The sequence below is a fragment of the Dactylosporangium sp. NPDC005555 genome, from assembly GCF_040605635.1.
Taxonomy (GTDB): Bacteria; Actinomycetota; Actinomycetes; order Mycobacteriales; family Micromonosporaceae; genus Dactylosporangium.
The window spans coordinates 1-55,485 of record NZ_JBEXDG010000012.1; the positions used below are offsets into that span (position 1 = coordinate 1).

A 55,485-nucleotide genomic window follows, 5' to 3' on the forward strand; every position below is an offset into this window, starting at 1 on the left:
TATACGACCGACGCTTACCAGCAGGCACGACGGACATCCTCCCAGCAGAACCACAGTCCTGCTAACTCGGTGTCCACTCCCCGGGGGGAACCTCACGCGGCCGGAAGAGGTGTCACGCTCGACGTCCTGGGAGACTGACGATCGATCGGTACGCGAGAAGGGTGTCATGCGGTCAACGGCTTGGGGTGCCTACAAAGGCATCACGGAGGCACTTCGTGCCCGGCTCGCCTCTGGCGAGCTGAAGCCGGGATCCACGCTGCCCTCCGAAGCCGTTTTGGTCACCGAGTACGGCGTCGCCCGCAACACAGTGCGCCGAGCGCTGGATCAACTGGCCGAGGAGGGGTTGATCGCCACGCAGCCCGGGCGGGGGCGGCTGGTCAACGCGCCCGGTGAACGAAGTACACCGACGCAACCGCAGTACCAGCGCATCGCTGCCGAACTGCGGTCGCGGATCGAGTCCGGAGAGCTGCCCGCTGGCGCGCTCCTTCCAAGCGAGTCCGCGTTGGTGAAGCAGCACGGCGTCGCTCGGGGCACAGCTCGGCAGGCGCTCGCGGCGCTCCAGGACGTCACGGTGTCGGTGCAGGGCAAGGGTCGCTTCGTGAAGCCACGGTGATCGTGCGCCACTAGTCTCGGACATGTGGAACATGTCCGATGGGCGCGTGACCTCGCCGGGCGGATGCTGGCCGAACCGCTACCGACGCGGTGGGCGCATGTTCAGGGCGTCGGGCACACCGCGGAGAACATCGCCCAGGTCGTCGGCGAAGACGCCGAACTTCTGGTGTGCGCGGCCTGGCTGCATGACATCGGCTACGCCCCTGACCTCAACCAGGCGGGCTTCCATCCCCTGGACGGCGCTCGGTATCTGCGCGACGTCGCACATGCCGACGACCGGCTCATTCGCCTCGTCGCCAACCATTCCTGTGCGCTGATCGAGGCCCGCAACCGCGACCTCGGCGACGACCTTGCTCAGGAGTTCCCGAGCCCCGCGGACTTCGTCCTGGACGCGTTGACATTCTGCGACATGACCACCAGTCCGACGGGTGAGCGCGTCGACCTGGACGAGCGGCTCAGCGAAGCGTTCCAGCGGTACGGCAACGGGCACCTCGTCACTCGGTCGCTCACCGAGGCACGTCCGTTGTTGGAGGCGTCGCTACAGCGGGTTGGGGAGGCTCTCCACCGCTGACGCGAGTGAGCCCTGTTCGTTACGGGTCCACCTACGGCCGGCGCTGTCCAAGAACTCGATCTCGACCGGTTCCGGGTTGACGTACGAACGCAGCCAGGCAGCCGGCGCAGGCCGGCGGATCGTCTGGCCTGGCGGCACCATGCCGACGAACTCGACGTCTCGGTCATCGCCCGACGGCGAGGGATCCGGCATCGGGAGTTCGACCTCGTAGATCGGCATGTCGCTGGCGTTGTGGATGTGGAACGCCAGCTCGCGGGTCCCGTCCGGCTTGCGGTACGCCTCAACCCAGGCGCTGATCCGAGCGGCCTGGCCGCGTCGTTCATCCTCGGCACGTTCGGCCTCGCGGTTCTGCTCCCTGCGCAGGAGCACGAAGCCCACGACGAACGCGCCCACTGTGCCGAGGGCGGAGAAAATGCTCGCGGCGGCATTGACCCAGTCGCTATCCAAGGTGCGGCTTCCTCTTGCCCGCAAGGTAATGGGAAATCCGCAGCCGCATCGACCGATGCATCTGAAGCCCCTCAACATCGGCGGGCGGGACCCAGTGCACCTCTCGTGACTCTGAGCTCGGCGTCGGCGTGCCGCCGAGCGGGCGGGCCGTGTAGACGATGGAGAACTCCTGCCGAGCCTCGCCGTTGCTGGTGTAGAGGATGACGTGCCGTGGGTCGGTGTAGATGCCGACGAGGCCGGTCACCTCGACGTGGATTCCGGTCTCCTCAAGGGTTTCCCGGACCGCGCAGTCGGTCATCGACTCCCCGGGATCCATCGCGCCGCCCGGTAGCGCCCAGTTGTCGTTGTCCGTCCGCCGGATCAGCAGCAGCGACCCCGACTCGTCGACCACGACGACGTTCGCTGACGGCACGACGCTGTTCGCCGGTGGTGCGGCTGGGTCGTCGAAGTAGTCGATGCGGCGAGCCATGGCAGGGACCTCAATCCAGTGGTGTGGCGTCGTTCCAGACCCGATCGAAGCTCTCCGTGTACGTGCCGACCATGTCCCCGCCGGAGACGTGCCGCAGATGCAGCACCGGCGCGTTGGAGGCGGGCGTGCCGTAGATGTGGGTGTTGACGAGGACCTGGTCGTCGGCGCGGTAGATCGAGTTGTAGAGGATCGTGCGGTGCAGCCGGAACTCGATGCCGTCGAGGTTCCGTAGCGGCTGGTAGAGCACGATGGCGTTGCGGCACCGAGCGGCCATGTCCATGTCGATGCCTTCATCGATGCCGCGTTGGGTGACTTCGGCGCTGTCCGGGTCGCCGATGAGGATGCGGATGGTCGCGCCGTCCGCGGCCTTGCGGCGGAAGATGCGCTGGATGCCGGTGTCCTCGGGGATGAACAGGCCGCTGTAGGCCAGGACGCCGATCTCGCGTTCGGCGTTGTCGAAGAACATCCGCCACATGTCCGACGGCACCGTCCAACGCGCCGGGTAGATGTTGATGATCTCGCTCTCGGAGGCGTTCGCGACCTGGTCACGGGTCAGCGCGTCCGGCCACAGATACGCCTCATCCACCCCGAGGTGCGCGGCGACGGCGTAGCGATGACGGCGGTACGGCAACCGCCCACTGATCCAGCGCTCCACGCTCTTGGGGTCGACTTCGAGCACCTCAGCGAGGCGATTCGGAGTGAGGCCGCGTTCCAGCAGCGCTGAACGCAGGCGTTCGTTCGACATGGCTCCCCGTCGCAGGACGTCCCGGCAGATGCCCACAGTAGGCGAGACATCTTCAACACGTCCAGCCATGACCTGAACACGTCCCGTTGTCAGACCGCATGCTCATGGCATCGAAGCATGACGAACCTTCACTGGCCATCCGCTTCGCTCTAGACTTGCACATGTACATCATGTGCAACTTATCGAGGAGGGCCGGTGGCGAACCGAAAGGAGCCATTTCCTTGCCACTCCCCGGCCCGCTCGACGGTGAAAGCCGCTGCCCGTGCGGAGCGCAGCTCGACCGGGACAGCCGTAACTCCTGCAAGAAGTGCCGCTCCCGGGTCTGCTGGCAGCGCCGGCACACCGGCCGCATCCATCGCCGCCCCGGACCTTCCACTACTCCCCCGAACGCCTGACCCGAAAGGAGTCCACACTGTTCGTCTCGGTCTCAGCCGTCCTGTTGCTCGGGCTGCTCGTGTACCTGTTGTGGCGCTACGCCCGCCTCTCCATCTGGCACATCGGCGTCTGCGTCCTGTTCGGCTACTTCCTCGCCACGTCCACGGTCGGCCCTCACCTCGGCCGGCTGATCAGCGCCGCTGTCCAGTACCTCGCCGGGCTGGACCTGTGACCAGACAACGCGACGGCTGGGTCGTCGCCGGAATGCTCATCGCCGCGACCTCAGCAGCGGTCGCCAGCTTCACCGGACTGCGCGGGCTGGCGATGCTCAGCGGCTGGCCCGAACGGCTCGCGATCCTGCTGCCGGTCACCATCGACGCCTACGCCATGACCGCAGCCAGGGTGTGGCTGTCCGGCACCAACCCGAAGCGCGCGGTCCGGTTCGCCCGCGCCAACGCGATCGGCGCCATCACGACCAGCATCGTTGGCAACGCCGCCTACCACGCAGCAGCAGCCGACCTCATCACCGTGACCTGGCCCGTCGTGGTGGCCGTCGGTGCCGTACCGGCAGCAGTCCTCGGCCTGACCGCCCACCTGCACGCGGTCCGGACCGTCGAAGACCCTCCGGAACCCGGTCCGGCCCCGAGTCCGGCCCAGAAGCCGACGGTCCGGACCGAGGACGAACTCCTCGCCGCAGCACGCGACGCCGATGCCCAGCACCGCGCCGCCAACAACGGGCGGCCCATCACCCGCGACGCGCTCCGCACGACCCTGCGCATCTCCGGACCGCGAGCGACCGCACTCCGGCGGCAGCTCGCCGACGCATCCCAAGCACCCGAACGAAAGGAGGCGCACACCAACTGATGCCCGAGGCACCGAGACCCACCGTCGACCGCAACGCCGTCCTCGCCCACGTGGACGCGGCGCTACACCGTGGCACCCGCGTCGCCCTCTGGACCTCCATCGCCGACATCCCCGTGCTCCTGGCCGAGATCGAACGGCAAGCAACGCTGCTGACCGTCGCCCGCACCGAGTACGCCAACCTCCTCGCCGCCGCCCGCGCCGCACTCGACGCGCACACCGACGGAGAGCCCGACGCCCTGACGTACCTCCGGGACGAGGTGCAGCAGTGAGGGCCTACGGCAGACGACACCGCGCCTGGCGACGACGACACAGCCAGCCGTTGATGCTCGTCGCCGACGAGCCGAGCGTCATCGCCGGCCTCGCCCGACTGCTCTACCGCTACCGCTCCGAACTCGCACCGCTCACCTCCGCCCTGACCCTGTTCGGCACGGCAATGTTCCTGCACCTGAGCCACCCGACCACCTGGCCATGGGTCCTGGTTGCCGCTGCCGCTGTCATCGCACGCGTCTTGACCCGTGGAGAGCGGTTGGAGGAACGGCTCTACGCCGCAACCGCGACGGCATGCGCGGGCGGCTGGCTCGCCGTCGCTGTAGCCGCAGGCCCTTGGCACCGGCCGCTCCCGACGCTGCTCGTCGTCGGCACGCTCGTCGCCGCAGTGCCGTGGTGGACGCACCGACGACGGAGGGCACGCGTCCGGGTCGACCGCGCCGTCCAGGCGTGGCCGGACGTTGCCGACAGTATCGGTCTCGCCGGGTCGCGGGTCATGTCCGCCGTGGTCGACGTCTGGGGCTGGCGCGCCCGCATCAAGCTCAGCAACGGCCAGACCGTCGCCGACGTCATCAGCCGCGTTCCTGCTATCGAATCCGGCCTCGGCACCCGCACAGGCGCCGTACGCGTCGAAGCAGACCCCGCCCACGCCGGACGAGCGATCGTGCGCGTCCTCGCCGAAGACCCACACGCCGGCGCCATCCCATGGCACGGCCCGAGCGCCAAGTCCGTCACCGACCCGATCGAACTCGGAGTCTTCGAAGACGCCACACAGGTCCGGCTGTCGCTGCTCCGCAAGCACGTCCTGATCGGCGGCACCACCGACTCAGGCAAGAGCGGCGTGCTCAACATCGTCCTCGGCAACCTCGCCGCCTGCCCCGACGTTGTCCTCTGGGGTATCGACCTCAAGGGCGGCATGGAACTGCGCCCCTGGGCGTCGTGCCTCGCCCGGCTCGCCACCACACCCGCCGAAGCGGCAGCGCTCCTCCGCGACGGCGTCCGCATCCTCAACGCCCGCGCCGAAGCGCAGAGCCGCGACGGCTCCCGGACCTGGACACCGACACCCCAGGCACCCGCACTCGTCATCGTGGTCGACGAGTACGCCGAACTCGTCGAACAAGCCGCCGCAGCCGTCGAGTCCGCGGAGTCCATCGCCCGGCGCGGGCGAGCGATCGCCGTGACCCTCCTCGCCGCCAACCAACGCCCGACCCAGAAGTCCATGGGCGGCGGCGCGCTCCGATCGCAGATGAGCGTCCGCATCTGCCTCCGAGTCAGAGAGCGCCGCGACGTCGATCTCATCCTCGACAACGGCATGCTCAGCGCCGGCTGGCACGCCCACACCCTCGACGCACCCGGCAAGTTCTACTTCCTCGCCGACGGCCACACCCAACCCCGGCGCGCCCGCGCCTACCTCGTCACCGACGACAACGTCCAAGACACTGCGGCCCGCTACGCCGACACCCGACCAGCGCTCGACGCGCTGTCCGAAACAGCGCTCCAGGCGCCCGACGACGAGCCGGTCATCGAGGGCGAAGTCATCGACCCCGAAGTCACCCTCACCATGGCGCTGCGCGACGCCCCGAGCGACGGCCTCAGCGTCCCCGAACTCATGCACTTCACCGGAATGGGCCGCACATGGATCTACGACCGACTCCAAACCCGCGCCGAACAAGGCACCGCCCGGCAGGTCAGCCGCGGACGCTGGCGCGCCGACTGAACGTCCGCACGGACGTCCGTCCGCCTCGCGCATGCGTCTGCGCCATCAACGCGCGGACGGACGACGGACGGACGTCCAGCCGAGAGGAGGTGCAACGCCCCGGAAACGCCGCTGCCGAGCCGCCGTGACTGACGTCCAGGTCGCCGCAGTCGAAACCACACCGATGACCGACGACGAGCGCGCCGATGCCGTCCACGCCCTCGCCGTCCTCATCGCCAAGTACGAGCACCGCCGCAACCGATGTCAAGCCGACTGATCCGTCCGGTCGGTGGCGACCAGCATCGTCACCGACCGGCCACAGACATAAGGACACGAACGATGACCACGAGCCCCAAGCGTCGCCGTCCTCGTAGCGGATTCGGCGACAAGCCGACCGGTGACCGCCGGATCGCCATCTACGTCCGCCGCTCCACCGACGACGAACGCCAGCCGTTCTCCATCGACGCACAGCTCGCCAGCTTGCGCGCGTACATCGCGTCACAGCCCGGCTGGACGCTCGTCGGTGAACCGTTCAGCGACGACGCATCCGGTGCCACAACCAATCGGCCAGGGTTGCAGCGAGCCCTCCACGCCGCCCAGGCCGATCGGTTCGATGTGCTGCTCGTGTACCGCGTCGACCGCTTCACCAGGCGCCTGTCGGACCTCCTGGAGCTACTCGGCCAGCTCGACGAGGCCGGCGTGGCGTTCGTGTCCGCCACCGAGCCGTTCGACACCTCCACCTCGATCGGGCGGATGCTGGTGCAGTTGCTCGGCGTCTTCGCCGAGTTCGAACGCGAGACGATCATCGACCGGGTCATCAATGGCATGGCGGCCAAGGCGCAGAAGGGTCAATGGGTGGGCGGCAACCGCCCCTACGGCTACCACGTCGACCGGCCCACCCAGAAACTGACGGTCCACGAGGCTGAGGCGCCCATCGTGCGGGAGATCGCCCGCCTGTACGTCCACGAACGCCTCGGTACCCGGGCCATCGCCACCGAACTCAACCGGCGCGGCATCACCAACCGCACCGGCAAGCGATGGTCGGGCCTCACCATCGGCCGCATTCTGGAGAGCCCCGCCTACGCCGGTGACATCTCCTACGCCGACGTCTACGTGGCCGACGCCCACCCGGCCCTGATCGACCGCGACACCTGGCGCCGCATCCGGGAGATCGCTGACGCCCGCACCGACGGTTCCCAGCGTGCGATGAGTGGCTCCGAGTATCACCTCACCGGCCTCATCACCTGCCCGGACTGCGGCAACAAGTACATCGGAACCTCAGCGCGGGGGCGGAACCAGACCTACCGCTACTACACCTGTTACTCCCGCAGCCGGTACGGCACGCACGGCTGTTCGGCACCGCGCCTCGACGCGCCCGCCACCGACGACGCCACGCTGCAGGCGCTCTACAACTTCTACAGCGACGCCGACACCCTCATCCGGGACGCGATCGCCGAGGCCCGGAACCACCGTCGGGAGCGTCACGAGGACCGCCGCGCGGAACTCGACACCGTCCAGGCGGACATCATCGCGAAAAGCGGTGCGATCGAGCGCTACTTGACGGCGTTCGAGGCAGGCACCCTGGACGACACGATCGCCGGAGAACGGATCAAAGCACTCAAACAGGAAATCGTGGCACTCAGCAGCCGCCGGGACGAGATCACCGACCTGATCGAGGACGAGCCGACCATGCCGGAGCCGGACACCCTGGAGGGCATCCGGGCAGAGCTGCGGCACGCCATCGCCGAGGGCGCGTCCGCCGAGCGGAAGGCCCTGATCGAACGCCTGATCGCGGAAATCAAGGTCACGGCCGACTATCGGATCATCCCGGTGTTTCGGGTGCCGCTGGGCGCGCCGGTTCGCGCACTGCCTCACATGGTGGGGCGGGCGGGACTCGAACCCGCGACCGAGGGATTATGAGTCCCCTGCTCTAACCCGCTGAGCTACCGCCCCGAGCGATCGCAAGCTTACCGACCTGTGCAACCGGGACGCCGCCCGGAAAGGGGTCCGGGCGCTAAAATGGCCCCGGTAAGGGGCCGTTTGGAGCTCCCGCGATAGGACTCGAACCTATAACCTGCCGGTTAACAGCCGGCTGCTCTGCCAATTGAGCTACGCGGGATTGCAGCGTCCTGCGGGCTAACCCGGTGAATCAGGGCGACCGGCAAAGAGTACAGCACGGACCCCGGGGTCACGCCAGCGGGTTGTGCGCGGCGCGGCGGAGACCATCCCATCGTGTGCCAGATCTCTGCAAACGGGCACATGATCGATGTGTCGGAACGACGATGGACGGGTAACTCAGGCAGCAGGACGGCGCTGATGACCAGGCGATGACCGGGCGCAGGCCCAGAAGGAGGTAAGTCGCTATGCGCGGCAAGCTACTGTTCCTCGGCGGACTGGCCGCGGGCTTTGTGCTCGGTGCCCGGGCCGGTCGGGAGAAGTATGAAGAGCTCAAGGCCACTGCTCTGAAGATCAAGGAGAGCCCGACGGTGCAGGAAGCCGCCGGGGTCGTCCAGGAGCAGGCGACGCGGCTCTACAGCGAGGGCAAGACCAAGGTGACCGACAAGCTGGCCAACAGCCGGTTCGCCGAGAGCGATCTCGGGCAGCGGCTGATGGGGTCGGAGACGCCCGCCATCGAGCGTGACGTCCTGGCCACGACGGGTCCGTCGAAGACGACCCCCAGCGGCGGCACCAGCTTCTAAGCGCCCGAAAGCGCAAAGAGAGCGCCCGAAAGCACGAAGAGGACGCGAAAGGGCCGGCCCCACAACAGGGGCCGGCCCTTTCATCAGTGCTCAGGACGAGGACGAGAACGCCGCGTCGAAGGCGGCCGCCGGGGCGTCGAAGGCCAGGCGGCGCACGAAGGACAGGGCCTCGGGGGCGCCGATGAGGCGGTCCATGCCGGCGTCCTCCCACTCGATCGAGATCGGGCCGTTGTAGCCGATCGCGTTGAGCGCGCGGAAGCAGTCCTCCCACGGCACGTCGCCGTGGCCGGTGGAGACGAAGTCCCAGCCGCGGCGCATGTCGGCCCACGGCAGGTGCGAGGCGAGCCGGCCGCGGCGGCCGTCGCCGGTGCGGACCTTGGCGTCCTTGCAGTCGACGTGGTAGATGCGGTCGGCGAAGTCGAAGATGAAGTTCACCGGGTCGAGCTCCTGCCACACGAAGTGCGACGGGTCCCAGTTGAGGCCGAACGCGGGGCGGTTGCCGATCGCCTCGAGGGTGCGCTTGGTGGTCCAGTAGTCGTAGGCGATCTCGCTGGGGTGCACCTCGTGCGCGAAGCGGACGCCGACCTCGTCGAAGACGTCGAGGATCGGGTTCCAGCGGTCGGCGAAGTCCTGGTAACCGTCTTCGATCATCTGCGGCGGCACCGGCGGGAACATGGCCAGCGTGTGCCAGATGGACGAGCCGGTGAAGCCGACCACGACGTCGACCCCGAGCTTGCGGGCCGCGCGGGCGGTGTCCGCGATCTCAAGAGCGGCCCGCTGACGGACGCCTTCCGGGGAGCCGTCGCCCCAGATGCGGGCGGGCAGGATGCCCTGGTGACGCTGGTCGATCGGGTGGTCGCAGACGGCCTGGCCGACCAGGTGGTTGGAGATCGCGTAGACCTTCAGGTTGTGCTTGGCCAGGGTCTCCAGCTTCCGGTCCACGTAGGAGTCGTCGGAGAGCGCCTTGTCGACCTCGAAGTGGTCGCCCCAGCAGGCGATCTCGAGGCCGTCGTAGCCCCACTCCGAGGCGAGCCGGCAGACCTCCTCGAAGGGCAGATCGGCCCACTGGCCGGTGAACAGCGTGATTGGACGCGCCATGAGTGATCCTCCGATGTAACGGCGGTGATGAGGGCGCGAGGGAGGGACCTGCAAAAGAGGCCGCGGACACGTGTTGCGGCGCGGGTGGGTTGCGCCTCCCACCCGCACCTGTCCGAGGGCCGACCAGGTGCTGAGCCCATTTTATGAACGAGCCCCCACCAGTACAAGCCGCAAAAAAGGCGACCCGTCCGCCCGGATCGCACCTGCCCGGCCACGGGGGGAGTCGGCGTCACCACCCGGGACGTTGTGGCAGGTGCTGTGGTGCATCCGAGCGGACGGGGCCCGGACGGCGAGGCCGGTCGGCGTCGCGACCCCGCCACCCGTCTGTTCAGCCGTGGGCAGCGCCACGACTGAAATCACAGGAGTTCAGGCGTTGAACAACGTGAACTCGTCGACATCGAAGAGCGATCCGCTGCCACCGCGGAACACCAGGTAGATCGTGGTCGAGGCGTTGGTGCTCAACGCCACCGAGGCGGTCCGGAACGTGTCCCAGCCGCCGGTGTTGGCGACCGCGAGGGAGCCGAGCAGCGCGCCGGTCGCGGAGCCGGCCCGGAACTCGATCGTGCCGCCGGGACCCGCCGAGGACCACTTGACGCGGACGCCGGCGACGTTGGACAGCGTGACCCCGGAGTACGCGGCCCAGTCGTTGTTGTCGATGAAGCCCGCGGTCTGGCCACCGGTGGCGGGGCCGTGCGCGGCGACCTGCAGGCCGCTGTTCGACGACCACGCCTCACCCTGGCGGGTGGTCGAAGCACGGGTCAGCGTGATCTGGTCCAGGTCGAACAGTGAGCTGCCGGTGCCCTTGAACACCAGGTACAGCGTCGTGTTCGTGCTCGTGGAGAGCGGGGTGAACACGTCGCGGAAGGTGTCCCAGCTGCCGGTGTTGGCGATCGCGGCGCTGCCGAGCAGGGTTCCGGTGGTCGAGCCGGCGCGGATCTCGACGGTACCGCCGGCGCCGGCCGACGACGTCCGCAGCGTGGCGCCGGTGACGTTGGACAGGTTCACGCCGTTGAACGCGATCCAGTCGTTGTTGTCGATGTAGCCGGCGGTCTTGCCGCCGACGGCGGGCGCGTGGTCCGCGACCTGGACGCCGCCGGTGGACGACCACGCCTCGCCCTGGTAGACGCTGCCGGACGGCACGACCGGGGCGGCGCAGTTGCCGTCGGCCCGCTTGGCGGTGTACCGCAGCGCACCCAGCAGCAGGTTGCGGAAGTTGGCGTCGGCGTAGCTCTCCTCGGTGTGCCCGAAGCCGGTGTAGAACGACCGGCCGTTGTCGATGGTCTTGCACCAGGTGATCGGGTGGTCGCCGCTCATCGAGCCACCCGAGTACGACGACTCGTTGAGCGAGGCCAGGACGTGCGCCGTGGCCCGCGGGTTGGTCTGGTAGTTGTACCACTCGTCGGTGCGGGTCCAGGTGGCGCCGAGGTGGGCCGTCGCCGGGTGGCTGCGGTCCTCGACATTGACGCTCGCCTGCTGGATCGCCGGGTGCGAGGCGAACCAGGCGCCGACCAGCGTGCCGTAGAACGGCCAGCTGTACTCGGTGTCGGCCGCCGCGTGCACGCCGACGTACCCGCCGCCGCCGCGGATGTAGCTCTCGAAGGCGGTCTGCTGGGCGTCGTTGAGCACGTCGCCGGTCGTCGACATGAACACCACCGTCTGGTACTGGGCCAGGTTGGCGGTGGTGAACGCGGCGGCGTCCTCGGTGGCGGTGACGGTGAAGTTGTTGGTGGTGCCGAGCGACTGCACGGCGGCGATGCCGTTGGGGATCGCCGAGTGGCGGAAGCCGGCGGTCTTGGAGAAGACGAGGACCTTGTACGGGGCGTCGGCGGCGCTGGCGGGCGCCGGGTTCAGTGTTGCCGCGACGAGCAGGCCCGCCGTAGCGGCGGCGAACCAGTTCCGGACGGTGCGTCTGGGCATGACAGTTCCTTCACGATGGGCGTGAGCGCGCGCCGTCGCGCCGTCATGATGTCGATTCAGTTGTTCCTGTCCCGCCGGCGCGGCACCGGGAAAGCGTGCCGCGCCGGCCTGACCGACCCTTCCCCGCCGGCCTCCCCGGTCGCGGGGCGCAACCGCGGCCGGGCCCTCGCTGCCGGCGAGGAAAAGCTTCGTTATCCCCTGACACCCAGGAGGTGTTCCATGGCGAGCTGGTCGAGCCGCTCGAAGGCCATCCCGCGGGCGGCCACCGCCTCGACGTCGATCTCCTCGGCACGCAGCGTCGCCAGGGACTCCCCCGGCATCAGCGTCGGCACCGACAGCTCGTCGACCCGGGCCGTGGCCAGGGCGGCCGAGACCTCGGGGTCGTCGCGGAACGTGCGGACCTTGTCCTTGAGGATCAGGTAGTTGCGCATGCACGCAGCCGCGGTGACCCACACCCCGGCGGCGTCCTCGGTACGTGGTGGCTTGTAGTCGAAGTGGCGGGGACCCGCGTACGCCGTCGGATAGCCGGAGCTGTTCTCCAGGACGTCGACGGTCCAGAACGCGCCGCGCAGGTTGCCGGCGCCGAAGCGCAGGTCCTGGTCGAAGCGCGGGCCGTGCTGACCGTTGAGGTCGATGTGGAACAGTTTGCCGTGCCAGAGCGCCTGGGCGATGCCGTGGGCGAAGTTGAGCCCGGCCATCTCCTCGTGCCCGACCTCCGGGTTGAGCCCCACCCGCGACGGCTCATCCAGGGTCGAGATCAGCGCGAGGGCGTGACCGATCGTCGGCAGCAGGATGTCGCCGCGCGGCTCGTTGGGCTTGGGTTCGATGGCGAGGCGGATGTCGTAGCCGCGTTCCCGGATGTACGCGCAGAGAGCGTTGATCGCCTCGCGGTACCGGTCCAGGGCCGCGCGCATCTGCTTGCCGGCCCCGGACTCCGCGCCTTCCCGGCCGCCCCACAGCACGTAGGTCGGCGCGCCGAGCTCGGCGGCGAGGTCGATGTTGCGCAGCACCTTCTGCAGCGCGAAGCGGCGGACGGCACGGTCGTTGGCGGTGAACGCGCCGTCCTTGAAGATGGGGTGGCCGAACAGGTTCGTGGTCGCCATCGACACGACCAGGCCGCTGGTGTCGAGGGCTTCGCGGAACCGGCCGATCAACTTGTCACGGACGGTGTCGTCGCTGCCGAAGGGGATCAGGTCGTCGTCGTGGAAGCTCACCCCGTACGCCCCCAGCTCCGCGAGCCGGTGCACGGACTCGACGGGGTCGAGCGCCGCGCGGGACGCCGAGCCGAAGACGTCCTGGGCCTGCCAGCCCACCGTCCAGAGCCCGAACGAGAACCGGTCCGCAGGCGTGGGGGCGTAGGGATCGTTCATTCCGTCGCCTCCGCTGCGCTCCAGCGCCGGCCTGAACCGGCACTGAGCCCATGACGAGCGATCGCTCCGCTGCGCTGCGGATCACTCATTCCGTCGCCTCCGCTGCGCTCCAGCGCCGGCCTGAACCGGCACTGAGCCCATGACGAGCGATCACTGCGCTGCGCTGCGGATCACTCATGCCAGCACGCTGACCCAGGACGCGTCGGACTTCTCCACGGCGTCCAGCACGAGTTGTACCTGCAGCGCCTCCTCGAACGACGGCGTCGGATCCTGTCCGGTGGCCACCGCCTCGATGAAGTCCCGCATCTCGTGGGTGAACGAGTGCTCGTAGCCGATGATGTGCCCCGGCGGCCACCACGCGGCGACGTACGGGTGCTCGCCCTCGGTCACCAGGATCCGGCTGAAGCCCTGCTCGGCGGTCGGCCTGGTGGCGTCGTAGTACTCCAGTTCGTTGAGCCGCTCCAGGTCGAACACCAGCGAGCCGAGCTCACCGTTGATCTCGACCTTGAGCCCGTTCTTGCGGCCGGTCGCGAAGCGGGTCGCCTCGTAGGTGGCCAGGCCACCGCCGGAGAGCCGCGCGACGAAGACAGCCGCGTCGTCGACGGTGACCTCCCCCGTCGTCGCGCCGGCGCTCGCCGACAGCCCACTGGACGCCTCAGGGAGCGGACGCTCCTTGATGAACGTCTCCGTGATGCCCGTGACACCGGTGATCTGCTGGCCGGTGACGAACTGGGTCAGGTCGATGATGTGCGCGCCGATGTCGCCGAGCGCGCCCGAGCCGGCCTTGTCCTTCTGGAGCCGCCAGACGAGCGGGAAGTTCGGATCGGTGATCCAGTCCTGCAGATAGACGGCTCTGACGTGCCGGATCGCGCCGAGCCGGCCGTCGGCGATGAGGTTGCGCATCAGCGACACGGCGGGGACCCGGCGGTAGTTGAACCCGCAGGCGGACCGGACGCCGAGCGCCCGGGCCTTGACCGCCGCCGCGACCATCGCGCGCGCCTCGTCGACCGTGTTGGCGAGAGGCTTCTCGCACAGCACGTGCTTGCCCGCTTCCAGCGCGGCGATGGCGATCTCGGCGTGGCTGTCGCCCGGGGTACAGACGTCGATGACGTCGATGTCGTCCCGGGCGATCAGCTCGCGCCAGTCGGTCACCGCTTCGGCCCACCCGAGCCGGCTAGCGGCGTCCGCCACCTTCGCCCCATCGCGGCCGCAGACGGCGACCATGGTCGCCCGCGCAGGCAGGTCGAAGACCCGGTTCACGGTGCGCCACGCCTGTGAGTGCGCGGCGCCCATGAACGCGTATCCGACCATGCCGACGCGCAGCTCCCCGCTGCTGCCCTGAGTGGACACTTGGCGGTTCCTTTCTGGTGGTTGGCTCTACCTGACGACCTGCTAGGACTTGAAGCCGAGCGGCAGGTACTTGTCGACGTTGTCCTTCGTGATCGTCTCGGACTGCAGGACGATCAGCTTCGGCACCTGCAGCTCGACCAGGTCGCCCATGCCCTTGCCCTGGGCGGCGAGCCGGGCCAGGATGATCGCCGAGGACGCCATCGACGGCGGGTAGGTGACCGTGGCGGTCAGCACCGTGTCACCGGCCTTGATGTGGTCCATCGCGTCGCGGGAGCCCGCGCCGCCGACCATGAAGAACTCCTTGCGGCCCGACTGCTGGATCGCGGCGAGCACGCCGACGCCCTGGTCGTCGTCGTGGTTCCACACGGCGTCGAGCTTCGGGGCGGCCTGCAGCAGGTTCGCCGCGGCCTTCTGGCCCGACTCCACCGTGAAGCCGGCGGCGACGCGGTGCTTGACGGTCAGGCCGTAGGTCTTCAGCGCGTCGGCGAAGCCCTTCGACCGGTCCTTGGTCAGCTGGAGCTCGTCGATGCCGGGGATCTCGCCGATGACCGCGTCGGTCTTGCCCTTGAGCTTCTCGCCGATGAACTTGCCGGCGGCGATGCCCATGCCGTAGTTGTCGCCCTTGATCAGCGAGAACGAGGCGGCCGAGTCCGAGAACTCGCGGTCGAGGTTGATGACGATGATGCCGGCCGCGGTGGCCTTCTTGCCGATCTCCGTCAGCTGCGCGCCGTCCTGCGGCAGCAGCACGATCGCGTCGGGCTTCGAGCCGATCAGGGTGTCCAGCGCGGCGATCTGCGCGGGAGCGTCCTTACCGGCGTCGACGACCTTCAGGGTCACGTCGGAGAACTTGGCCGCCTGCGCCTTGGCGTTGGCGGTGATGGCACCGATCCAGCCGTGGTCGGCGGCCGGGGCGGAGAAGCCGATGGTGACGGCCTTGCCCGGCGCCTCGGTGGCGGCGGTGTTCTCTTTGGTGTTGGTGCCGGCGTTGGAGTCCTTGGTGTCGTTGGACGTGCAACCGGCGAGCAGTGCGCCGGCGCCGACCGCGGCCCCACCGAGGAGAAGCTTGCGGCGGGACATGTCAGCCGAGGATGCGCTCATCACGACCTCCTGGTCGTCTGTGGGATGGGGGTGTGTACTTTTGCGGAGCATTTTGGGCGTGTTGATCAGCACTGCCGTCGCGGCTGGACGGCGGTGATGGTGTTCAGCGGTGATCTGCCCTATCGGGTTGGGCCTTGGTGCCTATCTTCAGGCGGGTCGTTTCTTGAAGCGCGTCCGGAAGAACGAGCCGACCCGGAACTGCTGGATCAGGACGGCCGCGACGATGATGCCGCCGTTGATGATCCGCTGGACGTCCAGCTGCAGGTTGTTGACGATGAACAGGTTCGTGATCTGCGTGAAGATCAGCACGCCGAGCAGCGAGCCGACGATGGTGCCGCGGCCGCCGGTGAGGGCGGTGCCGCCGATGATCGCCGCGGCGATCGCGTTGAGCTCGTACAGGTCGCCGTGCGTGTTGCTGCCGGACGTCGTCTGCGACACGATCATCAGCGCGGCGATACCGCAGCAGACGCCGGACAGCACGTACAGCAGCATCGTCTGCATCCGGACGTTGATGCCGGCCAGGCGGGCGGCCTCGGCGTTGCCACCGATCGCGACGGTGCGCCGGCCGAAGGTGGTGCGGTTGAGCAGGACCCAGCCGAGCGCGGTCACGGCCAGGAAGATGATGACCATGTACGGCACGCCGAACAACCGGTCGCCGGCGAGGCTCTTGATGAACGGGTCCGAGGTGATCTGGGTGCGCGACCCGGAGATGTTCTGGGCCAGGCCGCGGGCCGACAGCATCATGGCGAGCGTGGCGATGAACGGCACCAGCTTGCCGTAGGCGATCAGGCCGCCGTTGACGAGGCCGGCGGCCGCACCGACCGCGAGTGCGGTGAAGACCATCGCGGCCGGCCCCATGTCCTGGGTCGCCACGGTCGTACACCAGACGCTGGCCAATGCGAGCAGCGCTCCGACCGACAGGTCGATGCCGCCGCTGATCATCACGAAGGTCATGCCGACCACGATCACGCCGATGCTGGACGCCTGGGTCAGCACCGTCAGCTCGTTGGACCAGAGCCGGTCGATGTCGAGGAAGATGTCGGGACGGGTGACCGCGCCGATGATCAGCAGCAGCGCCAGCACGCCGATGAGGGCGAGGTTGCGCTTGGCGGAGTCGGCGCCGTCCCGCTGCCACCAGCCCTGCCCGGCGGCCGGGCCCGGCGTGCCTTTGCTCAGCTCCACCGGGTCGGCGGACGGTGTGGTCGCGGTGCTCATGCTGCGGTCCCTTCAGGGGCGGTGCTCGCCAGGTCGGCCCCGTCGAGCAGGGAACCGGCCATCACCAGGTCGAGCACAGTGTCTTCGTCGAGTTCGTCGGCGAGGGCCTCGCGCACGAGCCGGCCCTCACGCATGACGAGCACGCGGTCGGACAGGCCCAGCACCTCGGGCACCTCGCTGGACACGAGCAGCACGCCGACACCCTCGTCGGCGAGTCTGCGGATCACCTGGTACAGCTCGGCGCGGGCACCCACGTCGACGCCACGGGTGGGCTCGTCGAGCAGGAGCAGGCGGGTGCCGCCCAGCAGCCAGCGGCCGACGACGACCTTCTGCTGGTTGCCGCCGGACAGGGTGCGCACCGGGCGCCGGACGTCGTTCGGGCGCAGGTCGAGGCCTTGGGTGATCTTCTCGGCCTCGGCGCGCTCGCGTCCCGAGTCGGTGAAGCCGACCCGCGCGAAGCGGGTGAAGCCGGCCAGGGTGACGTTGCGGTAGATCGGCTCGCCGAGCAGGAGCGCCTGACTCTTGCGCTCCTCCGGCGCCATGCCGATGCCGGCCTTCACCGCGGCGTTGACGCTGCCGCGGCGCAGGGTCTTGCCGTCGATCGACACCGTGCCGGCGGTCGCGCGGCGGGCGCCGAAGATGGTCTCCAGGACCTCGGACCTTCCGGAGCCGACGAGGCCCGTGATCCCGACGATCTCCCCGGCGTGGACCTTCAGCGATATGTCGCTGAAGCGTCCTTCCAGGCTGAGCCCGTCGACGTCGAGGAGGAGCGGCGCTGATTTATCCGTCTTTTCCGTTTTATCCGGAAAAACGTATTCGATGGTGCGGCCGGTCATCCGGCTCACCAGCTCGCGGGTCGGCGTGCTCTTCGCGTCGAGGTTGGCCGCGGTCGTGCGGCCGTCCTTGAGCACCGTCACGCGGTCGCCGATCTCGCGGATCTCCTCCATGCGGTGGGAGATGTAGATGACCGCGATGCCCTGCGCCGTCAGCGCGCGGACCATGCGGAACAGGTTCTGCACCTCGTCATGGGCGAGCACGGCGCTCGGCTCGTCCATGATGAGCAGCCGGGCCTCGCGGGACAGCGCCCGGCCCATGCTCACGATCTGCTTCGCGGCGGCCGGCAGCTTGCCGACCTCCCGGCCGGCGGGGATCTCCGCGTGGCCGAGTCGCCCGAGGATCTCCGCCGCGCCCCGGCGCATGGTGCGCCGGGCGACGAACCCGCCGCTGTGCGGCTCGTGCCCGAGGTAGATGTTCTCGGCGACGCTGAGGTCGTTGACGAGGTCGAGCTCCTGGTAGATGGTGGCGATGCCGGCCTTCATGGCCGTCTGCGGGCTGTTGAACGTGGCCGGTTGACCCAGCCACATGATCTCGCCCGAGTCCGGGGTGTGCGCGCCGGAGAGCACCTTGATCAGCGTGGACTTGCCCGCGCCGTTCTGCCCGAGGAGGCAGTGCACCTCTCCGGCCCGCACCTCCAGCTGCACACCGTCGAGCGCTCGTACACCGGGGAAGGTCTTCACTACGTCAGTAAGTCTCAGGACGATGTCGTCCGTAATTGTCATGATGGCCGTCCATATGCGAGTTCGCTGGCCAGCACCGCGGCGCCAACAACGCCGGCGCGGGGGCCGAGCTCGGACAGGACGACCGGCAGATTGCCGGTCGCGAGGGGAAGCGAACGCCGGTAGACGACGCTGCGGATCTCCGCCAGCAGGATGTGACCGAGGCCGGCGAGACCGCCGCCGATCACGATCATCGACGGGTTGATGAAGCTGACCAGACCGGCCAGCACCCCACCCACCCGGCGCCCACCGTCACGGATCAGTCGGATGCACGTGACGTCACCTTCGGCCGCGCCGTCGGCGACGTCCTTGGCGGTCACGATGCCGTTGGCGTTCAAACGGTCCGCGAGTGCCGGCGAGGCACCGCTGCGGGCCGCCGCCGTCGCGTCACGCGCGAGAGCGCCACCGCCGAACAGGGCCTCCAGGCAGCCGACATTGCCGCACGAGCACACCGGCCCGTGACTGTCGACCTGGATGTGCCCGATGTCGCCGGCGCACCCGTCGGTGCCCCGGTAGACCTCGCCGTTGAGGTAGATACCGCACCCGATGCCGGTCCCCACCTTGAGGAAGAGCAGGTTGTCCACCGAGTGCGCGACGCCGCCGTAGCGCTCGCCGATGCTCATGATGTTCACGTCGTTGTCGACGACGACCGGGCAGTTGAACTCGCGCCCGAGCACCTCCCGGACCGGGAACCTGTCCCAGCCCGGCATGATCGGCGGCGAGACCGGGACACCGTCCCGGAAACTGACCGGGCCCGGCACCCCGATGCCGATGGCGTGCAACCGCTCGAACGAGCCCTCCGCACGGAACTTGTGCAGAATCTCGTTGACCCGCTGCAGTATCACCTTCGGTCCCGACCTGATGTCGGCGGGCTCACCGTACGCCGTGACCGGCTCCAGTCTCCCGTCGGTGATCTCCACGTCGATCGAGCTCGCCCCCAGGTCGACCGCGGCGAACCGCAGATCGGGGTTGAGCTCCACGAGCGTCGACCTGCGCCCGCCCCGGCTGGCCGCCGGGCCGGCCTCACGGATCAGCCCGGTCGCGACGAGCGCGTCCAGGTCCGCGAGCAGCCGCGGCCGCGGCACCTCCAGGCGATCCGCCAGCTCCGCACGCGACAACGCACCGGTGTCCCGCAACAAGCGGAGCAGGCGCGACTGAACCGGACCATCTACCGCACTGACCGTGTTCACAAAGGCACCTCCTCATCTGGTCGCAGGCAGGCGTCCGCGACACGCGGCTACACCACCACACCTCGCTTGAGGTGCTGGTTGCCGGGTCGTGTGCCGTGCGTTACACCCGTGTTGCGTCGAGACTTTAGGCCCTGCGAAGCGCCGCGTCTAGCTCTTCTATCTCCCGTTACCAAACTTTTGCTTAATCCAACGGAAGTTGGCCCACTTCCGAACGTTTCCCGGTTTCCGCTGCTCACACCACCTGCAGCGTTCCGCCAAAGCCCTCGTAACACCCACAAACCGGACCGTCCTGACGCTCCCCGCCCTCGCCGCCGGGCCCCACCCGGGCAGTCACCGTCCGTTCACACCTGTCAACCGTCAGGAACTTTCGCTCGCCCCCGCCCCACCGCCGCCGCAGGGCTCCCCCGGCCCGCGAATCCATCCGAACGTGGCACCTGTTCCGCCGGCACCGACCTCTTCCCCATGATCCGGAAGACTTTGTGTCGCCAGAGAGCCTGTTGCGAAATGGCCGTCTCACGTTCCGTGCTGAGAAAAACACGGCTGTGCGAGCCGGTCGCGGCCGATCGGTAGCCGTCGAGGGTCGCGACGACCGTCGACGAGACGGTTTCCGCCAAAACGCAACAGGCTCCAGAGCAGCACAAACTCTTCCGGATCATCAAGAACCCGCGTGGCCGCTGGGAGACGCGGACGCCGGGCGTGCCCGGCGGGGGCGGGAGGAGGCGCCGGCTACTTCAGCAGCAGGGTGCCCATGCGGCGGCTTGCCATCGTCAGGCCGGCTGCCGCCAGCGCGACCAGATACGCCACGTGCCACAGCAGTGTCCAGTCCGGCGAGCCGGTCGTGATCGCCCGGAGGAGCGCGACGCCGTGATACAGCGGGGTCACCTCGATCAGGACCCGCAGCGGCACGGGGAAGTCCGACGGCGGGGAGAACGTGCCGCTGAACAGGAACAGCCCGAACTGGGTGACATTGATGTAGTCGAAGTCCTGCCACGATCGCAGCAGCGTCGACAGCCCCATCCCGAGCGCGCCGAACGCGAACCCCACCAGCAGCGTCACCGGCAGCGCGACCAGGGCCCAGCCCCACGTGGTGAGGTCGAGTGCCGCCATGACCACGAGGAACACGGCGGAATACACACCGCCGCGGCACATCGCCCAGACGAGTTCGCCGACGGAGACCTGCATCGGCGTGATCGGGGTGGCGAGCGTCGCATCATAGATGCGCATGAACTTGAGCTTGCCGTAGAAATTCATGGTGGTCTCGGCGAGCGCCCCGTTCATAGCGGAGGCGGCCAGCATCGCCGGCGCGACGAACTGCGCATAGGTCACGAGCCGCCCGTCGGGCAGCGCGATGTCCCCGACGAGCCGCCCGACGCCGACGCCGATCGACAGCAGATACAGCAGCGGCTCGACGAACCCGGACAGCAGCACCCACCAGTAGGCGGCGTGCCTGGCCGCGGCGAGATTACGCGCGGTGACGGACAGCGCCCCGGCGGCGCGGTGGTCGAGGCGGGACATCGCCCGCGGGAAGATCAGTGTGGTGACCATCAGTCGCCCAGCTTCCTGGTGAACGAGCGCAGCGCCAGCACATAGCCGGCCACGCACCACACGGCGAGCACGGCCACGTGCGCGGGCACGCCCCAGGCGGTCGTGGTGCCGAGGGTCGCGGCCCGGGACAGCTCGACGCCGTGCCACAGCGGCGACACGTACGCCAATGGGCGGGCCACCGCCGGCAGGCTCTCCACCGGGAAGAACACGCCGGCGAAGAGCGTCATGGGCACCACCGCGACCCGGAACAGCACCGCGAACGCCCCGTCCGACTCGACCCGCGCCGCGAACGCGAAGCACGGCCCCGCGCACGCCGCGCCGAGCAGGACGCAGACCAGCGGCGTGGCCAGCGCCCACCACGAGTGCAGCGCGCCGAACAGCAGCAGGACCACCAGGAAGCCGATGCCCGACAGCGCGACGCGCAGCGTGACGAACGCCAGGTGCCCCCGCAGCACGTCACCCACGGTGAGCGGCGACGCCCTCATCGCGTGATAGACCCGGGTCCACTGGAACCCGCCGAACACCGGCCAGGTCGAGTCGGCGACCGCGACCTGCAACGCGGTCGAGGCCAGCAGCCCGGGCCCGAGATAGTCCAGATAGGGCACACCGATCGCGGTGGACCGCTCGTCGATGTAGTGCCCGACGGTGATCCCCATGGCGACCAGGAACATCGCCGGCAGCGCGAACGAGCTGAACACGCTCGCCCGCCACGTGCGCTTGTAGGACACCAGGTGGTATTCGAGCGCCAGTGCCGTCGGATGCGCCATCAGTCGACCAGCGTCCGGCCGGTGAGCTGCAGGAACACGTCTTCGAGCGAGCCGCGCCGCACCAGCACGCTCGACGGTGTCAGCCCGCGGGCGTGCACCTGCGCGGCGGCGTCGTCACCGTCGCCGGTGTAGACGAGGATGCGGTCGGGCAGCACCTCGGTGCGCTCGCCGATGCCGTCGAGCTTGCCGGCGAACCCGTCCAGCGGGTCGTTGCCGAACCGCACCTCCAGGACCTCCCGCGTGGAGTGCCGGTCGATGAGCTCGCGCGGCGAACCCTCCGCGACGATCCGGCCGGCGTCCATGACGACCAGGCGGTCGCACAGCTGCTCCGCCTCGTCCATGTAGTGCGTGGTGAGCACGAGCGTCACGCCACGTTGCTTGAGCCGGAACAGCCGCTCCCACACCAGGTGCCGGGCCTGCGGGTCCAGGCCGGTGGTCGGCTCGTCGAGCAGCACGATCTCCGGCTCGTTGACCAGGGCCCTGGCGATCGTCAGCCGGCGCTTCATCCCGCCGGACAGCGGCTCCACCTTGTCACCGGCCCGGTCCGCGAGCTGCACGAAGTCGAGCAGCTCCATGGCACGCGCCCGCGCGACCTTGCGCGGGATGTTGAAATAGCGCGCGTAGACGGTCAGATTCTCCAGCACGGTCAGCTCGAGGTCGAGCGAGTCCTGCTGGGGGCAGACCCCGAGCCGTGCCCGGATCCTCGACCCGTCCCGCGCCGTGTCCATGCCCAGGATCCGCAGCGAGCCGCCGGTCGGGCGCGACACACAACCGATCATCCGCATCGTCGAGGACTTGCCCGCACCATTGGGCCCGAGGAACCCGAACGCCTCCCCGGCCCGCACCCGCACGTCGATCCCGTCGACCGCCGTGAAGTCACCGAACCGCTTGACCAGCCCCGTCGCCGCGATCAACGCCTCGTCTTCAGCCACGACGCGACACTAACCCGGGGGTCTGACAAAAATCGGGCCGATTTGCGGCCGGCGAAGGGCGGTTGGCACGATGTGCTGGTGAGCGTCAACCCGCGCTGGCTCGGGCTGGCCGCCACCGTCCTCCTCGCCGCCAGCGGTTTCCTGGCCGGCAAGCCCGTGCCGCACGACGGCGCGTGGGTGCTCGGCGTCGTCGTCTGGTTCGTCGCGCTCGCGATGCTGATCCGCGCGTGGTGGACGCTGCGCGACGAGACCGACCAGCGAAGCGTCCTGGTCACCGCCGTGCTCTGGAGCGTCCCGCTGCTGCTCGCGCCACCCCTGGGCAGCCACGACGTCTATGCGTACGCCTGCCAGGGCCAGCTCTTCAACGCAGGACTCGACCTCTACCAGGTCGGCCCAGCGGCGCTGCCCTGCACGTGGCTGTCCGACGTGCCTGAGCTGTGGCGGGAGACCCCCACTCCGTACGGTCCACTGTGGATCGCGATCGAGGGCGCCGCGGCCTGGCTCTCCCACGGCAGCCTCCCCGCCGTCGTCCTGCTGCTGCGCCTCGCCGCCGTGCTCGGCCTGGTCCTGTGTGTCGCCGCCGTGCACCGCCTCTCCCGCGGCAACGCGCTGCTGGCCGCCAGCCCCCTCGTCCTCGTCCACGTCGTGTCCGGCGCCCACAACGACGTCGTCCTCGCCGGCCTGGTCCTCGCCGGTTTCGTCGCCGCCCGCCGTCCGGGCGCCGCGCCCGCGGCAGCGGGCGGGCTCGCCTTCGGCCTCGCCGTCGCCGTCAAGGTCACCGCGCTGGCCGCCGTCCCTTTCGCACTCTTGTTGGTCTTTTCCGCCGGTACGACCAGAGCCCGCTGGACCGGCACCGCCGCCTTCGTCACGGCGATCGGTGCCGCCTACGCGCTCCTGGCCCTGCTCACCGGTCACGGCCTCGGCTTCCTCAACGCCCTCGGCTCCACCAGCACGATGGTCCAATGGCTGTCGATCCCGACCGGCGTGGGCATGGCCGCCGGTTACGTACTGCGCATAGCCGGGCACCCCGAGTGGTTCGCGACGGCGGTGGCGGTCGCGCGGGCCGCGGGACTGCTGGCGCTGGCGACGGTCCTGCTGGTGCTGTGGTGGCGGACCGCGACGACCCTCGTCGCCCTGCACCGCGCCGGCCGGCGGGCCGGCGACGGCCGGTCGGACACCGGCGCGGCACCGACCGGCCCGACGGCCCGCCCCGGTCAGGACCCTGCCGCGACCGCGACGGACCGGCACGGGCACGACGTGACGGTCACGGCGACGGGCGGGCGCGGGCAGGACGTGACGGTCACGGCGACGGGCGGGCAGGCGGTGGCGGCAACCGCGCCGGGCATGCGCGGGCAGGACGTGGTGCTCACCGCGGCAGGGTGCGGCATGCTCGCCGCGGCGGTGCTCGGCCCGGTGTTCTACGCCTGGTACGCGATCGCCGGCATCGCCCTGCTGGCCGGCACGACGCTCACCGGCCGGCTGCGCACCGTGGTCCTGGTCGCGGCTGCGGGTCTGCCGTTGCTCACGCTGCCCGACAGCCTCGGCCTGGCCACGAAGACGAAGGTGCCCGGCGCGTTCCTCGACGTCGCCCTCGTCACGGCCGCCGTCGTCCACCTGCTCCGCCGCCGCCGGCGGCCCGCGGCTCCGGCGGCATCGGCCCCCGCCGCCGTCAGCGAACCCACCACCGACCGCCCCTGACCGTCTGAGCCCGGCGGATCAGGCGGGGGTGCCGATCGACTCACGGGCCTGCCCGACCAGCGCCGCGGTCTGCTCGGCGACGCCGGGGGCGGTGGGGTCGGCGCCTTCGTCGTACCGGACGGTCCAGCGCAGACCGTCCACACCGCTGACGCGCCGGGCGACGACCCGGACACCGAAGCCCGCGGCGAGCGGGTGGTGCGAGGTGTGCGCGATCGACTTGCTGACGCGGGTGCGCACCTGATCCGGCACCCTGTCCGGGTCGAGCAGGGTGATGACCAGCGGCGGCAGGTCCTCCATGACGACGTACCCACCGGGACCGTCGACCGGCAGCTCCCGAGCGGCGGTCAGCGTCAGCTGCCGGCCCGACCACGTCGCCTTGTGGATCTCGTGCCAGCCGAGCCGCTCCCCGGCGCCGGGCAGCCACAACCCGAGGTTGGTGACCACCACGACGGTGTCGCCGGTCGCGCCCGCCCAGGACAGCACCCGCTCGTCGGCGGCGAGGGCGGGCCGCTGACCGGCCGGCAGGCGGCGCTTCTTCAGGAAGCCGAACACGACGCTCTCCTTCTGTCGAACAGCCGCACCACCGCGGCCGGACCACCCACCACCACCGAACCACACCCCGCCACCCGGCCGCGGAACGCTCACCAGCGGCTGGCGCCACGGTCGCGGAGGGCTCTGGCGTGCTGCTCCAAGGACACCAGCTCGCTGAACAGGCGCAGATACTCATCGGCGTTGGTGACCGGGTTGATGCGCTGCTGCTTGGACTTGAGGTCGGCGATGCGGCGGTTGAGGGCGGGCAGCTGCAGCCGGACGACCGTGGCCTCGACGTAGCGCGGGTCGGGCTCGCCGTCGAGGCGCAGGGGCTCGACGGCCAGCTCGCTGACCAGGGCGGCCGCCGCCGGGTCCGTGCAGGCCTCGCGGACCCGCTCGATCCAGACGGCCCCGCCGGTCGCGGAGGAGGCGCCGCCGGCCTCGGCGATCGCGGCACGCAGGAGGGTGTAGGTGGGGTGGGCGTAGATGTCGGCGCCGATGACGTCGAACATCGGGCCGGCCAGGGCGGGCTGCTGCAGGGCGAGCTTGAGGGCCTCGCGCTCGACGAGGGCCTCGGCACTGTCGGGGGCCAGGCCCTTGCGGGCCGGGGTGGCGGGCGCCTCGACGAGGCCCTTGGCGGCGGCGCCGACGGAGCGCTGGACGGTCTCGAGCTCCATGCCGAGGTCGCCGGCGAGCTTGCGGGCGTACTCGGGGCGCAGCGTCCGGTCCTTGATCTTCGCGACCAGGGGCGCGGTGGCCTTGAGGGCGCCGACGCGGCCCTCGGCGGTGTCGAGGTCGAAGCGCTGGATGACGGAGCGCAGCGCGAAGTCGAGCAGTGGCTGCCGGTCGGCGACGAGGTCGCGGACCGCGACGGGGCCCTTCGCCATGCGCAGCTCGCACGGGTCCATGCCGTTGGGACCGACGGCGATGAAGGTCTGCGCCACGAAGCGCTGGTCGTCCTCGAAGGCGCGCAGCGCCGCCTTCTGCCCGGCGGCGTCGCCGTCGAAGGTGAAGATGATCTCGCCGCCGTAGCCGTCGGCGTCGAGCAGGAGGCGGCGCAGGACCGCGATGTGGTCGGCGCCGAAGGCGGTACCGCAGGTCGCGACGGCCACGGGCACGTCGGACAGGTGGCAGGCCATCACGTCGGTGTACCCCTCGACGATGACCACCTTGCTCTGCTTGGCGATCTCGCGTTTGGCCTGGTCCACCCCATACAACACGTGCGACTTCTTGTAGAGAGGGCTCTCGGGCGTGTTGAGGTATTTCGGGCCGTCGTCGTCGTCGAAGAGCTTGCGCGCCCCGAATCCGATCACGTCGCCGGAGATGTCCTTGATCGGCCAGAGCAGCCGGCGGCGGAACCGGTCGATGAGGCTGCCGGAGCGCGCCTCCTTGGACAGCCCGGCGGTGATCAGCTCCTGGGCCGTGTAGCCCTTGAGGCGCAGGTGCTTGCTCAGTGGATCCCAGCCCTCGGGGGCGAAGCCGCAGCCATAGCGCTCGGCCTCCTCACGGCCGAAGCCGCGCTGGGCGAGGAACTCGCGGGCGAGCCGGGCGCCGGGCGAGCCGAGCTGCTCGGCATAGAAGCGGGCCGCCTCGGCGTGGGCGGCGATGAGCCGCTGCTTCTGCCCCGTCTGGCGGACCGGCGCGCTGCCCGCCTCCACATACTGCAGCTGCAGGCCGGCGCGGCCGGCGAGGCGCTCCACCGACTCGACGAACGTCAGGTGGTCGTGGTCCATCAGGAACTTGATGGCGTCGCCGCCGGCGCCGCAGCCGTGACAGAAATACACGTTGCGTGCGGGCGACACGTTGAACGAGGCGGTCTTCTCGTCGTGGAACGGGCAGAGCCCCTTGAGGTTGCCGCCCCCCGCCGACTTCAGCGTCACATGATCGGAGATCACATCCGCGATCGCGGTGCGCTCACGAACCAGGGCGATGTCCTCGTCCTTGATCTTGCCGGCCACCCGACGCCACCTCCCCAACCCGAGGGATACATCCTGCCTCGCGCGTACGACAATCTACGACTCCACACGTCGAACACCACACGGGCACCACACAGGCACCACAGCCACACAACCCCGTGCGATGCTGCCGCCATGCCGAAACTGCGTGACGAGCGGGTGGCCTGGCTGGCCGTGCAGGACCGGCTGCGCCGCCGCAGCCGCCGCCTGGGGCCCTTGGGCTGGCTGGTGACGATCGCCACGCTGGGCGCATGGGTGCTGCTGCGGTCCCGGGGCGGGGCCGCGGCGCGGATGGCGGCGTATTCGGAAGCGGTCGACCACGTCACCGGGTATCTCGGCGAGGACGACCGCGAGAAGCTGCGCGCCGACCGGACGGTGCCGCCGTGGTTCGTGTTCGAGGTCGAGCGGGCCAGGCGCGCGGCCCGCTGGCGCGAGCGGCTGCCGGCGAAGCGGGAGACCCGGCTGGAGCGCGGGCGGCGGATCCTGCTCAGGGTCGTCCTCACCGGCAGCGTCGTCGCCGCCCTCGTGCTGGCGCCGACCGTGTGGGTGCGAGCCGCGTCCCTCGGCCGCATCGGCCCCGTCGCGGAGGCGCCGGCCGCCGGGGTCGCGATCGTCTTCGGCGCCCAGGTCGCGCCCGGCGGGCAGGAGCCGATGCCGTTCCTCAAGGGCCGGCTCGACATCGCCGCGAAGCTTCTCACCACCGGCAAGGTCCGGGCCCTGCTCATCTCCGGCGACGCCCAGGGCGGCTCCGGCGACGAGGTCCGCGTCATGCGCGACTACCTCGCGGCGCAGGGCGTCGACCCGGCCAGGATGGTCGTCGACCCGCACGGACTGGACACCTATGACACGTGCCGCCGCGCCCACGACGTGTACGGCGTGACCAAGGCCCTCCTCGTCAGCCAGGAGCTGCACCTGCACCGCGCGGTGACGCTCTGCCGGCGGCTCGGGGTCGACGCGTACGGGGTGCCCGCCCTGTGTGAGGGATGCCAGCGGGTGACGATCCTGTACAACACGGTCAGGGACGTCGCGGCCGGGCCGAAAGCGGCGTGGGAGGCGCTGCGGCACCGCCAGGCGGCTGTCGTGTCGGCACCGGATCCCTCCCTGCGGGAGGCGATGCGCTGACCCGCCCACCATCGTGGTTTTGGGCGTGTCCGGCGGGCACCGGCGGCATACTTGATCGGTCCACGGCGCCGGCACAGATCGGCGCACGTCCATGTCAGGAACCGAACAGGTGGTGCGTTACCGGTGCTTGTCCCCCGCCCGGCGGTGTCCGGCTGATGGTCACCGTGCTGCGCTCCGTCGACGACGTCCTCGCCTGGGCGGGCCTGCTGGTCGAGCCGCCGCTGCGCACCGCCGTCGGGCGGCTCCCGGCACCCTCGCGTGAGGTGGCCGAGCTGCAGCTGGGCGCCATCGACGAGGGGCCGGCGGTCGCTCGTACCCGAGCGGCGCTGACCCTCGTGAGCGCCGGCGCCGTCGGCGGTGATCCCCACGACGCGGTGGCGAGCGCGGTGGCGGTGGAGCTGGTGCACCAGTGGTCGGTGCTGCAGCGGGACCTGTTCGACGGCGACCTGACCCGCCGGCACCGGCCGACCGCCTGGAGCGTCGTCGGCCCGCACCCCGCCACGCTGGGTGGGGAGGCGATGCTGGCCCTCGCGTTCGACGTGGCCGCGACGGGCGACCCCACGCGACGGGTCCCGCGCCCGCTGCGCCAGGCCACCCGAGCCACACCGTTCCCCGTTTCCGCCGATGCTGATGTACCGGCAACGCCGTCCCCCGCACGAACCGGGGCGGACCGGACACCGGCCGAAGTGCCACGCGCGGAACGGCCCACGGGCGACACCGACGGCGGACCCGGCGGTGCCGCGTCCGGCGACAGGGCCACCGACCCGTGCGCCGACGCCGGCGCGCGGCAGCCGGCGCCCGTCGACCGCGCGGGCGTGCGTGTCCTCGGCGACACCGTCCAGCAGCTCCTGCACGGCCGGCACACCGAGCTCGGCACGACCCTCGACACCGCCACCACCCGCCGCAGGTCCGGCAGCGACCTGCTCCGGGAGTGCATCGCCGCGGTCGAGCAGCGCAGCGGCGCCCTCCTCGGCTGCGCGTGCGCGCTCGGCGCGATCGCCGGCGGCGGCGACCGCGCCAGGGTGGAGCAGCTGCGGCTGTTCGGCGTGCGGCTGGGCCTGGCCGTGCAGTTCACCGAGGACCTGCAGGGCATCTGGGGCGACCCCGCCGTGACGGGCCGTCCGGCGTTCCCGGACCTGCGCCGCCGCCGGCGCTCACTGCCGGTCGCCGCGGCCCTCGCCGCGGGCGCCGACGAGCTCGACGACCTGCTGCGCCGCGAGAGCCGTCTCAGCGACGCCGACCTCGAACGCGCCGCGAAGGTCATCGAGCGGGCCGGCGCCCGCACGTGGTGCGTCCGGCAGGCCGAGGATCTTCTGGCGCAGGCGCTGCTCGTCCTCGACCTGGCGATCCCGGAGCCGGCCGCGGTCGCCGAACTCGTCGCCCTGGCCCGCTGGGCGACCCGCCACCCCGCCTGAACCCTGCCGTGACCGCACCGCACCGCACCGAGCCGGCCCGGTACGGTGCGGTCACGGGCATCAGGTGAGGGCGCCGACGATCTGCGCCGCGCGGGTCGCGTGCTTCTGGTAGGCAGCCGGGAACGCCGAGCGCTGCACCGCCTGCGCGGCCGCGGTCACGCTCATCCGCTGCCACCCCTGCACGCGGGACAGCGCGTCGTAGAAGAGCATCGCGGAGTGTGCCGGACTCATCAGCTCGGCCACGGTGCCCCAGCCCTGGCTGGCCCGCTGCTGGAACAGCCCGACCGAGTCGTGGTCGGACGAGACGCCCTCGTGCGGCAGCCGCAGGCTGGACGGGACGGCGGAGCTGGCGACGTTGTAGAGGTCGCTCTCCTGCATCGCGGTCGCGATCGCCACCACGAGGGCCTGGTCGGGCATGCCCTGCGCCCGGCCCTGCTTGACGATGATCGCGGCGTTGTCCATCTGCCGCTGATCGAGGCCCGCGACCGGCCGGACGACGGGCGGTGCGGGCGGCACCGGCGGCACGACCGGCACCGCCGCGGCGAGCGGGCCTCCGGCCGGCGCGGACCCGGACGCAGACGCAGACGGCGACGGCGACGCGGACCCGGAAGCCGGCGGCGAGGACGTGGCGACGACGCCCGGCTCGGCGTACGCGGGGCCGGTGAACGGCGGCGACTCGGCCGGCACGCCGGCCAGGATCGAGGCGGACAGCACAGCGACCGAGAAGGCGCCGGTCTTCGCGACGAACCGGGCGTTGAACGCCGGCCGGCGATGTCGCGGATTGAACTCGCGTGGCAATGACTTCACTACTGATATTTCCTCTTCGTGGCAGGCAGCATCGGCACGCCGCCAAGAGGACGGCGCGCTGGAAGGGGGGAATCAGCGGTGCGGCGTTACGTGGTCATGCGGGCGGCAAGCATCGACGCAGACTCCTTCCGTGGCCGCCTACCGGGTTAGCTGACGGGTTCGGGCGGGAAGCTTCGCCCTACCGTGGCCCAGCCACGGATACACCCCAGAGGACTACATGGGTCCCCGGCTCGCGAACGTCTCGCGACTCGACGGCGCCCGCCCGGCAGCACCCGATGGGGTGCAGGTCGACCGGAGCAGACCACCCGACCCTACTGGGCCGCTTCTGGCCGGGCCAACCGCAGCAACGGCAATCCACCCGGCGCACCCGAACGATCACCGAACGCTGTCACCCGGCCGGTCACCTCTCCGGCGTGACGGCCGCCCTTGACCAGGTACATCGCCCGGTCGGCGGCACGCAGCGCGGCGCCCGCGTCCTCGACCGTGTCATCGATCACGGCCACGCCGACGCTGACCCGGACCCGCATGATGTGCCCCTGGTGCGTGACGGGTGCGGCGACGGAGCGCTCCAGGCGGTCGACGAGCGCGCCGAGGTCGGCGACGGCGACGTTGCCGGTGAGCACCACGAACTCGTCGCCGCCGAGCCGGGCGACGGTGTCGGTGGGTCGAACCAGCGACACCAGCCGCTGCGCGACGGCGACGAGGACCGCGTCGCCCGCGTCGTGGCCGAGGGTGTCGTTGACGACCTTGAAGTCGTCGAGGTCGCAGAAGAGCAGCGCGCTGATCACCTGCTCGGTGCGGGCCCGCCGGACCGCGGCCGCGAGGGGTCCGGCGAAGGCGTCGCGGTTGGCGAGGCCGGTCAGCGGGTCGCGGGACGCCCGCCGCACGAGGTCGGCCTCGGTCGCCTTGCGGCCGGTGATGTCCTGCACCTGCGTGATCGCGAACGCCGGCGACCCGCCGACGACCGACATCGTCGCGGAGATCCAGATCGTCTCGCCGTCGCCGCGCACGCAGCGGACCTCGTGGTCGCGGATGGATCCGGAGCGGCCGGCGAAGACCGCCCTGCTGCGGTCGAGATCGTCGGGGTGGATGAGGTCGCCGAAGCGCATCGAGACGAGCACGTCCTCGTCGCGGCCGAGCAGCTCGCACAGGGCGGGGTTGACCCGGATCAGCCGGGTCAGGTCGGCACCCTCCAGGCCGATCATGCACATGCCGGTGCCGGCGCCGTTGAACGCGAGCCGGAACGCGGCCTCGCTGGCCTCCAGGTGCTGACGCTCCCGGCGCAGCGCCTCGACGAGGTTGGCGTTGTTGATCGCGATGCCGGCCTGCGCGGCGAGCATCTCCAGCAGCTCCCGCTGGAACGCGCCGGGCCGCTTGCCGTCCGCGGGCAGGTCGACGCTGAGCACCCCGACCATCGACCCGTCGGGCGCGCACAGCGGCGCGAACAGGGCGTCGAGGGGATGCCAGCGCTCCTCGTCCGGGATGTCCTCCGCGCCGCCGGCCAGGGACGGGACCCAGGACTGGATGCCGTCGTTGTGCCGCTCGTGCGGCAGGAAGCGCAGCTGCCCCCACTCGTCGGCGTCGGCGAGGTGCGCGTCGAACTCGGCCGCCGGGTACCGCGCGCCGAGCAGCTCGGCCCTCGCCTCCTCGGGCCCGGCGATGGCGACCGCCTCGTACACACCCTCGGGATGCAGGTAGTTGACCACGGCGGCACCGAACCCGACGCCCTCGACGACGGCCTCCGCGATGCGGTGCAGCGTCTCGACGACCGTGTCGCCGGTGTTGATCCGGCCCGTGATCGTGTAGACGGAACGGATCGCGGCCATCGCCATGTCCCGATCATGATCCACGGCTCGCCTACCCCGCTCCGGCCGACCCTGCACCCTCACATCGACGCATCACCTCGAATCCTAAGCAAAACCGCGTGATCCGTGCAGGGTCCATCGCGGCCGAGGCGCACGCCGGGCCGGTGCCTGCGCTGGCTATCCTGCACACATGCCGGAGCAGGTCAGACTCGTGATCGCCGACGACCAGGCGATGATCCGGGCGGGCCTGCGGCTGGTGGTGGAAACGGCCGCCGAGACGACGATCACCGTGGTCGGCGAGGCGGCGGACGGCGCCGAGGCGGTCGCGGTGGCGCGGCGGCTGCGGCCGGACGTGCTCGTCATGGACATCGCCATGCCGCGGCTGGACGGGCTGTCCGCGGCCCGGCAGCTGCTCGCGGACCCGCGACCGCCGAAGATCGTGCTGTTGACCATGTTCGACACCGACGAGCACCTGCACGCGGCGCTGCGGCTCGGGGTCAGCGGGTTCCTGCTCAAGGTGTCGCCGCCGGAGCAGCTCGTCGACGCGGTCAGGGTCGCGGCGGCCGGTGACGCGCTCATCGACCCGGCGGTGACCACGCGGGTCATCGCGTCGTTCGCCGCCCGGCCCGAGCCGGACCCGGCGCCGGAGCTCGACGCGCTGACGGGCCGGGAGCGCGAGGTGCTGGAGCTGCTGGTGCGCGGGCTGTCCAACGCGGAGATCGGCGAGCGGCTGCTGGTGGGCGAGGCGACCGTGCGGACCCACGTCGGCCGGATCTTCCAGAAGCTGCATCTGCGCGACCGGGTCCAGGCCGTCGTCTACGGCTACGAGGCGGGCATCGTCCGGCCGGGCGGGTGAGCGTGCCCGCCTGGCGGCCGTCGTGGCTCGATGCCCTGCTGGCGCTCGCCGTCGCTGGTGCCGGGGTCGTCGAGGCGTACGGGCGCGCCGGCGCCGGACCGGGCCAGGTGCACCGGCCGGGGCTCGTCGCCGCGGGTGCGCTCGCCGCCGGGGTGCTGCTGTTGCTGCGCCGCCGCTCCCCCGTCGGCACGCTCGCCGCGCTGACCGTGCTGTCGGCCCTGTTCCGGGTCGCGGTCATGGACGACGACTATCCGCTCGCGGCGTGGCAGTTCTACTCGAACCTGATCCTGGTGCACACGGTCGGCAGCGAGCCGGCGGGGCCGCGCGGGCGGGCCGCCGGCGTCGTCACCGTGCTCGCCGCATACGCCCTGCTGCAGACCCTGCCGGGGCAGGACGTCGCCGAGAGCCTCATCGGCGCCATGTTCATGGGTGTCGCGTACGGCAGCGGCATCCTGCTGCACCGGCAGACGCTGCGCACGGTCCGGATGGCGCAGCGGGCGGCGGTCGCGGCCGGCGAGGAGCGCACCCGCATCGCCCGTGAGCTGCACGACGTCATCTCCCACAACGTCAGCCTGATGACGTTGCAGACCGGTGGGGTACGGATGCTGCTGTCCGCCGACCCGGCCCGTGACAAGGAGCGTGACCTGCTGCGGGGCGTCGAACGCGCCGGCCGGGACACGGTGGAGGAGCTGCGGATGCTGCTCGGCGTCCTGCGCAACGGGCAGGCACCGGCCGGCCTCGACCGCCTCGACGAGCTGGCCGGGCCGCTGCGCGCCGCCGGGCTCGACGTCCGGGTGGCCACGACCGGCACGCCGCTGCCGCTGCCGCCGGCGCTCGGGCTGTCGGCGTACCGGATCGTCCAGGAGGCGCTGACCAACGCGCTCAAGCACGCCGGAGCGGCGACCGTCGACGTGACCGTCGGCTACACCGGGGCCGCGGTCACGGTCGAGATCAGCGACGACGGCCGGTCCACAGAGGCGCCCACAGAGGCCACCGGGGAGGCACCGGCGGGGCACGGGCTCGCCGGCATGCGGGAGCGCGCCGCGCTGCACGGCGGCACCCTGCACGCCGGTGCCCGGCCCGGCGGCGGCTACACGGTCGCCGCGACATTCCCGCTGGCCGGCGACTGAGCCGGAGCCGGGTCGGCGGCCCACTCGGCGTCGCTCATCCGCAGCATCCGCAGCCCGATCACGCCCGCACCGGCGACGTACAGCAGGCTCCCCACGATCATGCCGATCGGGTACACCGGCCCGGCCAGCATGCCGATCACCATCGCCGGCGGCGCCCACCACGGCACCCGCTTGTCGTACGCGAGTGTCAGGCCGAGCAGCAGCACCCCGAGCAGCCCGAGGAACCCCGGCACCTGGAACCCCCAGAGCGCACCACCGGCGGCGAACGCGGCGTCGGCGAGGCGGTCGCCCTCCGCGGTGCCGAGGTCCGCCTCGAGCCGGGCGTAGAAGAAGTCGCCGAGCATCAGCGCGGAGAAGTTGACCACGCCGAGGAGGGCGACGACCCCGGCGACGTGGCCGAAGAGCACCGCCCGCCGGCGCACGAGGTGGATCATGCCGATGATCCCGGGCACGAGCAGCACCCAGCTCCAGTGCAGCAGCGCGGCGCTCACCGACACCTGCCCGGGGTGCCGGCCGTAGGCCCCGTCGGCCTGGTCACCGGCGCGCAGGGCGGGGTCGACGACCAGCCCCGCGATGTAGAACAGCGGCGCGGCGACGAGGCAGACCCCGGCCGACAGACGTCGAAGGTTGTGTGGCATGGCGACCTCTCGGCTCGAACATGATGTGTCGAGCCGGAACCGTAGGCCGGGACGCCGCCGCCCGTCGTCAGCCGCGACGCTGACGGGGGTCAGCGTCGCGGCCTACCGGCGGCGTCAGGAGAGCAGCTCGCCCAGCGGGACCTTGGGGTCCTCCAGGCGGTCGAGGTCGACGGCGGTGCCGGCCCAGCCGGCGCGGACCAGGGCCTGGATGTCGTCGGTGACGTCCCAGACGTTGACGTTCATGCCGGCCAGGACCCGGCCGTCCCGCACCCAGAACGCGACGAACCCGTCCGCGACCGAGGTCCCGCCGCGGAAGACGACACGGTCGTACCCGCCGGGGGCGACGAAGCCCGAATACTCCATGCCGAGGTCGAACTGGTCGGAGAAGAAGTAGGGCACGCGGTCGTACACGGCGTCGCCGAGCAGGGACTTCGCGGCGACCTTGCCGCCGTTGAGGGCGTTGGCCCAGTGCTCGACGCGGACCCGGCGGCGCAGGCCGGGGTGGTCCAGGTTGACGACGTCGCCGGCGGCGTAGATGTCGGGGTCGGAGGTGCGCAGAGCGGCGTCGACGAGGATGCCGTTGTCGACCTCGAGGCCGGCGTCGACGGCGAGCTCGGTGTTGGGCTGGATGCCGACGCCGACGACGGCGATGTCCGCGGGCAGGTGCGAGCCGTCGGTGAGGGTCACGCCGGTGAGGACGCCGTCGGTGCCCTCGAACGAGGCGACGCCGGCACCGAACCGGAACTCGACACCGTTGGCGCGGTGCAGGCCGGCGAAGATCGTGGCGACCTCGTCGCCGAGGACCCGCTGCAGCGGCAGGTCCGCCTGCTCGACCACGGTGACGGTGGTGCCGTGCTTGCGGGCCGCGGCCGCGGTCTCCAGGCCGATCCAGCCGGCGCCGACGACGACCACGTGCGCGGCGGCGCGCAGGTGCGCCAGCAGCGCGTCGGACTCGTCGACGGTGCGCAGGTAGCGCACGCCGGTGAGGTCGGTGCCGGGCACGTCGAGGGTGCGGACCCGCGAGCCCGTGGTGAGCAGCAGCTTGTCGTAGCGCAGCTCGTCGACGCCGTCGAGGGTGACGGTGTGCGCGGCCGGGTCGACCCGGGTGACGCGGGTGGCCAGGCGCAGGTCCACGTCGTTGTCGGTGTACCACGCCTCGGGGTGGACGAACGCCTTCTCGCGGGCGTCCTCCTTGCCCTGCAGGTAGCCCTTCGACAGCGGGGGGCGCTCGTAGGGGCGCTCCGTCTCCTCGCCGATCAGCACGATCCGGCCGGTGAAGCCCTCGGCGCGCAACGTCTCCGCCGCCTTCGCCCCGGCGAGGCTCGCGCCCACGATCACAAATGTCCGCTCGTCAGCCATACGTCCCAGCCTTCCCTACCGCCGCGCGATCCGCCACGGGGTCAGGGACACAGCCGCTGGTGCCAGGCCGTCGCGGACAGGTCGGTCAGGCTGGCCACCTGGTCGATGACGACCCGGAGCCGGGCCGCGTCGTCGGGCGCGGCGCGCCACATCGGGGCGAACACCGCGTCGAGGTCGTCCGGGGCGCGGTCGGCGAGGGCGGCCACGAGCTCGGTGAGGACGGTGATCTCCTGCGCGTAGCGCTGTTTCGAGCCGGGGCGGCGCATCACGTACCGCAGTGCGATGCCCTTCAGCAGCGCGCACTGGGCCCGCACGGCCGGCGGCACGACCAGGCCGGCCCCGTAGCGGCGGACCGGCGCGTCGCCGTGGGCGGCCCTGGTCGCGGACACGGCGGCCGCGGCGAACCGGCCGGTGAGCACGCTGGTCGTCCGCTTCAGGGCGACCTGCGCCGCGTGACTGCCGTCGTAGTGGTCCAGCGGCACGAGGACCGGGTCGGCGAGCAGGTCCAGCAGCACGGTCTGCAGGTCCGCGGCCGTCTCGGAGGAGTACGCGGCGGCGACGTCCTCGCACAGCGCGGCGCGTTCGCCGTCGTCGGCGCGCAGGGTGGCCAGGTGGACGTAGCCGCCGTGGATGCCGTCCTCGACGTCGTGCACCGAGTAGGCGACGTCGTCGGCCCAGTCCATGACCTGCGCCTCGAGGCACCGGTCCGCGTCGGTACGACCGTGTCGCAGCCAGGCGAAGACGGCCTCGTCGTCGGCGTACACGCCGAACTTGCGGTAGCCGTCGCGGCGCGGCCAGGGGTATTTGGACACGGCGTCGAGCGAGGCCCGGGTGAGGTTGAGCCCGGCGGAGGCGCCGTCCGGGGCGAGGACCTTGGCCTCCAGCCGGGTGAGGACCCGCAGGGTCTGCGCGTTGCCCTCGAACCCGCCGCACGGCCCGGCGACGGCGTCGAGCGCGTCCTCACCGTTGTGCCCGAACGGTGGGTGGCCGAGGTCGTGGGCGAGCCCGGCGGTGTCCACGACGTCGGGGTCGCAGCCGAGGCGGGCGCCCATCTCCCGGGCGATCTGCGCGACCTCCAGGGAGTGGGTGAGGCGGGTGCGCAGGAACGCGTCGGCGCCCGCCGTGTGCACCTGGGTCTTGGCGGCGAGCCGGCGGAACCCCGCGGAGTGCAGCACCCGGGCCCGGTCCCGTTGGAACGGTGTGCGGCCGTTGTCCGCGGAGGTCGTGGTGCGGTCCTTCTGCGGCTCGTGCACGAAGCGTTCCGCGTCCGGGTCCACGTGCCGGGCAGGGGTTTCCCCGGCGTGCTGATCTGGGGGCGCGGCGTTCACGAGTCGAGCTTAGAGCTTTCCTCAGCTTCCCGATCTCGCGGCGCGGGAACCGACGCCGGGTCCGGCCCGTCCGTCGCGGGGTCCGGCCCGTCCGTCGCGGGGTCCGGCCTGGCCGTCGCGGGGTCCGGCGCGGGTGGCGCGGGTGGCGCGGCGGCCGGCGCCGGGACCGGCACGGGTGGCGGCGCCGGTGGGTCGCGGTCGGCCGGTGCCTCGTTGAGCGCCTCGACGACGGGCGTCATCAGGACCTTGATCGCGGCGACGACGGGGATCGCCATGAGTGCGCCGACCACGCCGAGGGTCGCGCCGCCGACCAGCGCCGCGAGCAGCACGGCGATCGCGGACAGGTCCACGGTGTTGCGCAGCACCCGCGGCGCGATCAGGTAGTTCTCCAGCTGCTGGTACAGCAGGAAGAACGCGGCGACGACGATCGCGCCGGGCCACAGCTCGCCGGTGACCAGCGCGACGACCGTGCACCCGACGGCGCCGACGGTGGCGCCGATGAGCGGGATCAGGTCCGTGATCGCGACGAAGAACGCCAGCGGCAGCGCGAACGGCACGTCCATCAGGAACAGGCAGGCGAACGAGGACACACCGGCGAACAGCGAGATGATCAGGTTGCCGATCATGTAGCCGCCGACCTTGTCGACGACGACGTTGATCGCCTGCGCGGCGTGGGGGCGGCCCTGCCGGGGCACCAGCCGCACGATGCCGCGGCGGATCCGGGGCAGGTCGGCCATGAAGTAGATGGTGAGCACGGTGACCAGCAGGACGTTGAGGATCGCGCTGAAGATCCCGGTGATGACGCCGAGCGCGCCGCCGCCGACCTTGCCCGGCAGCGTCTTGGCGTATTCGGTGAACTTCTCCGTCAGCCCGTAGCGGTCGGCCACCTCGCGGTAGGTCTGCGACCGTTCGGGGAGTTCCTGCAGGTACTGCGGGATGTTGCGCAACAGGTCGCCGCCCTGCCCGACCAGGGGCGGGACCAGCGACCAGACGAACCCGACCAGGATCGCCAGGGCGAGCACCACGATGACGGCGACCGCGACCGAGCGGCGCACCCCGCGGCGGATCAGCAGCCGCACGGCCGGGTCGAGGCTGACCGCGACGAACACGGCGATGACGACCTGCACGAGGATCTGCCGGACGTTGTACAGCGCGAACGCGGCGGCCGCCACGGTCAGCAGCCCGAGCCCGGAGGCGACGGCCCACCGGTACGCCCTGCCGAAGCCGCTGCCGAATTCACCCATCGGGGGTCACTCCCGGGTGCGAAGGATGCAGAACTCGTTGCCCTCGGGGTCGGCGAGGACCAGCCACTCGGCGTCCTCCGGCTGACCGACGTCGACGTGCCGGGCGCCCATGTTGACGAGGCGCTCGATCTCGGCGTCCAGGTCGTCGGGGCGCAGGTCGAGGTGGAGCCGGTTCTTGGCGTGCCTGGTGTCGGGGTGACGCAGGAAGATCAGCCGTGGATGGCCGTCGATGCCGGGGCCGACCACGACCTCTCGCGCGGAGACACTCTCGACCCGATGGTCGAGCACTTCGGCCCACCACCGGCCGAGCCGCTCAGGGTCGAGCGCATCGACGATCAAGGCATCCCACCGGCTCCCCATGCGTACCTCCGTGGTCGGCGTGGGGACTCACCATACGCCGCGCCGACCGGCGTCGCAGCCGTGCTGCCGCACGAGGGCACGCCACCCTAGCCGCTTTCCAACGGCGGCGTCGCTGAAACGTGCATATTGCAAAAAGCAATGACCAATCGGTTTTTGGTACCGACCGAACGCACGGAGTGCGGGTTCAAGTGGCCCGGGGTAATTTGCCGGAAGCGCATCGTTACGGCCGCTCCCCCCGATTCCCGCCGTCGTGTGCCGTTTCAACGTGCCCATCTGCCGCCCGCGAACGGGAGACTCAGTGCCTGCTATCGATGACTGCCTGCGGCGTGCCATGACGATTCGCGGCGCCATCGGGGCGAGTCTCATCGACTACACCACGGGGCAGTCGCTGGGCATGCAGGGCGGACAGGAGGCGGTCGCGCCGCACGCGGACCCGGCGGCGGCGGCGCTGGGCACGGCCAGTGTCATCCACGCGGCGATGCAGACCGCCGCGTACGCGCCGGCGGTGCCGGGCGACTCGGTCGAGGACGTCATCATCAGCACGTCCGCCGCGTATCACCTGATCAGGCCGGTGCGGACGAACTTCGACTCGCGGCTGGTGCTGTACGTCTGGCTCGACCGCGCCGAGGGCAACCTGGCCATCGCCCGCCGCCGCATCCGCTCCCTCGCCGAAGACCTCGCATGAGCGCCCGTCTCCACAAAGCGGAGGTTGCGGGCATGAGCGGTCCGGAGCGGAGCGGGAGGACCGCTCATCAGGGGCTCAGTTCTGGCTCAGGCCGACGCCGGAGCGAAGCGGAGGTGGCGGCGTGAGCGTTAAGGCCGGCGCCGCGGTGAAGGACGGCAAGCCGGCGAAGTTCGGCAAGGGCGTCACCCCGGTGAAGGCTCTCACGCAGCTCGCCACCCTCGGCGCAACCGGCGCGCTGACCGTCGTCGGGGAGCCCGGCGGCGTCATCTTCCTGCGTGACGGCCTGGTCAACGGCGTCGAGTCGCCTGCCGCGCCGAGCGTCGACCGGCTGCTGACCGCCGCCGAGGTGGTCGACGAGCGGGTGTGGGAGACGATCCCGTCGCGGCCCGCCCGGGCCCTGGTGGAGGGCGGGCACGTCACCGCCGCGGAGATCGAGCTGTGCGCGATCAACGCCCTGTACGACGCCGCGTTCTTCGTCCTGTCGACCGAGCGGGCCGAGCTCCGCTTCGCCCCGGACATCGAGCACTGGCTCGGTGCGGAGGGCACCGTGACGGCGGACCAGTTGTGCGACCACGTCACCCGGCAGCACCGCATCCTTGACGAGGTGCACCCCTCAGACGTCACTGACACCGCCGCGGTCAGGCCGGTCCTGCGACCCGGCCTCGACCGGGTGCTGCTGTCCGGCCTCCAGTGGGAGATCGTCCTGCACGCCGACGGTGAGCGGACCCCTCAGGAGCTGGCCGGGCTCCTCGGACGATCCGCATACGCGGTGACGCTGGACGTGCGCCGGCTCGCCGCGGCGGGCCTCGTACAACCGCCGCCGCCGTCGACCGAGGAGCAGCCGCCGCCACCATCGGAGGCGCCACCGGCGCCGAAAGCGTCGGGCTCGGCGAAACCGACGGAGGCGCCACCGGCACCGAAGGCGTCGGGTTCGGCGAAGCCGGTGGAGGCACCGGCCACCGCGCACGCGGTCAACGGTGAGGACGACGAGTTCCTGCCGCAGCGGGTCCCCGGGACGTTCACGTTCGAGGATCCGCCGGCCAGCACCCGCCGGCACCTTCCGGCCGGGGTCAGCGCCCTGGCGGTCCTGCCGGGGGCGATCGACAAGCCCCCCGACGACACGCTGCTCAAACGCATCCGATCGGCCCTGCAGTCCCTGCGATGACACAGCTCCGAGCATGGAGGTGAAACGACAATGACCACCGATACGGAACTGCGCGGCGAGCTCCTCGTGGAGCTGGGCCGGCTGCGCCGGGCCGTGCCGGAGCTCACCGGTTGCCTGGTCGCCAGCACCGACGGCCTGCTGATCGTCGACGACGCCGAGACGGTGGCCGTCGAGGGGGTCGCCGCGCTCGCGGCGGCGTGCCTCGGCGTCAGCCAGCGCATCGCCGACAGCGCCGGCCACGACAACTTCCAGGAGGTGCTGATCAGCAGCATGGGCGGGCACGTCGCCATGTACATGGCGGGCCACGGCGCCGTGCTGGTCCTGCTCGCCGACGCCGACGCGAACGTCGGGCGGCTGCACCACGAGGCACGGCGGTCGATCGGTGTGGTGTCGCACGTGGTGGCCACCGCCGCGCTCAGCTTCGCCCAGGCGATCCCGGAGCCGGCCCGATGGTAGGCCGCAACGGCGGGGTGCACCGGCGACCGAGACGAACGAACGAACAGACCCCCATACCCAGTGACACTCCCCCCACCAAGCTCACGGAGGTAGCCATGGCGGACATGGAAACTGCGCTCAAGGAACTCATGACCATCGACGGCGCGGTCGGCGTCGCGCTGGTGGACTACAACAGCGGCATGGCGCTCGGCGTGCTCGGCGGTTCGAAGGACCTGGACCTGACCGTGGCGGCGGCCGGCAACACCGACGTGGTCCGGGCCAAGATGCGCACCATCGAGATGCTCAACCTCAAGGACGGCATCGAGGACATCCTGATCACGCTGAACAACCAGTACCACCTGATCAGGCCGGTCACGGGCCGCTCGGGCAAGGGCCTGTTCCTCTACCTGGCACTGCTGCGGTCCCGGGCCAACCTCGCGCTGGCCCGGCACCACCTGTCCCGCATCGAGGAGGAGCTCGACGTCTGAGCGTCCGCTCTTGAACTAACGGGTGTCGGAGGTCGACTGCTCGGCTACGGCCGCGCGGCCGGCCTCCAACCGTGCCACGGGCACCCGGAACGGTGAGCACGACACGTAGTCGAGGCCGACCTCGTGGAAGAAGTGCACCGACTCGGGGTCGCCGCCGTGCTCGCCGCAGACCCCGAAGTGCAGCTCCGGCCGGGCCGCCCGGCCCTCGTCGACGGCGATGCGCACGAGCCGCCCGACGCCGTCGCGGTCGATGGACTCGAACGGCGACACCCCGAAGATGCCGAGTTCGAGGTACCGCCAGAAGAACGCGCCCTCGACGTCGTCGCGGGAGAAGCCCCAGCCCATCTGGGTCAGGTCGTTGGTCCCGAACGAGAAGAAGTCGGCGGCCTGGGCGATGTCGCCCGCGGTCAGCGCGGCTCTCGGCACCTCGATCATCGTGCCGATCTTCACCTCGACGTCGTGCTCGCCGATGATCTTCTCGGCCTCGGCGCGGATCGTCTCCAGCTCCTGCACGGCGCCGACGAGCGGCACCATGATCTCCGGGTGGGCGCCGTCGACCTGCGCGGCGGCCTCGACGATCGCCCGGACCTGCATCGCGAACAGTCCGGGGATGACCAGGCCGAGGCGCACGCCGCGCAGCCCCAGCATCGGGTTCTCCTCGTGCATCCGGCGTACGGCGTCCAGAAGGTCCTTGTCGTGGCCGGGATCCTGCCCGCGTTCCTCGGCGACGGCGACCTTGACGGCCAGGTCCTCCAGCGGCGGCAGGAACTCGTGCAGCGGCGGATCGATCAGCCGCACGGTGACCGGCAGGTCCTTCATCTCCCGGAACAGCTCGACGAAGTCGGCCCGCTGCAGCGGCAGCAGCTCGGCCAGGGCCGCGTCGCGCGCCTGCGGGTCGCGGGCCAGGATCAGCCGCTCGACGAGGGCGCGGCGCTCGCCGAGGAACATGTGCTCGGTGCGGCACAGCCCGACGCCCTGCGCGCCGAAGCGGCGGGCCCGCGCCGCGTCCTCGCCGGTGTCGGCGTTGGTGCGCACCCTCAGCCTCCGGCTGCCGTCGGCGTGGGTGAGGATCCGGTGCACCGCGCTGACCAGGGGGTCGGCCCCGGCGTCGAGGGTGCCTTCGAAGTACTGCACGACCGGCGACGGCTGGACGGGCACCTCGCCGAGGTAGACCCGGCCGGTGGTGCCGTCGACGGAGATGACGTCGCCCTCCGACACGACGTGACCGTCCACCGTGAACTGTCCCTTGTGGAGGTTGACGTCGAGGGCGTCGGCGCCGCACACGCACGTCTTGCCCATGCCGCGGGCGACCACGGCGGCGTGCGAGGTCTTGCCGCCGCGGCTGGTCAGGATGCCCTGGGCGGCGATCATGCCGGGCAGGTCGTCGGGGTTGGTCTCCCGGCGCACCAGGATGACCTGCTCCCCCTCCTTGGCCAGGGCCACGGCGTGCCCGGCGTCGAACACGGCCTTGCCGACGGCCGCGCCCGGTGACGCGCCGACGCCGCGGGTCAGCTGCGCAGGCTCGCTGCCCAGGTCGAACGTCGGGAACATGAGCTGGGCGAGCTGGGCGCCGTTGACCCGCCGCAGCGCCTCGTCCATGTCGATGACGCCCTCGTCGACGAGGTGCGTGGCGATGACGAACGCCGCCGCCGCGGTCCGCTTGCCGACGCGGGTCTGCAGCATCCACAGCTTGCCGCGCTCGATCGTGAACTCGATGTCGCACAGGTCGCGGTAGTGCTCCTCGAGCTTCGCCATGATGGCCATCAGCTCGTCGTACGCCTGCTTGTTGATGTTCTCGAGGTCCTGCAGCGGCATGGTGTTGCGGATGCCGGCGACGACGTCCTCGCCCTGCGCGTTGGCGAGGTAGTCGCCGTACACGCCGGGCTCGCCCGTCGCGGGGTCACGGGTGAAGGCCACGCCCGTGCCGGAGTCGGCGCCCAGGTTGCCGAAGACCATCGCGACCACGTTCACGGCCGTGCCGAGGTCCGTCGGGATGCGCTCCTGCCGCCGGTACAGCACTGCGCGGTCGGCGTTCCAGGACCCGAAGACGGCGCCGACGGCGAGGTCGAGCTGCTCGCGCGGGTCCTGCGGGAAGTCGCGGCCCGTGTGCTCGCGGAAGATCTCCTTGTAGCGCGCGACGAGCGTCTGCAGCGCGGCGGCGTCGAGGCCCAGGTCGTCCTTCGTGTTCACGGCGTGCTTCGCGTCGTCGAGGGCGTGCTCGAACTCCTCGCCGGGCACCTCGCACACGGTCTTGCCGAACATCTGGATCAGCCGCCGGTAGGAGTCCCAGGCGAAGCGCTCGTCGCCGCCGGCCTGCGCGGCGAGCCCGTCGACGCTGCTGTCGGTGAGCCCGACGTTGAGCACCGTCTCCATCATGCCCGGCATCGAGAACTTCGCGCCCGAGCGCACCGAGACGAGCAGCGGGTCGTGCCGGTCGCCGAGCTTGCGGCCCATCTTCGCCTCGAGCGCGGCGAGGTGCTCACCGACCTGCCGGTCCATCCCGTCGGGCATGTCACCCGTCCTGAGGTACTCGCGACAGGCGTCGGTCGTGATGGTGAACCCCGGCGGCACGGGCAGGCCGAGGTTGGTCATCTCGGCGAGGTTCGCACCCTTGCCGCCGAGCAGGTCCTTGAGATCGCGGTTACCCTCTTCGAAGTCATAGACGAACTTCTCCACTGAAGCCTCCATGGTGAGCACTGAGCCATCGTTAGGGTTCCCATGTGCCGGACACCGTAAAGCGGTCTCCGAAGCTTTGGCATCGCCTTGAGACAAGTCGCACAAGGAACGGCACATGTGCCTCTTACGGGTGCATCTGGGAGCGCTCCACCAAGCAACTTCGCGCATCGTTCATGATCGTGTCCACTTTACGGCTTTCCACGTTCCCGCACTTCGAGATGCGTGCAACTGCTGTTTGCGCCCCACTTTCGCGCACCATCGAGCATCGTTCCTGCGCGCAGCCATCACCCCGTCCAGCGGCGCGGCATGGCATGCTCGAACACGTGACGTTGAAGCTCGGTCCCTATGTCGTCGACCCGCCGGTGGTCCTCGCCCCGATGGCGGGCATCACCAACGTGGCCTTCCGGCAACTGTGCCGCGAACAGGGCGCCGGCCTCTACGTCTGCGAGATGATCACCACCCGCGCCCTGGTCGAACGCAACCCCAAGACCATGAGCATGATCCAGTTCGGCGCCGCCGAGAAGCCGCGGAGCCTCCAGCTGTACGGCGTGGACCCCGCCACCATCCGCAAGGCCGTCGAGATGGTCGTCGAGCAGGACCTGGCCGACCACATCGACATGAACTTCGGCTGTTCCGTGCCCAAGGTGACCAGGCGCGGCGGCGGCTCAGCCCTGCCGTGGAAACGTCGCCTGTTCCGTGACATCGTCACCTCGGCGGTCGAGGGCGCGCAGGGCCTGCCGGTCACCATCAAGATGCGCATCGGCATCGACGACGACCATCAGACGATGCTCGACGCGGGCCGCATCGCCCAGGACGCCGGCGTCGCGTGGGTCGCTCTACACGCGAGGACCGCCGCCCAGCGCTACTCCGGCGAGGCCAACTGGGACGCCATCGCTTCGCTGAAGCAGGCCCTCGACATCCCGGTCCTCGGCAACGGCGACATCTGGGAAGCCGAAGACGCCCTGCGCATGATGTCGCAGACGGGTTGCGACGGCGTGGTCATCGGCCGCGGCTGCCTCGGCCGTCCCTGGCTCTTCGCCGACCTCGCTGCCGCCTTCGCCGGCTCTTCCTCCCGGTCCCTGCCGACCCAGGGCGAGGTTGCCGCCCTGATGCACCGCCACGCCACCCTCCTGGTCGAGTGGTGGGGCCGGGAGAAGGAAGGCGTCACCGACTTCCGCAAACACGTCGCCTGGTACCTCAAAGGCTTCCCCGCCGGCGGCGAACTCCGCGCCGCCATGGCCACCAGCTCATCTTTGGCCGAACTCGGCGCCCTGCTGGCCCAGCTCGACCCTTCCGTGCCATTCCCTCGCGAAATCCTCGGCCAGCCTCGCGGCCGCACCGGCACCCCCGCCAAGGTGATCCTCCCCCAGGACTGGCTCACCGACCCCGACGACGACACCATCCCCGAAGGCGCCGAACTCGACGACAGCGGCGGTTGAGCGAACGACGGGCATAACAAAACCGAAGCGCAGCAGACGACCGAAGACCACATTCGCGCTTGGCACCTTGCCCAGGTCCGCACCGAACAGGATCGGACCCAGGAAGAGGTCGCCCAGGCTTTGGGCGTCAAGCAGCCGCGAGTCTCTGCCATCGAACGCGGAGAGCTGGACACGGTCACGCTGGCAACGCTTCGCGCCTACGTCCGCGCGCTCGGCGGTAACCTCCGCGTCGTGGCCGACTTCGGTGATCGCGAATACCGCCTGACCTGAGCGAGGCTCCCCACCCGGATGCGGCAACGGTCAGTTCACAATGCCGTGCAGCCGACGGACCATGGATCTTATCCGTGCCGTGCTGATCTCGCCGCACGCCCAACGCGTCGTCCCAGGACACCGCCTGAGGATCCTCAAGATGGTCCACCGTGATTCGCGCCCTTCGTGCGATTTGGCACACCGGGTATAGGGCTGTCACCGGCGAGCGGCAAGCATCGGTACAACGGCCGACGTTACAGAACGCAGTCGCCACAAAGCAAAATTCGGGTGCAGCGTGCGGAAGGTGACCAGGCGCGGCGGCGGCTCAGCACTACCCTGGAAGCGTCGCCTGACAGGTCGTCGCAGGGCACGGCGGGTCAGGGTCGGGCGGCTCGGGGGAGTTCTCACAGGTCGATCACCGAGGTGGTGAAGTGATAGTTGCCGGGTCCGACTGATCTGTCCAGAGTGCGGATGACGCGGTTGGGATTGTCGTACGGTCCCTGCTGGAAGTACGGCTTGCCGTTGAGTCCGAATCGGATACGGCTGGGTGGTTGCCAGGTGCCGAGGTGTGACTTGGCGATGGAGAAGTCCGGGTGGGGGTCGAAGCCGAGGGTCCGCGCGTAGTCGACGGCGCCGAATACGAGGTGCCTGGCGAGTTCGATCGGCGCGGCCAGCGGCTCACCGTCGTAAGAACCGAAGTAATCGGCGAGAAACGGACCGAGATCGCGTCGGTCGACCATGTTGGCTGGAAGGGCGTTCTTGACGCCCAGGCAGTAGGTGTCCACAAGGTATCCGCAGACGCTGACCTCGTCGTCGCTGTGCTCTCGCACCACCGCAACACTCGGAAGACCAGCTCCCATGGCAAGCGCCGGGAGGTTGTCATCGTCGATCCAGTCCGATGGCCGGCCGTCGATGGTCAGGCCGTTGCTCCACTGCCGCGTGATCCAGCACCCGATGAGCTGCGGCTCCGACACGGCGGCGCGATCCGGTCGGAGGCCAGGACCACTGTGCACCAGCGACACGACCTTGGACCGCGGGATCCCGAGCAGACGGGCGATCTGCTTCGGGGTGTTGCCCGCAGCGCGCAGCGTCTGCGCGCGCGATTTCAGATCGTCGCTACCCATAGCGCCATCCTGCTGCCGGTTTCAGACGCCGTCAAAACACCTCGCCGAGGAGCCGGGCAACGGCCTCTCGAAACTGGCTCAGCCACTCGCAACGACGAAACATCCGCAGGCACCGACTCGACGGCTCCGGCGGCCGACGATCCCAAAGCATCTCCGATGGGGAGCCGAAGCCGAGCGGAGCGGTCAGGCCTGGTCGATACGAATCATGGCGATGCCCGGCCGCACCTTCGCGATCGAGTCGAAGTCGGCGTCGGCGTGCAGCAGCGTCAGGCGCTGCTCCTGCGCCGTCAGCGCGATGATGACGTCCATCGGCGAAGGTCCGCGGTGGTGGCCGATCTTGATGAGGTCGCGCTGGACGGCAAGGACATGACGCCAGGGATCGTCGAGCGTCGGGCACCACCCGAATGTTCGGCGCAGCATGGCAAAAAACGGCTCGTAATCGCGATCAGCGCGTACCGAGACCATGAGCTCGGCCTCCACCGGTGGACAGAGCGCGACAACACCCTGCGCGACGTAGCGGGGCCACGGATCTGGAACCTGTTTCCTCAACAGCCGCCACGCTGCCGACGTGTCCGCCAGGTAGGTCATCGCCCGGCCCGCTCGCCCTCTTCCAGGACGTCGAAGTCAAGGATGAGTTCCGCGTTGTCCTGGAGCCACGCCAGCCCGCGGGCACGATCGTCCGCGCTCGTGCCGGCCGCAATGGCGAGCGCCCTGTTGATCGTCTCGCGCTTGGTCTTGGTGCCGAGCTGGCGCTGGGCGAAGGCCAACGTCGCCTCGTCCAGATCGATGACGGTACGCGCCATGACGACCTCCTGATATACGCGGATACAACCTGGTATCAAACCAAGCATACTCAGGACGAGTACGCCCGGCCAGCACCTGAACCGGTCAGATCACAGCCAGTAGTCGCCACATCGCAAAACTCGGGTGCCCGGTCCCGAAGGTCCCCCGCCGCGACGGCGGCTCCGCCCTCGCCTGGAAACGCAAGCTCGTCCGCTCCGCCGCTCAGGACGCTGCCGGCCTGCCGGTCGCCGTCAAGATGCGCATCGACATCGACGAGCTAGAGGCAGGACGGGCCGCTCATGGACGCCGGGTGGCAGCACCGGTCCTCGTCCGGGCGGAGCGCGCGGGGCCGGAGCGCGCGGGGTGAAGGAGCGGCGGTGACCCCGGAGGGTGGTGCCGTGCGGGCGGAAACCGCCGAGCATCGGGAGCATGGACATGGTGCTCGTCACCGGGGCGGCCGGTGGAGTGGGGTCCGTCGGGCGGTCCGTCGTGGAGCTGTTGCGCGAGCGGGACGTGGCGGTGCGGGCGTTCGTGCACCGGGAGGACGAGCGAGCCGAGGCGTTGCGGGCGACCGGGGCCGAGGTCGTCGCCGGGGATCTCACCGACGCGGGTGACGTCGTGCGGGCCCTCGACGGGTGCGGGCGGGTGTACTTCGGCATGAGTGTGGCGGCGAGCTACCTGAAGGCCACCGTCACCGTCGCCGCCGCGGCGCGCGAGCACCAGCGGCAGCGACACCTCACCGCGCTGGTGAACATGTCGCAGATGACGGTGTCGGAGATGACGCTGACCAGCACCGGGGAATCGGCGCAGCATCGGTTGCAGTGGCTCGGCGAGCGGGTCCTGGACTGGTCGGGACTGCCGGTCGTGCAGGTGCGGCCGACCGTCTTCCTGGAGAACCCGATCTTCGCGAGCGTCAAGGACGACGCGCTGCGGCTGCCGTTCGGGACGGCGCGCACGTCGCCGATCGCGGCGCGGGACGTCGCCGAGGTCGTCGCCACGATCCTTGCGGCGCCCGGGTCGCACATCGGGAAGGTGTACGAGCTGACCGGCGCACGCTCGGAGGACATGACGGCGATGGCGGCGGAGTGGTCGGCCGCGCTGGGGCGGACGGTCACCTACGTCGACGTCCCGCTGCAGGAGTGGGTCGACGAGGTGCTGGCGCCGCTGCACCTGCCGGAGCACCTGCGCGACCACCTGCTCACGATGGTCCGGTTGCACCGCGACGGCCGGTACGACCGGCTCACCCACGACGTCGAGCAGCTCCTCGGCCGCCCGGCCACCACGGTCCGGGACTACGTGGCCGGGCCGTTGTCGACGAACGTGAAGGCGGCCTGCGGGCCCGCGTCGCCGAGCTCCTCGGCGATCAGCCCGTCGCGGCCGGTGCGCAGGTAGACGCCGCCGGCGGAGCTGATCGCGTACGTGGGACGGTCCAGGCTGTCCTGCTCCTCGCGCTGCTCGAGGGCGAACAGCTGGCCCTTCGCCGCGGGGTCGCAGGTGGCCGCGACCACCGTCAGCGGGGCGGCGCCGTTGTTCTTGACGCCCATGCAGGACGGCGGGGCCAGGGTCTTGATCCAGTGCTTGCCGGTGCCGTCGGGGGACAGCACGAACAGGCCCTTGTCCGTGCCCCCGTCGGTGAGCGTCAGCCGGCCCATGGCGTCGACGGCGAGGATCGACTCGAACGACCCGACCGGCACGATGACGACCCTCCGCCGCCCGGCCAGGACCGGGTCGGTCCCGCTCGGCACCGGTACACCGGAAGCCGCCGCGGAAGCGGAACCGGTGGCGGAACCGGAGGCCGCCGGCGGGGCGGAGGCGGTGGTGGACGGGGCCGTCGAGCCGCACGCGGTGAGCAGGGACAGCGCGGCAGCGGCGGCAAGGGCGGGCGGGACCGGGTTCGCCTTCATGACCGGACCCGTACCCGGTCACCCCGCGCCGGGAAACCCCGGACGTCAGGGTTTGCGGCCCACCGCGGCATAGATGGCGACGTCGGCGGGAGTGGCGTCCGGATAGGAGCCGCGCCAGTCGCAGACGGGGACGATGCCCGGCGGCACCAGGTCCAGGCCTTCGAAGAAGGCGCCGAACTGCTCCGCCGTGCGGGCGTACCCGTCGGTGCGCCCGGCGGCGAACATCGCCCGGTACGCCGCGGCGCCCGCCTCGTCGGCGAAGTCGACGGTCGCGTTCGTGGCGACCAGGTAGCTGCCGGACGGCAGCGCGTCCAGCAGGGTCCGCACGATCGGCAGGGCGGCCTCGTCGGTGTGGATGAAGTGCAGGATCGCCACGAGCAGCAGGCCGACCGGCCGGTCCAGGTCGAGGGTCGCCCGCAGGTCCGGGTGGGCGAGGATCGCGGCCGGGTCGCGCAGGTCCGCTTCCAGATATGCGGTGCGGCCCTCCGGTGTCCCGGTGAGCAGCGCCCGCGCGTGGGTCAGCACGATCGGGTCGTTGTCGACGTAGACGACGTGGGACGTGGGGTCGGCGCGCTGCGCGAGCTCGTGCGTGTTGTCGGGGACCGGCAGGCCGGTGCCGATGTCGAGGAACTGCCGGACGCCGGCCTCCCCCGCCAGGAACCGCACGGCGGAGCGCAGGAACGCCCGGTTGGCGAGCACCGCGGTGCGGACGGTCGGGAACGCGGCCGCGATCTCGTCGCCGGAGGCGCGGTCGGCGGCGAAGTGGTCCTTGCCGCCGAGCCAGTAGTTGTACCGCCGGGCCGGGTGCGGCACCGACGTGTCGATGCGGTCCTGTCCGGCCACGTCCGACTCCCCTCGCGTTCATGAACGACGATGTCAGGTTAGTCGAACGATGCAGCACCCGTGCTGACGGCCGGACGCAGGGCCGCGGCGGTCCCGCCGCGCGACGCCCAGGTCGTGTTCGGAGATCGAGGTCGGGTCGAGACGCTTCGTCGGGGAGCTGCCGCCGGTGTACCTGCCACTGAGCACCCCGCCGCCGAGCGGGCCCCACGCGGCGACGGTCATCCCGAACGACTCCGCCACACCGGGTGCGCAGCGAGACGCCGGGAACTTCCCGGGCCGTGACGGCGACTACCTGTCCGTGGAGTGCATGCGGTTCCGGGAGGCGCTGTCCGCGCGGATGGACGGCGAGGACGAGCCGGTCGCGCCGGCGCTGGTCGACGCGCACCTGGCGCAGTGCGGTGCGTGCCGGCAGTGGCAGCAGGACGCGTTCGCGGCGACGCGGCTCGCCCGGCTGCGACCCCTGTCCGCCGTGCCGGTCCCGGCGGAGCGCCTGCTGGCCGGGTTCTCCCCGGCTCCTTCCTGGTTGCGGCGGCGGCTGGGGTACGGGCTGCGCATCCTTCTCGGGGTCTTCGGCGCGGCGCAGTTCGTGCTGGGGATCGCCCAGGCCGCGAACGCGGCGACCGCGCACGTGCACCAGGCCGGGCACGTGTTCCACGAGTCGGCCGCCTGGAACGTGGCGATCGGCGCCGGGTTCGCCTGGATCGCGACCCGGCGGGCGACCCCGGCGGGCGCGCTGCCGATGCTGACCGCGTTCGTGGCGCTGCTCGCGCTGCTGTCCGCCAACGATCTCCTGGCCGGGGCGGTGGAGACGGCGCGGCTGGTGAGCCACGGGTTCGTCCTCGCCGGGTACGCGATCGTCCTGGCGTTGTCCCGGCCGGCGCTCGACCCGGGCGGACCACCCGCCGACCGGCGGCGACCGCCGCGCCGGTTCGGGCGGCCGCCGGGGCTCGACGCCGTTCAGGAGCCGCCGGCACCCCCGCGGCTGCGCCTCATCCAGGGCCACGCTCGGGCCTCGGCGGCCTCCGACCGGGCCGCTTAGACCCGGCGGAGCAGGTACGTGTCCATGATCCAGCCCTTGCGGGCGCGGGCCTCCCGGCGGACCGCCTCGATCCCGTCGAGGACCTTGCCGAGCCGTCCGGCGATCAGCAGCTCGTCCGGGGTGCCGAGGTACGCGCCCCAGTAGATGTCGACGTCCTCGTCGCGGTACCGGCGGCAGGCGAGATCGGCGTCGAGCATGACGACGACGTCGTCGCAGCCCTCGGGCCAGCCCGCGGCGAGCCGGCGGCCCGTGGTGATGTGGACCGGCCCGGCGACCCGGTTCAGCATGATCCTGTGCCGGGCGGTCAGCGCCTGCACGCTGGTGATACCGGGGATGACCTCGTAGTCGACGGCGACGTTGCCCCGTGCGGCGATCGTGTCCAGGATGCGGATCGTGCCGTCGTACAACGCCGGATCCCCCCAGGCGAGGATGCCGCCGACGGCTCCGTCCTCGATGTGGGTCAGCAGCGCCTCCTCGATCAGCCGCGCCCGCTCGTCGCGCCAGTCCCGCACCGCGCCCTCATAGTCGGCGGCGGTCCTGTCACGGGGCGGGTCGGCGATGACCACCGTCCGGAACGGCCGCTCCGTGGCGAACCGGTCGCAGATGTCCCGCCGCGCCTCGGTCAGGTCGGCCGTCGTGTCACCCTTGTCGAGCACGAAGAACACGTCGACGGCGTTCATGGCGTTGACCGCCTGCACGGTGACGTGGTCCGGGTCGCCCGCGCCGATTCCGATGATCAGTACCTTTCGCACCGGCCCATGATGTCAGGCGGCCCGTTCTGCATCATGGACCCATGACACAGGACCGGTGGGACGAGGTCACGGCACTGCTCGTCGAGGCGGTGCCGGCGGGACGTGTTTCGGTGGTCGTCGACGGTACCGACGCCGCGACGGGACCCACGGCCGACCGGCTCGCCGCGGCGTTGCTGGCTGCCGGTCGTCCCTGCGCCCGCGTGCCGTCCGCTGCCGCCGGTGCCGCGCCGGCAGGTGCCGCGCCTGCGGGTGCTGTGCCTGCGGGTGCTGTGCCTGCGGGTGCTGTGCCTGCGGGTGCTGTGCTTCTGGCTGACGGTGCCTCCGCGCGGGGCTGTCCGCCGGACGGGGGCTGGGACGTGGTGGTGTGGCTGCGGACGTCGCGCCGGGAGCACGCCGCCGACGGCGCCAGGGGCGACACCGCCGACATCGTCGTCGACGTGCACGACCCCGCGTGGCCGGTGATCCGGCACGTCGCCCCGCGCCTGCTCGACCGGCGCCGCTGGTACCTCGTGGAATCCCGCGCCTTCTTCGGCGTCCGCGCGGGCACGTGGGACACGAAGTTCGGCGACGACCTGCCCGCCTACGCCGCCGCGGTCGCCGCCGCCGCTCTGCCGCCCGGCGGGATCGTCGTCGACGCCGGCTGCGGCACCGGCCGCGCCCTGCCCGCACTGCGCGCCGCGGTCGGCCCCGCCGGTCTCGCCATCGGCCTCGACCACACCCCGCAGATGCTGGCCGTGGCCCGCGGGAAGGGCAACGGCGGGCTGGTCCTCGCCGACGCGGGGCGGCTCCCGTTCGCCTCGGGCAGCGTCGACGCCGTCTTCGCCGCGGGCCTCGTCATGCACCTGCCGGACCCGGTCGACGGCCTCCGCGAACTCGCCCGCGTCACGAAACCCGGCGGGCGCCTCGTCCTCTTCCACCCGACGGGCCGGGCCGCGCTCGCCGCCCGCCACGGCCGCGTCCTGCGCCCCGACGACCCGCTCGCCCCGGGTCCGCTGACCGCGACGGCCGCCTCGTCAGGCTGGCATCTCACCACCTACGACGACGGCGAATCCCGTTTCCTGGCGCTCGCCGACCGCCTCGCCTGAGCCGCTACCGCGTCGTGGCGTGCCGGTGCTCGAGCAGCCCGCGCGACACCAGGAACGCCCGCACCGCGGCGACGTCGGTGGGCGGCAGCTTCGTCCACGGCAGCACGAGCGGGTTGATCCCGGCGACCGTCACGACCCAGAACTCGGGCGTCTCCCGGACCGCCTGCACCGACTCCCAGCCGTACCTCATGTTGAGACTCTTGGTGTGCGCCTGGATGTCGGTGTCCGTCAGCTCGTACGTCACCGTCTCCCCGAGCAGCCCGGTCCTCGCCTGCGCCGCCGCCCGCGACACCAGCCACGGGAAGCACAACAGCCCCGCTCCGAGCGCCGCCGGCGCCGCCCCGGACGGAATGTCGTTGACGAACATCGCGATCCCGGCCACGGCGAGCACCCCACCGAACACGTACAGCCGCATCAGCTTCCCACCCATGGTGGTCTGGATCGCACGACGGGCCCGAGCCTGATCCGGCTCAACCGTGAAGCTGATGTGCATCGCTCTCCCCCATCGACGCGCACACCGTACACCCGCTTGATCGCCCCGCTGGGGCACGGTCGCCCTTCCCCCGACCCGCTCGCCCGCTCCGGCCGGACCCCGCAGGCCGACCACCCCGTCCACCTGGCCCGCTCCGGCTGGACGCCCCTCACCGGGCCACCCGTTTCCGCGGAGGTCCCCATCGGCCGGGTTGCTTTTCGATCTTTCCACGTCGTGCCGGACGGCGTCCGGCCAGTTGCCGCAACCGGCGTGCCGTCCCGCCGGCACCCTGGGCCCGGGACACCGCTCAACCCCGCGACCGAGCGCCCGTCCGCCGGGCAGCGCCCCAACGGGCCCCCTCCGTCCGATGCCCCACGCGCCCGAGCACCCCGAGCACCCCGAGCACCCCGAGCACCCCGAGCACCCCGAGCGTCAGATGCCGTCGGTTGCCGAGCCCACCGTCCAGTACACGCGGTTGTAGTCCTCCAGCTCCAGCTGCTCACCGGACCCGGCGACCCGATACGTCGTCACGCCGCAGTTGGCGGGGGTCTGCCCGTCGGGCCAGCGCTGGGCCCGCTGGTAGTCCCACCGCTCCAGCAGGAACCTGAAACACCGCAACGTCCCGCCGTGCGTCACGACCATGATCTTCTGGCCGGCCCGGTCGCGGAACAGCGTGTCCAGGAACGTGTGGACCCGTCCTGTCACATCAGCGAGGCTCTCCCCGCCCGGCGGCCGCGCCATGAAGCCGCCGAACGTCTGCCAGTACTCGTTCAGCCACGGGAACGCCGCCTCCGCCTCGGCGGTCGTCATGTCGTAGGCGAAGCCGGGGTCACGCTCGCGGATGAAGAGGTTGGTGCGCACCCGCATCCGGTCGCGCTCCTGCGCCGTATACGCATCGAGGATCCCCTCGGCGGTCTGCACCGTCCGCGCATAGCCGCTCGTGTACACGTAGTCGAACACCCCGAACCGGTCCCGGATCGCGTGCCCGGTCTGCGCCGCCTGCTTGTGCCCGTCGGCCGTCAGGTCGATGAGGTGATCGGGCACCCCGCGCACCACCTGCCGCGCCGCGGCGTCGGCGAAATACACGCTGCCCTTCTTCGCCTGGTTCCGGGCCGACTCGGCGTGCCGCACGAGCACCAGCAAGGTCGGGCGTCTCGACTCCATCTACGACTCGTACTGCTCGACGGGCGCCGCGATCAACGTGACCTCCGCCACCTCGATGAACGGGATCGTCTCCCCGTTGACGGTGTCCTTCACCTGCCGCCCCGTGTATCGGCCGGTCAGCCGCAGCCACTGCTCGTCGCTGAGCCCGCCG

General features: G+C 70.9%; 55 protein-coding genes, 2 tRNA genes, 2 pseudogenes and 1 riboswitch (1 of these 60 only partly in view). Of the genes and pseudogenes, 24 read left to right on the forward strand and 35 right to left on the reverse strand.

From position 1 onward, the window contains the following. Positions 1–166 precede the first annotated feature (166 nt). Complete coding sequence (locus ABZS58_RS15810; RefSeq protein ID WP_354781875.1) at positions 167–613, forward strand: GntR family transcriptional regulator; 447 nt, start codon at positions 167–169, stop codon at positions 611–613. A gap of 63 nt (positions 614–676) precedes the next feature. Continuing rightward, complete coding sequence (locus ABZS58_RS15815) at positions 677–1,183, forward strand: HD domain-containing protein (RefSeq protein WP_354781877.1); 507 nt, start codon at positions 677–679, stop codon at positions 1,181–1,183. Here the strand turns inward: ABZS58_RS15815 and ABZS58_RS15820 are convergent. Genes ABZS58_RS15820 through ABZS58_RS15830 form a run of 3 tightly spaced genes read right to left on the reverse strand, consistent with a single transcriptional unit; the run spans position 1,151 to position 2,844 of the window. After that, entirely contained in the window at positions 1,151–1,630 is a 480-nt protein-coding gene (locus ABZS58_RS15820) for a hypothetical protein (protein WP_354781879.1), read from the reverse strand. The two genes, ABZS58_RS15815 and ABZS58_RS15820, sit on opposite strands and share 33 nt — an antisense overlap. Further along, positions 1,623–2,099, reverse strand: coding sequence for an NUDIX domain-containing protein (locus ABZS58_RS15825; RefSeq protein ID WP_354781881.1), 477 nt, complete (start codon positions 2,097–2,099; stop codon positions 1,623–1,625). Before ABZS58_RS15825 ends, ABZS58_RS15820 begins: the two co-directional genes overlap by 8 nt. 10 nt (positions 2,100–2,109) lie before the next feature. Further along, positions 2,110–2,844 carry a helix-turn-helix transcriptional regulator gene (locus ABZS58_RS15830; protein WP_354781883.1) on the reverse strand — a complete coding sequence of 245 codons (735 nt, stop codon included), beginning with the start codon at positions 2,842–2,844 and terminating at the stop codon, positions 2,110–2,112. A gap of 307 nt (positions 2,845–3,151) precedes the next feature. On the opposite strand from ABZS58_RS15830, the gene ABZS58_RS15835 reads away from it, so the two are divergent. The 6 genes from ABZS58_RS15835 (at position 3,152) to ABZS58_RS15860 (ending at position 7,966) form a co-directional block, all read left to right on the forward strand. Next, positions 3,152–3,451, forward strand: coding sequence for a hypothetical protein (locus tag ABZS58_RS15835; protein ID WP_354781885.1), 300 nt, complete (start codon positions 3,152–3,154; stop codon positions 3,449–3,451). Further along, complete coding sequence (locus ABZS58_RS15840) at positions 3,448–4,083, forward strand: DUF2637 domain-containing protein (protein ID WP_354781887.1); 636 nt, start codon at positions 3,448–3,450, stop codon at positions 4,081–4,083. Before ABZS58_RS15835 ends, ABZS58_RS15840 begins: the two co-directional genes overlap by 4 nt. Then, complete coding sequence (locus ABZS58_RS15845) at positions 4,083–4,352, forward strand: hypothetical protein (protein WP_354781889.1); 270 nt, start codon at positions 4,083–4,085, stop codon at positions 4,350–4,352. Before ABZS58_RS15840 ends, ABZS58_RS15845 begins: the two co-directional genes overlap by 1 nt. Continuing rightward, entirely contained in the window at positions 4,349–6,067 is a 1,719-nt protein-coding gene (locus ABZS58_RS15850; protein WP_354781891.1) for an FtsK/SpoIIIE domain-containing protein, read from the forward strand. The genes ABZS58_RS15845 and ABZS58_RS15850 overlap by 4 nt, the downstream gene beginning before the upstream one ends. A 124-nt stretch (positions 6,068–6,191) precedes the next feature. Further along, complete coding sequence (locus tag ABZS58_RS15855; protein WP_354781893.1) at positions 6,192–6,323, forward strand: hypothetical protein; 132 nt, start codon at positions 6,192–6,194, stop codon at positions 6,321–6,323. A gap of 62 nt (positions 6,324–6,385) precedes the next feature. After that, positions 6,386–7,966 (forward strand): recombinase family protein, encoded by a 1,581-nt coding sequence (locus tag ABZS58_RS15860; RefSeq protein WP_354782232.1) that lies wholly within the window; start codon positions 6,386–6,388, stop codon positions 7,964–7,966. Here the strand turns inward: ABZS58_RS15860 and ABZS58_RS15865 are convergent. After that, a tRNA-Ile gene (locus tag ABZS58_RS15865) sits at positions 7,923–7,999 on the reverse strand. The two genes, ABZS58_RS15860 and ABZS58_RS15865, sit on opposite strands and share 44 nt — an antisense overlap. 93 nt (positions 8,000–8,092) lie before the next feature. Further along, positions 8,093–8,165, reverse strand: a tRNA-Asn gene (locus tag ABZS58_RS15870). 244 nt (positions 8,166–8,409) lie between these two features. Here ABZS58_RS15870 and ABZS58_RS15875 point away from each other — a divergent pair. Beyond that, positions 8,410–8,745, forward strand: a complete 336-nt coding sequence (locus ABZS58_RS15875) for a hypothetical protein (RefSeq protein WP_354781895.1) — start codon at positions 8,410–8,412, stop codon at positions 8,743–8,745. 90 nt (positions 8,746–8,835) lie between these two features. On the opposite strand, the gene ABZS58_RS15880 is transcribed toward ABZS58_RS15875, so the two are convergent. The 11 genes from ABZS58_RS15880 to ABZS58_RS15930 form a co-directional block, all read right to left on the reverse strand. Beyond that, the gene (locus ABZS58_RS15880) at positions 8,836–9,843 is read right to left on the reverse strand and encodes a sugar phosphate isomerase/epimerase family protein (RefSeq protein ID WP_354781897.1); all 1,008 of its coding nucleotides are present in this window, start codon (positions 9,841–9,843) and stop codon (positions 8,836–8,838) included. 366 nt (positions 9,844–10,209) lie between these two features. Then, positions 10,210–11,760, reverse strand: coding sequence for a ThuA domain-containing protein (locus tag ABZS58_RS15885; RefSeq protein WP_354781899.1), 1,551 nt, complete (start codon positions 11,758–11,760; stop codon positions 10,210–10,212). A 191-nt stretch (positions 11,761–11,951) separates the two neighbouring features. Next, positions 11,952–13,130, reverse strand: a complete 1,179-nt coding sequence (gene xylA / locus ABZS58_RS15890; RefSeq protein WP_354781901.1) for a xylose isomerase — start codon at positions 13,128–13,130, stop codon at positions 11,952–11,954. Positions 13,131–13,304: 174 nt separating this feature from the next. Beyond that, positions 13,305–14,441, reverse strand: a complete 1,137-nt coding sequence (locus ABZS58_RS15895) for a Gfo/Idh/MocA family oxidoreductase (RefSeq protein ID WP_354782234.1) — start codon at positions 14,439–14,441, stop codon at positions 13,305–13,307. Positions 14,442–14,522: 81 nt separating this feature from the next. Further along, positions 14,523–15,578 carry a substrate-binding domain-containing protein gene (locus tag ABZS58_RS15900; RefSeq protein ID WP_354781903.1) on the reverse strand — a complete coding sequence of 352 codons (1,056 nt, stop codon included), beginning with the start codon at positions 15,576–15,578 and terminating at the stop codon, positions 14,523–14,525. Positions 15,579–15,725: 147 nt separating this feature from the next. Then, a complete protein-coding gene (locus tag ABZS58_RS15905) occupies positions 15,726–16,793 on the reverse strand; it encodes an ABC transporter permease (RefSeq protein WP_354781905.1) in 1,068 nt (355 codons plus the stop codon). Beyond that, positions 16,790–18,352 carry a sugar ABC transporter ATP-binding protein gene (locus ABZS58_RS15910; protein ID WP_354781907.1) on the reverse strand — a complete coding sequence of 521 codons (1,563 nt, stop codon included), beginning with the start codon at positions 18,350–18,352 and terminating at the stop codon, positions 16,790–16,792. Before ABZS58_RS15910 ends, ABZS58_RS15905 begins: the two co-directional genes overlap by 4 nt. Beyond that, on the reverse strand, positions 18,349–19,539 hold the full coding sequence (locus ABZS58_RS15915; protein ID WP_354781909.1) for an ROK family transcriptional regulator: 1,191 nt from the start codon (positions 19,537–19,539) through the stop codon (positions 18,349–18,351). The genes ABZS58_RS15910 and ABZS58_RS15915 overlap by 4 nt, the downstream gene beginning before the upstream one ends. Before the next feature lie 726 nt (positions 19,540–20,265). Then, on the reverse strand, positions 20,266–21,084 hold the full coding sequence (locus tag ABZS58_RS15920; RefSeq protein ID WP_354781911.1) for an ABC transporter permease: 819 nt from the start codon (positions 21,082–21,084) through the stop codon (positions 20,266–20,268). Next, positions 21,084–21,851, reverse strand: a complete 768-nt coding sequence (locus ABZS58_RS15925) for an ABC transporter permease (protein ID WP_354781913.1) — start codon at positions 21,849–21,851, stop codon at positions 21,084–21,086. Before ABZS58_RS15925 ends, ABZS58_RS15920 begins: the two co-directional genes overlap by 1 nt. Then, entirely contained in the window at positions 21,851–22,783 is a 933-nt protein-coding gene (locus ABZS58_RS15930) for an ABC transporter ATP-binding protein (RefSeq protein WP_354781915.1), read from the reverse strand. Before ABZS58_RS15930 ends, ABZS58_RS15925 begins: the two co-directional genes overlap by 1 nt. Before the next feature lie 78 nt (positions 22,784–22,861). Here ABZS58_RS15930 and mptB point away from each other — a divergent pair, with 78 nt between their 5' ends. Next, positions 22,862–24,481, forward strand: coding sequence for a polyprenol phosphomannose-dependent alpha 1,6 mannosyltransferase MptB (mptB, locus tag ABZS58_RS15935; RefSeq protein ID WP_354781917.1), 1,620 nt, complete (start codon positions 22,862–22,864; stop codon positions 24,479–24,481). 18 nt (positions 24,482–24,499) lie between these two features. Here the strand turns inward: mptB and ABZS58_RS15940 are convergent, their stop codons facing one another. Together ABZS58_RS15940 and dnaG are read right to left on the reverse strand one after the other, a co-directional pair. Continuing rightward, on the reverse strand, positions 24,500–25,033 hold the full coding sequence (locus tag ABZS58_RS15940) for a hypothetical protein (protein WP_354781919.1): 534 nt from the start codon (positions 25,031–25,033) through the stop codon (positions 24,500–24,502). A gap of 89 nt (positions 25,034–25,122) precedes the next feature. Then, on the reverse strand, positions 25,123–26,970 hold the full coding sequence (gene dnaG, locus ABZS58_RS15945; RefSeq protein ID WP_354781921.1) for a DNA primase: 1,848 nt from the start codon (positions 26,968–26,970) through the stop codon (positions 25,123–25,125). Positions 26,971–27,102: 132 nt separating this feature from the next. Between dnaG and ABZS58_RS15950 the strand changes: the two genes are divergently transcribed. Then, positions 27,103–28,089, forward strand: coding sequence for an ElyC/SanA/YdcF family protein (locus ABZS58_RS15950; RefSeq protein WP_354781923.1), 987 nt, complete (start codon positions 27,103–27,105; stop codon positions 28,087–28,089). 155 nt (positions 28,090–28,244) lie between these two features. Next, positions 28,245–29,504 carry a polyprenyl synthetase family protein gene (locus ABZS58_RS15955; RefSeq protein ID WP_354781924.1) on the forward strand — a complete coding sequence of 420 codons (1,260 nt, stop codon included), beginning with the start codon at positions 28,245–28,247 and terminating at the stop codon, positions 29,502–29,504. Between the two features lie 60 nt (positions 29,505–29,564). Here the strand turns inward: ABZS58_RS15955 and ABZS58_RS15960 are convergent, their stop codons facing one another. Beyond that, complete coding sequence (locus ABZS58_RS15960; protein WP_354781926.1) at positions 29,565–30,311, reverse strand: hypothetical protein; 747 nt, start codon at positions 30,309–30,311, stop codon at positions 29,565–29,567. A 120-nt stretch (positions 30,312–30,431) separates the two neighbouring features. Continuing rightward, a riboswitch (cyclic di-AMP (ydaO/yuaA leader) is annotated at positions 30,432–30,575 on the reverse strand. A 47-nt stretch (positions 30,576–30,622) separates the two neighbouring features. Continuing rightward, positions 30,623–32,143: a diguanylate cyclase gene (locus ABZS58_RS15965; protein ID WP_354781928.1), complete on the reverse strand. Its 1,521-nt coding sequence runs from the start codon at positions 32,141–32,143 to the stop codon at positions 30,623–30,625. 163 nt (positions 32,144–32,306) lie between these two features. Here ABZS58_RS15965 and ABZS58_RS15970 point away from each other — a divergent pair, with 163 nt between their 5' ends. Continuing rightward, positions 32,307–32,972 (forward strand): response regulator transcription factor, encoded by a 666-nt coding sequence (locus tag ABZS58_RS15970; RefSeq protein WP_354781930.1) that lies wholly within the window; start codon positions 32,307–32,309, stop codon positions 32,970–32,972. Beyond that, positions 32,969–34,102, forward strand: coding sequence for a sensor histidine kinase (locus ABZS58_RS15975; protein WP_354781932.1), 1,134 nt, complete (start codon positions 32,969–32,971; stop codon positions 34,100–34,102). Before ABZS58_RS15970 ends, ABZS58_RS15975 begins: the two co-directional genes overlap by 4 nt. Here the strand turns inward: ABZS58_RS15975 and ABZS58_RS15980 are convergent. The 5 genes from ABZS58_RS15980 to ABZS58_RS16000 form a co-directional block, all read right to left on the reverse strand. Next, positions 34,063–34,740 (reverse strand): hypothetical protein, encoded by a 678-nt coding sequence (locus ABZS58_RS15980; protein WP_354781934.1) that lies wholly within the window; start codon positions 34,738–34,740, stop codon positions 34,063–34,065. The two genes, ABZS58_RS15975 and ABZS58_RS15980, sit on opposite strands and share 40 nt — an antisense overlap. A gap of 114 nt (positions 34,741–34,854) precedes the next feature. Continuing rightward, positions 34,855–36,099, reverse strand: a complete 1,245-nt coding sequence (locus ABZS58_RS15985) for an FAD-dependent oxidoreductase (RefSeq protein WP_354781936.1) — start codon at positions 36,097–36,099, stop codon at positions 34,855–34,857. Positions 36,100–36,140: 41 nt separating this feature from the next. After that, positions 36,141–37,376 carry a deoxyguanosinetriphosphate triphosphohydrolase gene (locus ABZS58_RS15990; RefSeq protein WP_354782236.1) on the reverse strand — a complete coding sequence of 412 codons (1,236 nt, stop codon included), beginning with the start codon at positions 37,374–37,376 and terminating at the stop codon, positions 36,141–36,143. A 47-nt stretch (positions 37,377–37,423) separates the two neighbouring features. Further along, positions 37,424–38,671, reverse strand: a complete 1,248-nt coding sequence (locus ABZS58_RS15995) for an AI-2E family transporter (protein WP_354781938.1) — start codon at positions 38,669–38,671, stop codon at positions 37,424–37,426. 6 nt (positions 38,672–38,677) lie between these two features. Next, the gene (locus tag ABZS58_RS16000) at positions 38,678–39,031 is read right to left on the reverse strand and encodes a VOC family protein (protein ID WP_354781940.1); all 354 of its coding nucleotides are present in this window, start codon (positions 39,029–39,031) and stop codon (positions 38,678–38,680) included. A gap of 298 nt (positions 39,032–39,329) precedes the next feature. Here ABZS58_RS16000 and ABZS58_RS16005 point away from each other — a divergent pair, with 298 nt between their 5' ends. The 4 genes from ABZS58_RS16005 to ABZS58_RS16020 all read left to right on the forward strand — a co-directional run bounded on the left by ABZS58_RS16005 (position 39,330) and on the right by ABZS58_RS16020 (position 41,804). Next, a complete protein-coding gene (locus ABZS58_RS16005; protein WP_354781942.1) occupies positions 39,330–39,716 on the forward strand; it encodes a hypothetical protein in 387 nt (128 codons plus the stop codon). Between the two features lie 121 nt (positions 39,717–39,837). Then, the gene (locus tag ABZS58_RS16010; protein ID WP_354781944.1) at positions 39,838–40,881 is read left to right on the forward strand and encodes a hypothetical protein; all 1,044 of its coding nucleotides are present in this window, start codon (positions 39,838–39,840) and stop codon (positions 40,879–40,881) included. 30 nt (positions 40,882–40,911) lie between these two features. Continuing rightward, the gene (locus ABZS58_RS16015; protein ID WP_354781946.1) at positions 40,912–41,337 is read left to right on the forward strand and encodes a roadblock/LC7 domain-containing protein; all 426 of its coding nucleotides are present in this window, start codon (positions 40,912–40,914) and stop codon (positions 41,335–41,337) included. A 95-nt stretch (positions 41,338–41,432) separates the two neighbouring features. Beyond that, a complete protein-coding gene (locus tag ABZS58_RS16020) occupies positions 41,433–41,804 on the forward strand; it encodes a hypothetical protein (protein ID WP_354781948.1) in 372 nt (123 codons plus the stop codon). A gap of 15 nt (positions 41,805–41,819) precedes the next feature. Here the strand turns inward: ABZS58_RS16020 and ppdK are convergent, their stop codons facing one another. Beyond that, on the reverse strand, positions 41,820–44,492 hold the full coding sequence (ppdK, locus tag ABZS58_RS16025; protein WP_354781950.1) for a pyruvate, phosphate dikinase: 2,673 nt from the start codon (positions 44,490–44,492) through the stop codon (positions 41,820–41,822). 299 nt (positions 44,493–44,791) lie between these two features. Here ppdK and dusB point away from each other — a divergent pair, with 299 nt between their 5' ends. Both dusB and ABZS58_RS16035 read left to right on the forward strand, forming a co-directional pair. Next, the gene (dusB, locus tag ABZS58_RS16030) at positions 44,792–45,919 is read left to right on the forward strand and encodes a tRNA dihydrouridine synthase DusB (RefSeq protein ID WP_354782238.1); all 1,128 of its coding nucleotides are present in this window, start codon (positions 44,792–44,794) and stop codon (positions 45,917–45,919) included. Positions 45,920–45,949: 30 nt separating this feature from the next. After that, a pseudogene (locus ABZS58_RS16035) lies at positions 45,950–46,189 on the forward strand (helix-turn-helix domain-containing protein); the annotation flags it as partial. Positions 46,190–46,572: 383 nt separating this feature from the next. On the opposite strand, the gene ABZS58_RS16040 reads toward ABZS58_RS16035, so the two are convergent. From ABZS58_RS16040 to ABZS58_RS16050, 3 genes are all read right to left on the reverse strand, one after another. Beyond that, the gene (locus ABZS58_RS16040; protein ID WP_354781952.1) at positions 46,573–47,292 is read right to left on the reverse strand and encodes a hypothetical protein; all 720 of its coding nucleotides are present in this window, start codon (positions 47,290–47,292) and stop codon (positions 46,573–46,575) included. A gap of 183 nt (positions 47,293–47,475) precedes the next feature. Next, the gene (locus ABZS58_RS16045; protein ID WP_354781954.1) at positions 47,476–47,880 is read right to left on the reverse strand and encodes a PIN domain-containing protein; all 405 of its coding nucleotides are present in this window, start codon (positions 47,878–47,880) and stop codon (positions 47,476–47,478) included. Beyond that, entirely contained in the window at positions 47,877–48,095 is a 219-nt protein-coding gene (locus ABZS58_RS16050; RefSeq protein WP_354781956.1) for a type II toxin-antitoxin system VapB family antitoxin, read from the reverse strand. Before ABZS58_RS16050 ends, ABZS58_RS16045 begins: the two co-directional genes overlap by 4 nt. Before the next feature lie 122 nt (positions 48,096–48,217). On the opposite strand from ABZS58_RS16050, the pseudogene ABZS58_RS16055 reads away from it, so the two are divergent. Together ABZS58_RS16055 and ABZS58_RS16060 are read left to right on the forward strand one after the other, a co-directional pair. Beyond that, positions 48,218–48,373, forward strand: a pseudogene (locus tag ABZS58_RS16055) (tRNA-dihydrouridine synthase); the annotation flags it as partial. Positions 48,374–48,504: 131 nt separating this feature from the next. Continuing rightward, positions 48,505–49,467 carry an NAD(P)H-binding protein gene (locus tag ABZS58_RS16060; RefSeq protein WP_354781958.1) on the forward strand — a complete coding sequence of 321 codons (963 nt, stop codon included), beginning with the start codon at positions 48,505–48,507 and terminating at the stop codon, positions 49,465–49,467. Here ABZS58_RS16060 and ABZS58_RS16065 read toward each other — a convergent pair. Further along, the gene (locus tag ABZS58_RS16065; RefSeq protein WP_354781960.1) at positions 49,368–49,979 is read right to left on the reverse strand and encodes a hypothetical protein; all 612 of its coding nucleotides are present in this window, start codon (positions 49,977–49,979) and stop codon (positions 49,368–49,370) included. The two genes, ABZS58_RS16060 and ABZS58_RS16065, sit on opposite strands and share 100 nt — an antisense overlap. A gap of 45 nt (positions 49,980–50,024) precedes the next feature. Continuing rightward, positions 50,025–50,822 carry an SAM-dependent methyltransferase gene (locus tag ABZS58_RS16070; RefSeq protein WP_354781962.1) on the reverse strand — a complete coding sequence of 266 codons (798 nt, stop codon included), beginning with the start codon at positions 50,820–50,822 and terminating at the stop codon, positions 50,025–50,027. Between the two features lie 166 nt (positions 50,823–50,988). On the opposite strand from ABZS58_RS16070, the gene ABZS58_RS16075 reads away from it, so the two are divergent. Further along, positions 50,989–51,861 (forward strand): zf-HC2 domain-containing protein, encoded by an 873-nt coding sequence (locus tag ABZS58_RS16075; RefSeq protein ID WP_354781964.1) that lies wholly within the window; start codon positions 50,989–50,991, stop codon positions 51,859–51,861. Here the strand turns inward: ABZS58_RS16075 and cobF are convergent. After that, positions 51,858–52,613, reverse strand: a complete 756-nt coding sequence (gene cobF / locus ABZS58_RS16080) for a precorrin-6A synthase (deacetylating) (protein ID WP_354781966.1) — start codon at positions 52,611–52,613, stop codon at positions 51,858–51,860. The genes ABZS58_RS16075 and cobF overlap by 4 nt on opposite strands. A 41-nt stretch (positions 52,614–52,654) precedes the next feature. Between cobF and ABZS58_RS16085 the strand changes: the two genes are divergently transcribed. Beyond that, positions 52,655–53,698 (forward strand): methyltransferase domain-containing protein, encoded by a 1,044-nt coding sequence (locus ABZS58_RS16085; protein WP_354781968.1) that lies wholly within the window; start codon positions 52,655–52,657, stop codon positions 53,696–53,698. Positions 53,699–53,702: 4 nt separating this feature from the next. Here ABZS58_RS16085 and ABZS58_RS16090 read toward each other — a convergent pair whose 3' ends face one another. From ABZS58_RS16090 to ABZS58_RS16100, 3 genes are all read right to left on the reverse strand, one after another. Further along, entirely contained in the window at positions 53,703–54,128 is a 426-nt protein-coding gene (locus ABZS58_RS16090) for a YcxB family protein (protein ID WP_354781970.1), read from the reverse strand. Between the two features lie 474 nt (positions 54,129–54,602). Beyond that, entirely contained in the window at positions 54,603–55,334 is a 732-nt protein-coding gene (locus tag ABZS58_RS16095) for a histidine phosphatase family protein (RefSeq protein WP_354781972.1), read from the reverse strand. Further along, on the reverse strand, positions 55,335–55,485 hold the 3' end of the coding sequence (locus ABZS58_RS16100) for a TIGR03943 family protein (RefSeq protein WP_354781974.1). It continues 635 nt past the right edge of the window; the window shows 151 of its 786 coding nt (coding positions 636–786); its start codon lies off the right edge, out of view; its stop codon occupies positions 55,335–55,337. It lies immediately after the preceding gene.

What these genes read in the sequence shown, in the direction of transcription:
- ABZS58_RS15965 (WP_354781928.1), bottom strand. Translation starts at nt 32,143, where the DNA reads ATGGCGATGGCCGCGATCCGTTCCGTCTACACGATCACGGGCCGGATC.
- ABZS58_RS16040 (WP_354781952.1), bottom strand. Translation starts at nt 47,292, where the DNA reads ATGGGTAGCGACGATCTGAAATCGCGCGCGCAGACGCTGCGCGCTGCG.
- ABZS58_RS15980 (WP_354781934.1), bottom strand. Translation starts at nt 34,740, where the DNA reads ATGCCACACAACCTTCGACGTCTGTCGGCCGGGGTCTGCCTCGTCGCC.
- xylA (WP_354781901.1), bottom strand. Translation starts at nt 13,130, where the DNA reads ATGAACGATCCCTACGCCCCCACGCCTGCGGACCGGTTCTCGTTCGGG.
- ABZS58_RS15910 (WP_354781907.1), bottom strand. Translation starts at nt 18,352, where the DNA reads ATGACAATTACGGACGACATCGTCCTGAGACTTACTGACGTAGTGAAG.
- ABZS58_RS15925 (WP_354781913.1), bottom strand. Translation starts at nt 21,851, where the DNA reads ATGGCGCATCCGACGGCACTGGCGCTCGAATACCACCTGGTGTCCTAC.
- ABZS58_RS15900 (WP_354781903.1), bottom strand. Translation starts at nt 15,578, where the DNA reads ATGAGCGCATCCTCGGCTGACATGTCCCGCCGCAAGCTTCTCCTCGGT.
- ABZS58_RS16090 (WP_354781970.1), bottom strand. Translation starts at nt 54,128, where the DNA reads ATGGGTGGGAAGCTGATGCGGCTGTACGTGTTCGGTGGGGTGCTCGCC.
- ABZS58_RS15985 (WP_354781936.1), bottom strand. Translation starts at nt 36,099, where the DNA reads ATGGCTGACGAGCGGACATTTGTGATCGTGGGCGCGAGCCTCGCCGGG.
- ABZS58_RS15810 (WP_354781875.1), top strand. Translation starts at nt 167, where the DNA reads ATGCGGTCAACGGCTTGGGGTGCCTACAAAGGCATCACGGAGGCACTT.
- ABZS58_RS15895 (WP_354782234.1), bottom strand. Translation starts at nt 14,441, where the DNA reads ATGGTCGGATACGCGTTCATGGGCGCCGCGCACTCACAGGCGTGGCGC.
- ABZS58_RS15825 (WP_354781881.1), bottom strand. Translation starts at nt 2,099, where the DNA reads ATGGCTCGCCGCATCGACTACTTCGACGACCCAGCCGCACCACCGGCG.
- ABZS58_RS16020 (WP_354781948.1), top strand. Translation starts at nt 41,433, where the DNA reads ATGGCGGACATGGAAACTGCGCTCAAGGAACTCATGACCATCGACGGC.
- ABZS58_RS16060 (WP_354781958.1), top strand. Translation starts at nt 48,505, where the DNA reads ATGGACATGGTGCTCGTCACCGGGGCGGCCGGTGGAGTGGGGTCCGTC.
- ABZS58_RS15875 (WP_354781895.1), top strand. Translation starts at nt 8,410, where the DNA reads ATGCGCGGCAAGCTACTGTTCCTCGGCGGACTGGCCGCGGGCTTTGTG.
- ABZS58_RS15860 (WP_354782232.1), top strand. Translation starts at nt 6,386, where the DNA reads ATGACCACGAGCCCCAAGCGTCGCCGTCCTCGTAGCGGATTCGGCGAC.
- ABZS58_RS15845 (WP_354781889.1), top strand. Translation starts at nt 4,083, where the DNA reads ATGCCCGAGGCACCGAGACCCACCGTCGACCGCAACGCCGTCCTCGCC.
- ABZS58_RS15970 (WP_354781930.1), top strand. Translation starts at nt 32,307, where the DNA reads ATGCCGGAGCAGGTCAGACTCGTGATCGCCGACGACCAGGCGATGATC.
- ABZS58_RS15920 (WP_354781911.1), bottom strand. Translation starts at nt 21,084, where the DNA reads ATGGTCACCACACTGATCTTCCCGCGGGCGATGTCCCGCCTCGACCAC.
- ABZS58_RS15885 (WP_354781899.1), bottom strand. Translation starts at nt 11,760, where the DNA reads ATGCCCAGACGCACCGTCCGGAACTGGTTCGCCGCCGCTACGGCGGGC.
- ppdK (WP_354781950.1), bottom strand. Translation starts at nt 44,492, where the DNA reads ATGGAGGCTTCAGTGGAGAAGTTCGTCTATGACTTCGAAGAGGGTAAC.
- ABZS58_RS16045 (WP_354781954.1), bottom strand. Translation starts at nt 47,880, where the DNA reads ATGACCTACCTGGCGGACACGTCGGCAGCGTGGCGGCTGTTGAGGAAA.
- ABZS58_RS16015 (WP_354781946.1), top strand. Translation starts at nt 40,912, where the DNA reads ATGACCACCGATACGGAACTGCGCGGCGAGCTCCTCGTGGAGCTGGGC.
- ABZS58_RS15830 (WP_354781883.1), bottom strand. Translation starts at nt 2,844, where the DNA reads ATGTCGAACGAACGCCTGCGTTCAGCGCTGCTGGAACGCGGCCTCACT.
- dusB (WP_354782238.1), top strand. Translation starts at nt 44,792, where the DNA reads ATGCTCGAACACGTGACGTTGAAGCTCGGTCCCTATGTCGTCGACCCG.
- ABZS58_RS15905 (WP_354781905.1), bottom strand. Translation starts at nt 16,793, where the DNA reads ATGAGCACCGCGACCACACCGTCCGCCGACCCGGTGGAGCTGAGCAAA.
- ABZS58_RS15955 (WP_354781924.1), top strand. Translation starts at nt 28,245, where the DNA reads ATGGTCACCGTGCTGCGCTCCGTCGACGACGTCCTCGCCTGGGCGGGC.
- ABZS58_RS16050 (WP_354781956.1), bottom strand. Translation starts at nt 48,095, where the DNA reads ATGGCGCGTACCGTCATCGATCTGGACGAGGCGACGTTGGCCTTCGCC.
- ABZS58_RS15995 (WP_354781938.1), bottom strand. Translation starts at nt 38,671, where the DNA reads ATGGGTGAATTCGGCAGCGGCTTCGGCAGGGCGTACCGGTGGGCCGTC.
- ABZS58_RS15950 (WP_354781923.1), top strand. Translation starts at nt 27,103, where the DNA reads ATGCCGAAACTGCGTGACGAGCGGGTGGCCTGGCTGGCCGTGCAGGAC.
- ABZS58_RS16065 (WP_354781960.1), bottom strand. Translation starts at nt 49,979, where the DNA reads ATGAAGGCGAACCCGGTCCCGCCCGCCCTTGCCGCCGCTGCCGCGCTG.
- ABZS58_RS15815 (WP_354781877.1), top strand. Translation starts at nt 677, where the DNA reads ATGCTGGCCGAACCGCTACCGACGCGGTGGGCGCATGTTCAGGGCGTC.
- ABZS58_RS16095 (WP_354781972.1), bottom strand. Translation starts at nt 55,334, where the DNA reads ATGGAGTCGAGACGCCCGACCTTGCTGGTGCTCGTGCGGCACGCCGAG.
- ABZS58_RS15880 (WP_354781897.1), bottom strand. Translation starts at nt 9,843, where the DNA reads ATGGCGCGTCCAATCACGCTGTTCACCGGCCAGTGGGCCGATCTGCCC.
- ABZS58_RS16000 (WP_354781940.1), bottom strand. Translation starts at nt 39,031, where the DNA reads ATGGGGAGCCGGTGGGATGCCTTGATCGTCGATGCGCTCGACCCTGAG.
- ABZS58_RS16085 (WP_354781968.1), top strand. Translation starts at nt 52,655, where the DNA reads ATGACACAGGACCGGTGGGACGAGGTCACGGCACTGCTCGTCGAGGCG.